Origin of the sequence: Lactiplantibacillus paraplantarum, assembly GCF_003641145.1 — a bacterium.
Lineage (GTDB): Bacteria > Bacillota > Bacilli > Lactobacillales > Lactobacillaceae > Lactiplantibacillus > Lactiplantibacillus paraplantarum.
In genome coordinates this window covers 1-44,897 of the sequence record NZ_CP032746.1, presented here as the reverse complement: position 1 = coordinate 44,897, position 44,897 = coordinate 1, and the positions used below count along the sequence as shown (strand labels likewise).

Genomic DNA, 44,897 nt, shown 5'->3' with positions numbered 1-44,897 from the left:
AGCTCCAGTTAGCTACTTAGTCCATTGACTTTAATTTGTTTTTAACTATCCTTAACTTGTCCTTGGGGACTGGTTTGCGGTATAATTAACCTACAAATTAAGAACAATGTTCAGTCGATTTTAACTTGGCGGTGAAAATCGACTGAATCTAAGTAGCTGCCTTATAGCTACTTGCTAAACCCAAAATCCCTGATTCCTCGTGAATCGGGGATTTTTCTGTTTAGCTTGATCTCTTTATTCGGTTGTTAAATTAATTTTAGTCTAGCATAGCGCTTACCAAGCGGCAACTTTATTTGGTCTTGTATACTTTGCCAGCTTTTGGTTGAAACCAGTAAGCGATAGAAGATACCAGTAAATATTCGAAAAGTAAAAATGCTTCGGGGTGTTTAAGCAAATTTCCATCAAAAACACTGAAAATCATGAGCATAAGCAACCCGCAAAAATACGTGATAAACAGGGACATTATTTGAAAAATTCTTACGACAATACGACGGTTACCACTGATTCTTTCAAATAATAGCTGTAACCAATACTGCATTGGAAATAACCACTGTCGAATAAAAAAGCGGTCATCTACCAGGTGCTTTTTTGCAATTCCAATGGCTGGGATTATCTAAAAGACAATAAGGCTGGCAAGCAAAAATGTAACATTTATCGAAATTCCCATAACAACTCCCCCCTTAAAGTGACATCACATATTTTTTATAAGCTCATTTAAAAATTTGGAGGCAGACTTAAAATTATGTTCTTTGGCTAGACCGTCAAGTCTTTTGCGTGCGCTAGGTTGAAGTGAAAAGGTATAGTTCTTAGTACGTTCCTCTTCATCTTTAAAAACAGGAATAACAAGTTTATCTTTAGTATCAGTTGGCTGTTCTGTTTCATTTTTTTGTAGTGCCTTTTTTATGTTTTTGTTCTCTGGATCGAATGCCATAGGTAGTCCTCCTTTATAATTCACATGCACACGCATTGAGTATACATGTGATTAATACGTGTACGAAACATTTATAGCTTTTCCGTGATTTCATTAAATGTTTTGTCCATACTATCAAAAAATTCATGTTGATCAATATATGTTTTGTGGTCTTCAGCCATTTTTGAAAGAGATTTTTTATCCAACGTTGAACGATTGAATAGCTCCTTTTCTGGAACTGTAGCCAATACACTGGGATCGCCTTTTAAGGCTTTTAATAACTCGCGAGATGATCTTGTGTTGTGTTTAATCATGTTGGCGATAAAAAATAATTTGGTCGTGACATAAGATTTTCTAGTAGAGTAATCAATGGCTTCTTTGCGTAATTCGTTAATTCTTTCTTCTAGGTTAAATTTTGCATTATACCCATGTTCGCTAGGTGTGATTGGACTAAGGATAGCATTACTAATGATTACTGCATTCTTGGTAGCAGTAGAAAAATCTGGGTGACAATCCAAAATAATATACTCGAATTTTCCTAAATTTAAACGTTCATAATTATCTGACAACCACATATAGAGGAACATGTTTTTGTTAGTCTTATTTTCAATGGTACGCTCAATATCGTCAAGGTGCATGTCTCCGGCAATTAGACTAATATAAGCACTTATTTCATGTATTTTGACTTTCCCTCGATCTAAGAAAATGTTGCCAACGGTGTCTTGATTGTCGTAAATGTTGTAAGTCTGGGTTAAATTACTTTGGTGGTCTAAGTCAATAAATAAAACATGTTTGCCATTTTTTGCTAACCATTCACCATAATTAAAAGCTAGGGTAGTTTTACCAACGCCGCCTTTTATAGCTGAAAATGTAATAATTTCCATTAGTGTCCCTCCTCATACATGCTAAGTAAGCTTAATAAATATCGCTACATGCATAATAACACATAACACGTATGTTTGCAAATGATGCATATACATTATATTCATGAATTATTAGTATACACTAGCTAAGTGCCCTATCTGTTACTTGGTAGATTGTAAAATTAATCCGACGCTGTTCGGATTAATTTTACAATCTACCATATTAATAAACTTTTTCGACTTTTAGAATTCTTTGCTAGTAAGGGCCGTCACGACCTGAATCAGGCGCGGATCGTCCGTATAACTTAGTTAATACTAGCAACAAGTTGGAGCTTGTCAATTAGGATTTTTAGTTGTATTCCTAATATACTTTGACATAATGAACACGTACAAGCATTTCAGCAATTGGCAGCACGACTACTAGCGCCCCTAAAGGAGAAGTCAGCATGACGAATCGAGCCGTCCTTAGCATGAGCACCATTGCCCTCGCCAGTACCGCCCTCGCTCTAATCCAACCCCAACGGGCACACGCCGAAACACCCCGGCAATCACCGACTGCGCAACTCGCCACAACCCATGATTCGTTAAAGACCACGCTTAAAACGACGGAACAGTCGGATCAACAATTAACGACCCAACTCACCACGTTACAAGCGGAAATCGAAACCGCTAAACAAGTGCTGGCGACCGCCACAGATCAGTTAGCGCATACCAAACCCGTTGATCAAGCGGCAATTGATGCGAATAAACGAGAAGTCGATGATCAAGTTGCACAGGTCCAGAAACAAACGCATTTTGTCGCGCAAATCAATCAAGACGAGCTTAGTCAAGACCGGGCCACAATTAAGTCCCCCGCGAAAGAAGTTGCCGCTAAAAAAACCGCAGCTGATAAAGAAAGCGATGCGACTAAAAAAGAAGCGTTGCAACATACGTGGTTAGAGGCCTTTAAAGATTTAAATGACCGACAAGACGCTATTCAACATCGTGACGAAGCCCCACAAGACCTTCAAGTTTGCAAGCAATCACTAGCGGACGCTCAACAAGAACGTCAGCACCTTCAAGCAGATCAAAAGGCCATGACCACCGCAAAAGAAGCCGTGACCACTGCGCGGGAACACCTTGCGACCCTCACGGACCAGCTTAGCGCAACCCAACGCAAACAAGCGGCCGTACGCCAACGATTGACAACGCTGACGACCTTGCTTGCAGCCGCTACGCCAGCTGCCCAACCAGCACCGGAGTCCAAACCGACGCTTAAAGAACAACAAAAACAACCGGCTCACGATACTGATCAGTCCGTAGACTCAGTAACCGACACGGCCCAACCAATAAAAAATGAGACCGCCCAGCAAAAAGCGGCCAAAGCCATGGCGTTACAGACGGAGCTACCTCAAACCAATGAACGGACCACTGGGTGGCTGGGTTTCATCACTGGATTTGGTTTACTCATCATCGCCGGAGTCCACCTGATGACCCGTCGATTCAGCCGTCACTTTAACAACTAATCTGGATAACGCGTCTCAGTAGCGTTTAACTATCAAATTTGCCGTTACATACTTGGTTTAAAGAAAGCACGATATTAATCATAATTTTTATAAATATCCGGTGCCAAGAGTCAATGAATTTTGATGACCGCCACCGGATATTTTATACTGAAAATTTTAGTTAATTCCTAATCATTAGGTAATTTGTTTCCTGTAGGTAACAAATTATCGCAGTGAAAAACATTCGATTGTGAGTTGGTTTGATGTCCCAAGAGGAAGAGACCAAAGCGGTCGTTGCTTTAATCAAAGCAAACCGCGACCAAGCACAAGTAGGCATTGACACCTTGATCAATAAAAACGCCGTTGCAATCCTTTATCCCTATGTTCGGGCCTTAGTATCAGGGATAACTAATGCGTCTAATGAATATCCAGCATTAATTTTACCAACTATCAATGTTTCACAGATACTAGGTGAACACAGTACCGACTTAGAAACTTCTGACTAACGATCAGGCCCGTTAAACCAGGGAAGTCGACCATTGCTATCATTGAATAGGCTTAAAAGGTGATTGACACCCGTAAATAAAAGCGCTAACATTAACACATAAATTAATGACGAATAATTCATTGGGATTGTTATAGCAAAGTTTCAGTGCTACACAAAACCCACTTAGTCGAGGGGCTAAGTGGGCTTTTTTTATTAAAAAAACGTCATTTAAGGGGGAGTGATGTGATGAAAATCAAAAAGATCCTGAACAATAATGCATTTATCACGCACACTGATGATCACCAAGAACTTATCGTTATTGGCAAGGCCGTGGCTTACGGTAAACACGTCAATGAGGAGGTTGATGAAAGTAAGATTTATAAAACGTTTGCTCCGGTTAGCCGTGGGGACCGAAAACTAATTTTAGATATGATCAACGATATCCCAATCCAGTTTTTCCAAATTGCCAAACGCATCGTTGATAAGGCCCAAGCAGATGATCATATCGACCTGACCGACAGCGTCTACATCGCCTTAACGGACCACATTGCGTCCGCTGTCGACCGAGCCAAGGAACACTTATTTTTAACCAACCAATTTATTTGGGAGATTCGCAGCTTTTATCCCAAAGAATTTTCGATTGGTCTCTGGGCATTACAGCTGATCGAACAACAGTGCGGGGTACCACTACCAGAAGACGAGGCGGGGTTCATTGCAATTCATATTATTAGCGGGGAACTCGGGAACCGGTTAGATGACTTTCAAGCTGTCGTCAACTTTATTAAGAAACTCACCAGCATCGTCACGTACCAACTGGCAATAGATATTGATCGGGAATCACTCGATTATAACCGGTTTGTCACGCACTTAAAATTTTTCTGGCAATACATGATGTACAACAATGAAAAACAATCCATTGGTGACCTCAGTAACGACATGCTTGCAATTATTAAAGGTAAAAAGGTCGCCGCGTACGAATGCGCGTTAAAGATTAAAACGTTTATTCACCAAACTTATAATTATGATCTTAGCAATGAGGACCTACTCTACATGACGATTCACATTGCACGGATCACCGAAAATACGGGGAGGCAACATGATGAAGTATGAAGCAATGAATCAAGCCATTATTAAGGGCGTCGGGGGACCGGGCAACGTCAAATCGGTCGTGCACTGTGCGACCCGCTTACGCTTTGTTTTGAATGATGAAAGCAAGGCGGACGATGATGCCGTCAAAAATATTCCAGGAATCCTACAACTCGTCAAAAAAGCTGGTCAATACCAATTAGTGATCGGCAATAACGTTGAAGATGTCTATAACGAGCTCGCTGATATGCTCGACTTAGATAACCAGGCCACGACCGCCGATTCGGGGAAAGACAATCGCAACTTATTTGATAAAGTGATCGGGACCATTACCGGTTCGATCGCCCCTGCAATTCCGCTCTTAGCTGGTGCCGGGATGGGGAAGGTGCTCCTTCTTATCTTAACGCTTACCGGGGTACTCTCCGACAAGAGCCAAACGTATCAAATGCTGAATTTGATTTTTGATACCGGCTACTTCTTCATGCCCGCGTTTATCGGGTTTTCCGCCGCCAAAATTTTTAAAACTAACCAATACTTAGGAGCCTTCATGGGCCTGGTTACGGTCAATCCGAACTGGACGGCCTTAATTGCGGCTGCCAAACCCGTTAGTTTTATTGGCATCCCTGTTCAGCTGGTCTCATACTCAGCAACCTTGATTACGGCCATCCTATCCGTTTGGATGATGTCATATATCGAAAAGTTTGTTAAAAAGATTACGCCAGGAATGATTAAAGTGTTTGCTGAGCCAATGCTAATCATGTTAATCACAGCGCCTTTAACATTTATCGTTCTTGGACCGATTGCCAACTTGATTTCTATGGGAATTGCCGCTGTAAGTATGTTCTTGTATGAACATGCTGGTTTCATTGCCATTCCATTGTTAGCAGCAGCTTATCCATGGTTGGTCTCGATTGGTATTCACAAGGCATTGAGCCCAATCAGTATTCAACTAGTTGCAACGCAAGGATTCGATCCAATCATCCGAGTGGTCGCACTTTGCTCGAACATGTCCCAAGCTGCAGCTTCATTAGCAGTTGGATTAAAAACTAAAAATAAGCAATTACGCGCTTTAGCACTTTCTTCGACAGTTACGGCTTATTTAGGTGGTATTACTGAGCCTGCAATGTTTGGTGTTAACTTGAAGTTAAAGAAGCCGATGTATGGTGCGATGATTGGTGGTGCCATTGCTGGATTATTTGCTGGATTTATGAAAATGAAGGCTTTTATTTATGTTACCCCCGGATTGTTAAGTCTACCGATGTGGGTCTCGAAGACGGAAAATTTTGTTGTGTTAGCCATTGCCACCATTGTTATTGCAAGTATCGCAACCTTTGTTGCCACTTGGCTCATTGGATTTGATGATCCAGTGAGTGATGAGACGACAAAAAAAGAACAAGCTGAGGCTGATAAAGTCGTAACGACTAAACACACAATCAACAGTCCAGTTGTCGGTGAAACACGGAAATTAAGTGAAGTGAACGACGAGACATTTGCGAGTGGTGTTATGGGAAACGGTATCGCGGTGATTCCGAGTGAAGGCCTGGTCGTTGCACCGGCCGATGGTATTGCATCCGCAGTATTTGACACTAGCCATGCAATTGGAATTCATTTGGATAATGATGCTGATTTGTTGATTCATGTCGGGATTGATACGGTTGAATTGCACGGCAAGTATTTTGAAACCTTAGTCAAGAAAGGTGAACGCTTTCATGAAGGACAGCCACTGTTGAAGTTTGATTTGGAGAAAATCAAGGCTGCCGGGTATGATCCTACCGTGATGATTATTGTATTAAATACAAAGGATTTCTTAGAAGTCTTGCCCGTACCGGAATCGAATCAATCTGTAAAAGTTGGTAATAACTTGTTAATGCTGGCATAGTTGGAGGAATTACAATGGATTATTTCAAGACGGCACCGAATTTTATGTGGGGAGTTGCCACTGCCGCGAATCAAGTGGAAGGTGGTTGGGATGAAGACGGAAAAGGAATGTCAATTGCTGACTGCATGCGCTATCGACCAAAAATAGATACAAATGATTATCAAGCTGTTAATCAAATGGACAGCCATGAAATTGAACTTGCATTGACTGATCATTCAACAAAAGGTTGGGCAAAGCGGCATGGCGTTGATTTTTATCATCGTTACCGGGAGGATATTAAATTATTAGCAGCAACGGGTATCAACACGTACCGCTTCTCAATCAGTTGGGCCCGAATTTTTCCCAACGGGGATGACGCCCAGCCAAATCAAGCCGGTCTTGACTACTACTTAGCGGTCGTCCAAGAACTTAAAAAGTACAACATTACGCCGATCGTGACGTTGTCTCATTATGAAATGCCCCTAAACCTCGTCTTAAACTACGACGCCTGGTTCGATCCACAAGTCATCGGCTACTTTAACAAGTTTGCCCAAACGGTGATCGATTACTTGCACGATGATGTGAAGTACTGGATTCCAATCAACGAGATCGATAGCATTATTCGCCACCCATTTTCATCTGCCGGGCTAGTTGCCGATCGATTTCAGGGCCAGAACTTTGAAGCAGTGATTTATCAAGCAATGCACCACCAATTCTTAGCCGCCGCCAAAGTCGTTCAATACTGTCACCAACGTTACGCGGATTTGCAAGTGGGGTCCATGATTACACGAACCATGGTTTATCCGTATAATAGTGATCCACAAAACGTCCTGGCCGCGACTGAAACGATGCGTGACGTCTACGCCTTTAGTGATATTCAGGTTCGGGGGCGCTACCCCCAGTACTTACTGACGACACTTAAGCGGAAGGGGATCCCGTTAACGATTTCCGCCGAAGACCGCGCGTTGTTACAACAAAACACGGCAGACTTCGTTGCGTTTAGTTACTACTCGTCGATCTGCACGGCAGCCGATCCAACTGGTCTCAAAGTGACCAAGGCGAACCGGACGGCCGGGGTTTACAACCGCTACCTTCCAGAAAGTGAATGGGGCTGGCAGATCGACCCCGTTGGGTTACGGTTATCCCTGATCGACTTGTACGACCGGTACCAGAAACCACTCTTCATCGTCGAAAATGGGTTGGGGGCCACGGACACTTTAACGGCGGACCATCACGTTCACGACCAGTACCGGATCGACTATTTACGCCAACACATTCAGCAGCTATTGATCTCCATGGCCGAGGACGGCATCGAGCTAATGGGCTACTGCATGTGGGGCCCCACCGATATGATCTCGGCATCGTCCAACCAAATGTCCAAACGGTACGGGCTCGTCTACGTCGAGTTAGACGATGCGGGCAACGGGACTTATAGCCGTTACCGTAAAGACAGCTACTACTGGTATCAGCAACTACTGAGTTATGGCCATCAAATTCCCGTTGAATTTCTGGCCACCCCGGTTCCAGCGGTTTCTGAATAGGGCGTTTCAATTAGCAGGGGAGCCCCTAACTTAAAAAAGCACGATTTAATGGCATTTTTATGCCGGTAAATCGTGCTTTTTTGCTTCCGTCCACCTACAATAACGGATTAGGTTAATTGCAGTCGCACAAACACGGTAAACATCTGGAGGCGAATTAAATGAGTACCGAGTATTAGAAAAGATAAAACGATTGCACCGGTTAAAACTGCCAATAATGAAGTGTTGGTTAACTTTCTGGATTCTCCCGGGGCATCAAAAGCTAAAAAAGAAGCTGATACGGGGAAAATAACAACTATCGGCTCGTTAATGGATTTTGACAATTGGATTGATAAATTTGCAATCTACCATCTCACCAATTTAAATATTGATTAACTGATCTTCAATTGCTCAATCATTTACGTTCTAAGAAGCCTAAGAACCTGTCTAGTATCTTTTAAGAACTATCTTCAGGAAGGCCAATACAACCATTTGAAGACTGCTGTTAAGGGCGCGTTCACAGTTTTTCCAAAGTCGCCGACATTTGTCTAGCCAACTCCATGAACGTTCAATGATCCATCGTTGCGGTAACACCGTGAACGTATGCAACTCGTTGCGTTTAGCTACCGTCGTCTTAGCATTCAAAATGAGCTTCACCTGATCCGCAAAGTCATTGCCAGTGTAGCCACCATCAACCAGGACATGCTGAACCAGCTCTAAATTTTGGCTAGCCAAACTAAGCATAGCCAATGCACCTGAACGATCTGATACATTAGCTCGTGTCACGAGAATGGCTTGTGGTAAACCGTTAATATCAACCGCCATATGACGCTTAATCCCTGAAATCTTTTTGCCGCCATCGTAGCCACTATTTTTCGTTAAATCAGTGGTTTTAACACTTTGAGCATCAACAATCACAAACGACGTTCGGGCCGATCGGCCCTGTGCAAAACGATAGGAAGCAACAGTTTTTTTAAAAGCCTTTCTAATAGCGAATCAGCTGTCGGGTCTGGTTTATCTCGCCACATATCGTAATAGCGGTAGACAGTGTGCCATTCCGGGAAATCGTGCGGTAATTCACGCCATTGACACCCTGTAGTAAGCGAGTAAAGGATGGCATTGAATACGTCATAAAGATCATAACGACGCGGTCTTGTATGCTTGCGGAAGTTTTCTAAATCAGGTTGTATTAACGCAAATTGCGCTCGAGAAATATTGCTTGGATAATCTGGCATGACAAACTCCTCAGTCGGTTTTCCACAATTCTACCAGATTCAGCAGATACTAGACAGGTTCTAAATGTTGCTCCTTGGAACTCACACGCGCATAACCGATTTTAGCCATTTCCAATTCTCATTTTGGACAGTTCTAATGAACATTTGTAATTCCTAGTATAGCGCAGAAATAAAAACGGCCACTAGGGTATACCCTAGTGGCCGTTTTTGAGTGCGCCCGGCATGGGTGATAACTAGGCGGTGTAAGTCCGCTGTGGGCCGTAGTAGTCGGAACCACGAGTTGAGGGCAAGGGCGTCCGCTGTGAGACGGAGTCTGAAGGAAGCCTAAAACAAAATACTGAACCGATGTACAAGAAGTGGCTACAAGGCTGATTAGACTGGATGAAGTTGCTCAACAAACTGAAGTCCTACACTACTCGAGGTCGAAGTCAGTAAAGCCAACGGTTACATGGTATGAAAGCTATCATTCTTACCCGGGGAGGCCTGTCGAATAAGCTCCCAACAAGGACGCCGATATAGGTGTACAGGGGCAAACTAGTCAGTGATGGCTAGCTGAATCCGGCAGGAGTCAGCCGAGGTCATAGTAATCTGCCGTATGACAGATGAAGGACTGAACAATAATAATTCTCACTGATATGGGAGGTGTTGGTAGTGCGAAAATTGCAGAAAACAGAACAAGCTGACCGCCAAGGGATGGATAGTCTGGAAGACAAAGAGTATCTTGGGGCGCATAGTACTACTAACGGTGAAACTACGGCGCAGGATGGCATTCAATTTGTAGACCGGGTTCTTGCGAGAAATAATTTGAACTTAGCGTTTAAGCGAGTTCGGAGTAATAAAGGCGCAGCTGGAATGGACGGCATGACCGTTGACCAATTAGCCGAATATATTTACAAGAATCGGGAAGAACTCTTAGAGAGTTTACGTAATGAAACATATCGGCCACAACCAGTCAGACGGGTAGAAATACCAAAGCCTGATGGTTCAACTAGAAAGTTGGGAGTCCCCACAGTTATCGATCGTATGATCCAGCAAGCTGTGGTGCAAGTACTCTCGCCGATATATGAACAGGTGTTTTCTGATAATAGTTTTGGATTCCGACCGGGCCGAAGTGCGCATGACGCGATTAAAAGAGTCACCAGCCTCTACAATCAAGGTTACCACTATGTGGTAGACCTCGACTTAAAGGCATACTTTGATACGGTCAACCATGACTTACTGATGAATTTCATCCAACAACAAATAACTGACCCATGGTTACTTCACCTGATTCGTCGTTTCCTAACAAGTGGAGTCATGAATGGCAAAATGTTTCAAAGGACGGATAAGGGGACACCGCAAGGTGGGAACCTTTCTCCGCTATTGGCAAATATCTATCTCAATGAGTTGGACAAACTACTAACCCAGCGAGGACACCAATTTGTGCGCTATGCCGATGACTGTAATATTTATGTCAAAAGTAAGCGAGCTGGAGAACGAGTCTTGCGCAATGTCACAATCTTTCTTGAAAACAAGTTGAGATTAACAATTAACCGTCATAAAACAACGGTTGGTTCGCCACTTCAACTAAAGTTTCTAGGATTTACGCTTGGTGTAGACCGTAATGGGGCATATGCGCGACCGCACAAGGTCGTAAAACAGCGAGTTAAACAAGCACTCAAGATAATGACTGGGCGAAGTCGTGGAATTAGCTGGTTAATGTTGATGAAGGAAATTAAACAGAAAATGCGAGGATGGTTACAGTACTATGGGATTGGCAAAATGAAGACGTTTATTCACCAGCTGGACCAATGGCTACGAAGTAGAATTAGACAGTTGATATGGAAACGTTGGAAGAGAATCAAAACCCGATATCGCGAGCTGATTAAGCTAGGAATGACACCGGAACAGGCCAAGACTAATGCCAATACCCGCAAGGGATATTGGCGGACTGCCCACAGTAAAACACTAACCTATACGTATACAAATCAAAAGCTGGAGCGTCTAGGACTAATAAACCTGTCCAAGACACTCCAGCAAATACAGAATGCTTAAATTACTGAACCGCCGTATACGGAACCGTACGTACGGTGGTGTGAGAGGTCGGTAATTGAAATAATCAATTACCTCCTACTCGATTCCATTATCAATGGCTTTTTAAATTAGAGCCTAGTACTTTTGGAATGGAAATACTTTCCAACACCAAAAATTCTAGACCCGATTATTTTTGTTAAACGAGATTTCTATATATAATGGAATTATAAATTTACTGTTGGAGGTTTTTATGACTGATTTATTTGCAGATGGGACTATCTCTATCCATGGAGCTCAAGAAAATAACTTAAAGGATGTCAGTTTAGATATTCCTAAGCATAAAACGACTGTATTTGCTGGTCTTTCTGGGTCTGGTAAGTCCTCTTTAGTTTTTGATACATTAGCCGCTGTTTCCCGACGTGAATTGAATGAAACTTTTCCTAGTTTCACCCAACAATATTTGCCTAAATACGGTCAACCTGAAGTGAACCGAATCGACAACTTACCAGTGGCAATTGTGGTTGAACAGAAGCCTATTGGTCGTAATTCTCGATCTACTCTGGCAACCTACACCGGCATCTATTCCGTCTTACGTTTGATGTTTTCTCGAATTGGACAGCCTTGGGTTGGGTATTCTGAATGGTTTTCCTTTAACCTACCTCAGGGAATGTGTCCAAAATGTCAGGGATTAGGCTTTGTTGACGACATAGATGAACGTCAATTAATTGATCCTAATAAATCACTCAATGAAGGTGCAATGACTTTTGCCGGTTTTCAACCGGGAACTTGGCGTTGGAAGGAATATGGCAACAGTGGATTATTTGATTTAGACAAAAAAATTAAAGACTACACCGATGAAGAATATGATTTATTCATGCACGCTCCGCAACAAAAATTAAAAAATCCACCGGCAAATTGGGGCCGTACGGCATTATATGAAGGACTAGTTCCACGTATGCTTCGCTCTGTTATTCATAGTGCCTCAGGTCGTCATCATGAAGCTGCCTTATCAAAGATTGTCACTCGAAAACCTTGCCCAGTATGTCATGGAACACGTCTGAACAAAAAGGCTCTAACTGGTAAAATTGCTGGCAAAAATATTGCAGAAGTCAGCGATATGGATTTAGTAAGTGTCCTAAAATTTTTGGATGATATCTCGGACCCCAAGGCTAAAACAATGGTGCGTGAACTACGTAGTAAAATTCAAGCTTTGGTCGACATCGGTTTAGGTTATCTTTCCCTTGGCCGTGGAACTGATACTCTATCTGGTGGAGAAGCTCAACGAATTAAAATTGCCAAATATTTGACGAGTTCCCTATCCGATTTAGTTTACGTACTCGATGAACCAAGTGTAGGACTCCATCCTCACGATATTAAATTAATTACCCAATCCTTAAAAAAGCTCAAGGAACATGGCAATACCATTATCCTAGTTGATCACAACCCTGCCATTATTTCGACAGCAGATTATGTCGTGGAAATGGGACCACAAGCCGGCAAAAATGGTGGTCAAGTAACTTTCACTGGTACCTACGACGAACTATTACGGTCAGATACGATTACGGGTAAAATGTTACGAGAAAAAATCACTTTCCCAAAGCCTCGTGAACCTCAATCTTGGCTAAATGTTAATCATGTAACTTCTCATAATTTAAAAGACGTATCTACCAGAATCCCTCAAGGTGTAATGACCGTGATATCTGGACCAGCAGGTTCTGGAAAAAGTACTTTAGTCCAAGCTTTCAAACAACAAGTTTCTGATCAAGACTATATTGATTTGAGTCAGGATTCTGTAGGTTTGAATATTCGTTCCACACCTGCAACTTACTTGAACATTTTAAATCCTCTACGAAAGCTTTTCAGTAAAGCCAACAATGGCGTTTCAACACAACTATTTAGTTATAACGGTAAAGGTGCTTGTCCCCGTTGCAAAGGTAAAGGTGTGATGATCACCGAGATGGCATTCATGGATCCAATCGTTCAAGAATGTGAGTTGTGTCATGGGAAACGTTATAGCCAAGAAGCACTACAATACACTTATCATGGCAAAGATATTTCTGAGGTTCTAAATCTTTCTATCAACGACACTTTAGAGTTTTTCAAAGATGTGCCAGATATCTACAAAAAGGTTAGTCTACTCCACCAAGTTGGACTTGGTTATTTGAATCTTAGCCAGTCGATGACCACTTTATCTGGTGGTGAAGTGCAACGTGTTAAGTTAGCAATGGAATTGAATCATACCGGCCGAATCTATTTCTTAGATGAACCAACAACCGGATTGCACTTACAGGATACTCAACAATTGATCGATTTATTTGAAGGATTGGTTGATAAGGGCAATACATTAATTCTGATTGAACATAATCTGAAATTAATTTCACGAGCCGATTGGTTAGTCGATATGGGACCCGATGCTGGTAAATTCGGCGGTCAAGTTTGTTTTGAAGGTCATCCAAAAGATAGCCTAAACGATAAAAACTCTCGGACTGGTGCTGCATTAGCAGCTATAATTTCTTAAAAGATTCAAAAAGATCACCTCATTTAAAGTGCAACACAAAAGTTAGACAAAATTGAATATTTTTAAACTGCTAAGGCATGTTCCCTGTATTCGCAGGGAGTCATGCCTTTTGTTTTCTGTGATATTCGTCGATTGTTAAACCAATCGACGTAATTCTTTGTGATTTCCTTGAATTCTCCAATATCTTTACACTGTGGAAATCCATTAAGACATTCTGTTTTAAGAAGATGAAAGAAGCTTTCAATTGGCGCATTATCAAGACAGTTTGCCTTACGAGACATGCTTTGTATAAATTTTTTTCAGAGAGTTTATCGGTATAGTAATTCAATTGATAATGCCAACCTTGATCTGAATGAATTATTGGTTTTATTCCTTCCGGAATATTTTCTGTGAGTTCATCGAGTGTATCCATAATTAGTTTACTGTTAGGACTATTACTTACTTGAAATGCTAAAACTTCCTTGCTTGCTTCGTCAGTAATAGCTGAAACGTAAGCCCACTTAGTATCGGCCAAGCGTACTTGTGTAACATCGGTATGTAATACTTTGAAAGGTACGGTTTCATTAAAATGCTGATGTAGAACGTTACGCGCCACTTTTCCAACTGTACCTTTATAAGATGAATATCTACCATTTCTGTGGCGGTTATAAAGGCTTACTTGAACATTTAATTCATCCATCAAACGACGCACTACGGCGTCTGATAGATGGATATCTAATTTAATGAGCTCTTCTTGAACGCGACGATAACCGTAGGTTAGACGTCCGCGATATCTTCCGCTTTCGGCAATTTTACAATCTACCTAATCCCCATATTTTTTGAGTCAGTTAAATGATTTTCAAATTTATAATAATTAATAGTATTGTTAGCCATTGGTAGCCAAGCCGCACTCAACCCGAGAAATAACCCTGAAACAAGCTCTAATTCCAAAAATGACACCCCAACTAAACCAAATAATGAACCTAAAAGGCCACAATAGATAGCTAGTTTTAGTAGTATATAGCTATTTATCTTAGTTCTTATGCCACGAATAAAAAATTCCGGTTGTTCTAAACGTGTAAAAGATGACAAATGGCAAAACTGCAACAACAGTATGACTACTTCCCCATTTCAAAAAATCATAAATGGTAATACAACAACTGTACTACTGATAATACTGAGCATAGTATTTCCGATAGACTGAATATTTCGTTTCATAATTTTTCCCGCATTATTTCAAAAAATAGTTACTTGATACTTGTCAAAACTTAAGGCTTGTAAAAAATACACCTATTGGTTTCAAGTCTGTCTCAATAGTAAAACTATAAAATTTGAATCCTGGCCGTTTTCACATATATTATTGTTCAATACCCAACTGCTCTACGTGATCAAAACAACAATTTTCTAGAGAGCGTAAAATATCTTGTGTAAATGCATAAAAGATTTCTGAATTGTATAGAAATAGGGAATGCCTTCCCTTATGATATTTAGTAACCACAGAAAACATCACAGGAGGCATTCCCCATGAATGAACTTACCACAGAAATTATCGCTGCACTAGCCCAAAAGCAAGATTTGGACGAAGTTTTTCGTCACCACCTCGAAATTGCGATTAACCAGCTGCTTCAAACCGAATTGGCAGAGTTTTTGGGTTACGAACGCTACTCATACGCTGGGATTAACACTGGTAATAACCGCAACGGCAGTTATGAGCGCTCGTTTGATACGAAGTACGGCCAACTTAACTTAACCATTCCTCGAGATCGCAATGGCCGGTTTGAAAATCATACCTTGCCAGCCTACGGTCGGCACAGTGATAATTTAGAAACAACGGTCATTCAGTTGTATACCAAGGGAATTACCACTGCTGAAATTGCCGAACTCATTGAGAAAATGTACGGTGCTCACTACTCCAAAGCCACGGTTTCCAACATGACTAAAGCCGTCAATGAACAGGTTCAAGCTTTCCAGCAACGTCGACTGGCTTCACAATATGCGGCCATCTTCTTAGATGCCACTTACTTGCCGTTAAAGCGGGATACCGTTCAAAAAGAAGCCGTTCATATTGCGATTGGCATTCGTCCAGATGGTACGAAAGAAGTGCTGAACTACCAAGTGGCGCCAACGGAATCGACTGGAATCTGGACTGAACTGCTGGGAACCTTGATCAAGCAGGGCGTTGAAGATGTGCTGTTGTTTGTGGCCGATGGGTTAGTTGGTTTGGATGAAGGCTTGAATCGGCATTTCCCTAAAGCCAAACGACAACGTTGCCTGGTTCATGTTGGGCGGAATCTGATGAACAAAGTTCGCGTAAAAGACCGCAAGGCCGTGATCAGTGACTTTAAACAAGTTCATCGGGCCGCCAACCGTGAAGCAGCCGAACTGAAACTGAATGAGTTCGCCAACAACTGGCATCAGACCTATCCCAAATTAATCAAAGATCTGCTTAAAATGCCGAATTTACTCACTTTCATGGACTTTCCACCAGCTATCCGGCAATCACTATACTCCACTAATCTGATTGAGAACTTTAATAAGCATCTCAAGCGCACCACCCACCACAAAGAACAATTTCCAACGGAAGATTCACTGGATCGCTTCCTGGTTTCTCAGTTTAATGTTTATAACGAGAAGTCTCTGAAGCGGATCCACCGAGGGTTCAAAGGACTCCAGGACACCTTGGAAGCATCATTTATTTAAGTTAGATACATATTATATGTACGAAGGCATTTCATTTACACAAGATTCTTGACGCTACCAAAATATAATTGGCAGTATAAATTGAGCCTTTACCTTGCTGCTGGCATTATTCCCGTGGCTGATAAAATGTCTAATGTGGGAAAGTGGCTCAAATTTAATGGTTGCGGGATTACAATAAGTGATCTTGAAGATCTCCACGGAGAACTTTTAACGATTTCCCGTTCTAAATATGAAACATTGCAAAATGAAGTTAAGCTTCAGCAACATCGGGTTAGAGAAGGATACTATACACAGAAATTGGTTTCATCCATAGAAAAGAGCTTGGAAATAAGTGTTTAATGAATACCACAACTAGCGCTTTTAGTTTTTTTTAATTTATTGTTGTTATTTGGTGAACTCCAATTACTCCTTTATGCATGTTTCCTAACATTATGCATAGCATACTTATTGTCAATTGTGAGGTTTAAGGACTTCACCTTAAACCTTTTGGCACTTGGGGAAGTCATGGGGTAACTGACGCCATTGAGATACGGTACGGAGAAAATATAGAGAATGGCATTAAAAATCTCGTAGAAAGCCACTTGGCGTGGTCGCGTGCGTTGACGTACGGCTTCCAAATCAGATTGAATTAATTCAAATTGCTGAGGCGTAATGTCACTAGGTTAACCAATCATCTAAAATCACCTTTTTAATGAATTTATATCAAAAGGGATTCTGTCTAACAAAGATTAAAAACAGGTTCTAACATCTGGTGTGACTGTTTCTGACTAGCCTGCATTGTTTCTAAGCCCATAAACTGGGCCTTAGCTTGCTGATGACTTATCATATGATAGATTAAAAAAAGATTACACCAATGCCTTGAAATGAAATACATAAATGGTGTACAAATATACTTGTAGGAATGCAAATTTTCTATAAATTATTCAAAAGTAGGTTTATGAGAAGATGAAGGGAGCGATATAAATGGAGAAGATACCGGAAGTGAAAGTTCACTTGGCCGATTTAAAAGCTCTTTATAATGCTGGTTATGAAGTATTGACGAAACTACGTAAAGAGGCGAATTCACCTGTTGTAGAAGCGCACTTTCTAAATCAGGAAATCATTGCTATATATGGTAGAAATGCTGCCAAAATTTTCTATGACAAAAGATTTTTCAAACGCAGCAATGCCATGCCGAAACCAATATTGAGGACATTACAAGGTGAAGGGGGCGTTCAAACACTGGATGGTGAGGCCCATCATAAACGGAAAAAAATATTTATGGATTTAATGACACCAGAGCGTTTGGACGATTATAAGAGATTATTAGAAAAGAATTTGATCACCGCCTTAAATAAACAACAAGAAACTTTTGAGCTTTATGCATTGACTAAAGACGTGCTGTTTAAAACGATTTGCTCATGGGCTGGTATCAATCTAGAAAACTATTCTCGTGATAAGATAACTGAACTAGAAGATGACCAAGTAGCTATGTTTGAAGGAACTGTCACGTCGATTCCGGATCACATCAACGGGCTTACTGGCAGAAAAAATGCTGAAGAATGGGCTCAAGAACTGATAAAAAATGCACGTGAAGCTCCGTTAGAAACTGATAAGAATTTGGCCCTTTATGCTTTTTCAACTGCTACTGATGAAAAAGGAGATTTATTGCCACTCAAAACCGCAGCTGTAGATCTATTAAATATTATTCGGCCAACAGTTGCTATTACGGTATGGATAGCTCTTATGGGACATGCACTGTTTAGCCAGAATAATAACTATATTGCTCTGAAAACGGACTTCTTCAAGTTGCAAGATTCATTTATTAATGAATTACGACGCTATTATCCTTTTTTCCCTATGATTCCGGCCATCAGTATCGACGATGTAGAGATTGATAGTTACTTAATTCCTAAGGAAAGTTGGGTAGTTTTGGATATTTATGGGACTAATCATGATACAAGATACATGAAAGATGCCGATGATTTTAGGGTTGATCGTTATGTTGGCCGTACCAAGGAAATCTCCTATTCTGAACAATATGAAATGATTGCTCAGGGAGGTGGAGATTTTCGCGAAATGCATCGTTGTGCAGGAGAATGGATTACTTTACAAACATTACGAGTATTTAGTGATCAGTTAGTCAACAATTATAAGTTTGACATCCCTGCTCAGGATTGGACAATTCCGATGAATCAATTTCCTACCTACCCTAGAAGTAAAGTATTATTATCGAAAGTGTAAAAGTATATGTCTGAAGATCAATTTGGATGTAAGCTGATTCCTGCTCCTATCCTAGTATTTGGTACATAAATTTCTGAACAGTTGTGCCATAATTAATAAAACAAGATAGGAGCATTCCAATGAAACGATATCAAGATGATTTTAAAGCCAGCATTGTGAAGATGCATCGTGAAGAGAAAAGATCTATTCGCTCGCTTTCCGAGGAATACGGTGTTTCTCCAGCCGCAATTCATAACTGGGTTAAAGGCGCTAAATCAGTTGAGCTAGAAGATGGTACTGAAGTAACGTCCAAAGAATTCAAACAACTTCAAAAGGAAAATCAGCGATTAAAGGAGGAACTTGAAATTTTAAAAGCTGCGGCGGTGTTACTGGGAAAGCATTAGGACGAATTAATTGCCTTGTCTTCATAGAAGATCAGTTATTGCGACACCGCTTATCAATTATTCTTTCGGCACTGAAATTACCGCGCAGCACCTATTACCATTGGAAAAGATATCAACCTAGTCAACACGAACGTGTTGATAATCAGCTCAAAGAAAAAATTAAATTGATTTGGGAAAATAATTATCGTGCCTATGGTTATCCACGAATAACGATGGTGCTTCGCAAGTCAGGCATCTGTGTTGGGTCAAAACGAATTTTACGATTAATGAGGGAAATGGAGATTCACTCTTTAATGAATCGGCGATTTAAAAAACCTGGCACTCATGTGGATCATTCACAACGCCCCAATTTAATCAAGCACCAGCCCAATGCAAGGATATGGCGTGCTGACATTTCTTAAAACATTCTAAGCTTTATAGTGAATCGATTATCCGACGGGATAGTTGATTCACTATATTAGTTTTGTTCTAAACTTTAAATAGTGGTGAAACTATATGCCGTAAGAAGTTTAGACGCTTGACGTCGTCCTTAAAACAGGCAGTTTTACTTAGTAGTTAGTATTCTCTTCGAAGAATGTCGACACTTGATGTCCAGTTTAGAAAATTAGAAATAATTACCTGGTAGATTGCAAATTTAATCCGAATTTTTGGACAAATTTGTCAGCATCACCTGATACGGTGTTTGCCAGTCGAGTATTTTAAGCGGTCGCTGGTTAATTTCGAGTAAGGTGATTTTCAAGCCTTGAGCACTAATGTGCTCAAAATAAGTCCCCTTAGGATAAAAATAGCGTAAGTTCCGATTAAATCGTTCATTACTGCCGCGCTCAGCTGGCGTATAAGCATGGCAGTAATAGGTCTTAATACCATATTGTGCTTCAAGTGATACTAGACCGCTAAACCCAGTGCCACGGTCCACCGTAAAACTATGCACCGGGCCATTAAAAGTTGCTAGAAAATTAGTTAGGGCTTCATTAACAGTTACTGCTGTCCGTTTTTTTAATCGGTAGGCCCAAAGGAACCGTGATTTGCGATCGATTAAGGTTAATAAAACTGCCTTACTATGCCCATGGGGGCCAACAATTGTATCTAATTCAAAATCACCGATGCAATTACGTCGATTAACCACGATGGGTCGCTGTTCAATTGACCGTCCTAATGATTGATTATATTTAGAACGTTGGTCAAGGTTACGCCGTTGGCGCACGCCATGTTCAGGCAAATCATTTAAAGAAAACTCAATTTTCCCTTGATTTAACCAATTATAAATTGATTTAGTCGCTAGTTTAAATTCGTGAGCTATCATTCCTGGTGACCAGCTTAGACGTAAATGGTTGAAAATTTTTTGCTTTAACTCATCGCTCAGCTTAGTTTTCCGGCCACATCGTGATCGCTTGTATTCGGCATCTGTTTGTGCTAATTCAGCCTGATAAGGTTGACATCGAGATAATTCATAAGAAATTGTTGACGGTGATCGGTTCAGCCGAACGCCCATTTGGATATTGGACAGCCCTAGTTCACAAAAGGTTTCGATTTTAATTCGTTCGGAATAGGTTATACTAGACAAAAGATCAGCTCCTAAAAGATGGGTTTGTGGTAAACACCATTTTAAAGGAAGCTGATCTTTTTTGTCCGAACAGCGTTCGGATTAATTTTACAATCTACCAAATTACAAGTTTAATCCAACCAGGACCGAGAAATCTCATAATAGCAGCAAAAAAGGCTAAGGAACAGGAATCCACAGAGGCATCACACATATGTTTCAAAAACAGATTCAAAGCGTCTTACAAGTTACCATATAAGGGTTATGTTGGATGATCACCATAATATTCTTAAAATTGATTGACCATTTGGCCGATAAAAAACATGATAGAGACTATCATGGAACCCTCTATCAAAAGGTAAATGAAAAATCTTGAATTGCAGTCAATAGGTGAGATCGCTTCTTGGACTTCAATTGTAAATCAACCAATGCGGTGTTATATTTGATGATAGATTGTATTTAATAGCGTTAGTTAAAACGTTGGATGTAAGCTGATTCCTGAGACAACTTTTAAGAGAGGGTATAATGAATAAATCATCTCTCAAAAGGAAGGAATTTTTACATGCCAACTCGTTACGACAAAGAATTCAAACAAAACATCATCATCCTATATAAACAAGGCGAATCAGCCGCCCAACTGGCCAGAGAATATGGCATTGGCTATTCAACCGTTCATAAGTGGATCCAGGGCCAAGCCAAAACTCAATCCGGTAAATCGCCAGACGAAATTAAAGCGATGGAAAAGCGGCTGGCTTCCCGGTCTGAGGAGAACGAAATCCTAAAAAAAGCCCTGGGCTTCCTTGCGCAGAAGTAACCAATATCTTTGATTACATTCACCAAGAAAGCCATCACCACCAGGTAACCAAGATGTGCCGAATCCTCGGTGTTTCCAGAGCTCAGTATTATCGTTATCGATCCCCCAAACCTTCAAAACGCCGGGCCGAAGATGCGGACTTGAAACAACGGATTCTGCGGATTTTTGCGGAATTTAAGCAGCGATACGGTGTTATGAAGATCCCCCATGAATTGAATCTGGAACTTCAACCACTGCAGCTTCGGTGCAGTCCACGACGGATTTCCCGGCTCATGAAGGAACTGGATATCCACTCCGTTACCGTCAATAAGTGGAAAGCGGCTTCGGCTTCCAAAACCAAGGTTGAACAGCGTCCCAACTTGCTTAAGCAGGATTTCTCGACCACTGGTTTAAATCAAAAATGGACCGCTGATATGACCTATATTCAAACGAAGCGTAATGGCTGGTGTTACTTATCAACCATCATGGACCTGCACTCACGACGGATTATCGGCTATTCGTTCTCAAAAAAGATGGCTACTGATTTAGTCTTAAAGACCCTTGAAAGCGCGGTTAAAAATCGAACCATTACTGGGGACCTGATTATCCATACGGATTTAGGATCACAGTATACCAGCGATGATTACAATCAACGTTTAACTGAACTACATATCCGCCACTCATACAGCCGTAAGGGTTGTCCGTATGATAATGCGCCAATGGAATCCTTTCACGCTTCCCTCAAAAGGGAATGTGTTTATCCAGTGCCGGTCTTTGAAGATTATGAAACTGCCGCTGCCGTCCTTTTTGAATATGTGCATGCTTTCTACAATAGGAAGAGAATTCATAGTTCACTGGGCTACCAGACCCCCTTACAAGTTGAAATTGCAACACTTACGAGCCAAATGGCCGCCTGATTTAATGCTTTCCAGGGTTCAAATAAGTTATTAATCGCGATTAATGATTTATTTGAGCTGTGGAAGGTAAACGCGGTTCTGAATGTCTCTTAAAATCTGTCTCAAATATTGACTTCAATCCAAAAAAGAGTTATATCATAAATTAGTACAGCAGATGAATTTAAATGGTTGATAGCTACTCCTGTTTATCGTTCATCTAATAAATTTTTAACCGTGTTTCAAATGACATTTACTGGTAATTATTGGACCACATAATCGTTGTCTTTGCCAAAGTACAGTTTGTATATGCTTACGATAGACAAATTATTACCTAGCATCTGCAAGCCCCGCAAAAAAATATGTTTTACTATACCATAATAAGGAAGGCATAAGAACTTCTTATTATATTTTGTGATTACATACTAAGTTTAGGGAGATATTCCAAATGATTGTTGTGTATACCACACCAGGCTGTGCTTCATGTCGAAAAGCTAAAAATTGGTTAGATAAATATAATATAACTTATGAAGAACAAAATATTTTTCAACAACCTCCAACAACAGAAGAGATTGTAAAAATACTTAAATTAACAGAAAGAGGGACTGAAGAAATAATATCTAGGCGTTCCAGTGGTTATGGAAAGTTAAAGGAAAAACTAGCTGATTTAACATTGGGAGAGTTATGTAACCTTATTAATGAAGACCCTCACTTATTGAGACGGCCTATTATTGTTGACGAGAATCGTTTACAAGTCGGATACAATGAAGAAGATATTCGCAAATTTCTTCCCCATGAAATTAGAAAGGAAGAGTTTTTTGATATAATGCATGAAGATAAGCGACTTCGAACTGAAAATATAATAGAGTAGTTGAGTCATTTTCTGTGAACTATGATTTAGTTGGTGATAACAAGTCTAATAATGTTTTATTTCTGATCACTCACGTACTGTTCAACCCCTGTTTTGCTCATATGGTCTGCTCCTATGTCAATAAATGGCACATCTTTTTCTAAACACTCGTTCTAATTCTGTCGGAATTAAACCAACTGATGTAATTTGAGGTTCGGATTACCAAGTCCTCAAAATTGGAAAAAGTTGTTTGAAAGGCAAACTCTCTCTTCAACAATGAGTGAAAAGCTTCAATTGGCCCATTATCATCAGGATAACCTTGTTTTGAGTATGAGTGGCTAATCTGATGCCGTTCAAGTAAAGTTTCAACTTCGTTGCTGGTGTACTGTGAACCCATGTCAGAGTGAAAATATTGTGGCTTTTGATGACATTCAAGCGCCTGATTAATCGTTTCTACAACTAACGTCGCCTCCATCTGACGACCAATCTTGAAAGCAAGAACTTGATGAACCTTTGGTTCGTAAATAGAACTGAGATAAACCCAGGTTCCTGGACGTAATTCCAAATAAGTGTGGTGGCTGTCTTTTCCCTTGTGAGGTGAGGCCCATGGGAACATGGAATAATCTTCAGGAAGGTTTCACAGTCAATGAGCGTCTTCCAGACACTCTCGTTGATGTTGCTGTTTGGCACGTTTTTAATCGCGCTCCTCAGCTATATCGACAAGCACCACAAATAAAAAAGCCGCCCTGTGTAACTTTGGTAGAGGTCACAGGACGAGCTAAAATCGTTTATTAAATTTCTGCCACCGCCTTTGAAGCGGCTTGCGTGGGAAGTCCTGTTTTCGGCGGGGCTTCCTTTTTCTGTCTTCATTATAGCATGTCCCTTAAAAACTGGCTAACGTTTTAGGCTTTGATCAGGTTCAGAATCTGGTTGTTTGATTTCTGGATGCTGTTCAGCAAAGGATTTCAGTTGCTTCTGTGTTCTCTCACTGATTTCTTGGTGCACATCGTTTAACTGTTTTTTAAATTGTGCTTTCTGTTGTGGACTAGTTGCTTGTTGAATTTGTTGTTGCAAGCCTTGATAGGACTTATTAAGATCATGGGCTGATAGCTTTTTTAGATTATGCTCAGGCTCTTTTTGGGCTTCTTGTAAGCCTAATTGTTTGGTTAAGCCATCGCTAAGCTCAATCACTTTGTTGCTCACTTGCTGGATCTCACTTAAAGCACTATGGATCACGGCTTTATCTTTTGCCCAGGTGGCCACGTAACCGAGTGAGTAGTTGCTGGTATCAACGCCAATATTTTGCATGGCAACATACGCGATCGCTTCGGCTTGGGTTTCCTGATAGGCTCGTGGCCGATCTTTAAAGGCTGATTTTAATCCGTGTAGCTGGCTATGCGCATATTCATGATATAACGTCTTCAATTTTAAAGCATTATCGGGCTCATCGCCACCAATGACGATTTCATTAGTGCTGGGTTGAAAATACCCCTTAGCCCCATTTAGCGTCTCTAAAGGCACTTCACTGACTTTAAGGTCGGTTTGCTGGTTTAGATAGTCCTTGAATGCGTTATACAAGCTTGTCACATTCTGATGATCGGCCAAATTTTCTTTGACAAAGTCTTTAGCACTTAACACTGGTTCACCGCTAGTTTGTGCCACATCAAAGACGGGTAGATAGCGATAACCGACAATGGCGCGCTCATCGGTGGTATCAAGATGCTTCTGCTCGGCTGGTGTTAGCTTCTTAATGATCGGAGCCGCAATCCGAATCGCTTTTGCGCCCCGGTTGACGGTGCGGTTAAAAGCCTTCTGCCATTGCTTAAAACCGGCGACTTGAGTGGCTTGAGGATTTTGCGTATAAATTAAATCAATGTTTCTGGCGCTATAACGATGAAATTTAGCCAGGGTATTGAGATACTTTTTAAATTGGTCACTATCAGTTAATTTTAGGATTTGCTGTTCGGCTTGGGCGACTAATTGTGCTTTCCAGGCTTTAACGTCTGCTTTACTCGGCATTGTCTACCCCTCCTCATCTTCAAAAACATCATTCAATATAGGGGCTACGTTGATTTGAATCGGGGTCGTGCCATAAAGGGCGATGTAGCCATCAGCTAATTTTTGCCAAGCCACTTGATAATAGGCTCCGTTACCAGTGATTTCTTTTAAATACTTGTAGGTTCCTTTAGCCTGTAAAACTGGTAATTCACTCCCAATGACTGCTAATTTATTATCCATTTTATGATCTCCTTTGCTTTGCTAATCTCACTCGTTGTTTGGGTTTACTTTTAGGGTTGTAAAAGTGAACCTAAATGACGGGTTCACCAACCGGAACGTAGTGCAGGGCGGTAGGCAGGTTCTAATCAAAATCAAAACTTAATTTATGACCGTCAAGTTTTAGCTTGGCGTCAAACGACTTACCTTTTTTGCTCTTGAACCCCTTTAGTTTGCTGGTTTCACCCTTGGTGACCAACGCTTTAATTGCGGTCTTACCGAGGGTCTTACTGCTCCATTTCTTGGGCAGGGTAAAGCTTTCGCCTTGCTTAGGCTTTACAATGTAAAACTTCTGTTTATTTAAAACGGTCGCTTGCGGTGTTTCTAAGAAGACCTCGTCGGACTTTTGTGCTTGCTGTTGGTGATTGATTTGTTGCTTAATGGCTGCACTGCCAGTTAATTGTGTTGGGACATCAGCGATCAATTTCACTACGAACTTCTTAATCTGGCTCAAAAAGTTATCCGGGGTGCGTTCTTCGGTACTGATTTGCTGTAACGCTTGCTCCCATTTAGCCGTCATTTCTGGACTAGTTAGCAAGGGTTCGAGTTCAACCGCTTTACATAAAGTAATTCCGGCTTCACTGACGCGTAGCTTGTTCTTTTCAGTGACGAGATAGCCGCGTTTCTTTAACACTTCCAGCACATTGGCCCGGGTTGCACTTGTCCCAATGCCTTGCACATCTTTAAGAATCGCTTGGGCTGCTTCATCATCAAGCGTTTTGCCGGCGGTCTTCATGGCCGTAATCAGGGTACCTTCGGTAAAGGGTACCGGTGGTGTCGTTTCTTTTTGCGGTGTTTGCAGATTTGCTTGGACTTGATCGCCTTGGTGAACGAGCGGTAAGGTTGCTGCTTCTTGCTGCTCGGTTTTGGTTTCATCAAATAGAACTTGCCAACCTTGCTTAGTTGGGACCTTACCGGTTGCTTTAAAATTAGCATCGCCGACTTGGGTAACAATGGTGGTTTCTTCATATTCGTAAGGATCAGCAAACATGGCTAATGTGGTTCTTAAAACCAAGTCATAGACTTGTTGCTGTAATTTAGGCAAGCTGGCTAGTTTCTCTTTCGTCGGCACGACTTTAGTCATGATAATGGCGTAGTGTTCTTCAACCTTTTTTCCATTAACATAGCGCTTATTTGGGGTGGTATTGGTTAAAGCGACTTGTTTAGAGACTAACCCCAGATACTTCGTCAGATTAGCCACTAAATACTCAAATTCTTCATCAGTGATATAAGCACAATCGGTGCGGGGATAACTGAGTAGTTTGTCTTCGTATAAGCTTTGAATAGCCACTAAGGTTTGGCTGGCACTGGCGTGATAACGTTTATTCATGGCACTTTGGAGACTAGATAGCGAGAATAGTTGGGGACTAGCACGCTTCTTGCCTTGCTTTCGGACGTCCTTGATTAAACCGGCCTGTGAGCCTTTCTGAACGTGTTTAGCCTGCATGAATGTCATTAGCCCTGTTTCGTCTTTAAATCGCTGATAGGGGTCTAATTTTGCAACAAATTTTTGCTGATTAGCAAGAATTTCCGCATTTATTTCAAAATAGGGTTCCGGCTTAAAGTTTTTGATTGCCTGGTCTCTTTGATAGACCATATACAAGGTTGGCGTCTGCACTCGGCCAATTGAATACACCCCGCGCACCCCATTTTGTCTCAACAATAAAGTATATAAGGGACTACCATTCATACCGATCAGCCAATCGCTAATTTGACGAGTTTGGGCTTCTTTATAAGCCAAATAGTCTTTGTGCCAGTCACCAAGATTTTTAAAGCCGGTAATAATGGCGTCTTTTTCCAAACTATTCAACCATAGCCGCTTAATGGTCTTCTTTTTAACGTCAATCTGGGCTTGGTTCATGATTGACCATGCGATATTGGAGCCTTCCCGACCACTATCGGTAGCAACAATAATGGTATCAGCCTTCGTTAACAGGTCTTTGACGATCCCGTATTGGTCCTTTTTACTAGCTGACACTTCAAACTTGTATTTATCGGGAAAAATCGGTAAATTAGATAAGGCCCATTGCTGGTATTTCCGATCATATTTATCCGGTGTGGCTAGTTCAACTAAGTGTCCGAGACCATACGTGACAAGCGTATTCTCGGGCAAAACAGGGTCACTAACCGTATAGTAACCCTGTTTTTTTGTGCTCTTTTGAAAGGCTTGGACGTATGACCGGGCTTGACTGGGTTTTTCAGCTAAGATAACAGTGGTCATGTTCATTCACTCCTTATGATTAAGCTTCTGTTCTAATTCTGTTTTACCTTGTTCAGCTGCTTTCAACCAAGTTTCACGTCGCAATTCTTGTTGTTGCTCTATCGATTGTTGCTTTAAATATTGTTGATACCGGTTGATGGCTTTGAAATCTGCATAGGCTGACCAACGGAATAATAAGCCACCCAGCAGTAAAACTAAGGCCATTAGTGCAGTTCCTAAAAAATCGGTATGGTTCGCTGTGAAAAGCTCTTGGTATAAATCCATTAACATGAGGTAAATTCCCATCAAATAGAAGATCATACTAACTAAGGTATCAAAATAGTAAGACAGCTTAGTCCGCCGGGAAGGTGTTGTAAAAGGGTCGGTTCGCATATCCTTTTTGGCTTTTTCCAATAACCAGTGTGCGATTTTTTTCATAACTATTTCTCCCTCCTAGTGGCTACGGAAATAATTTTGAAACATTCTCATGGCACCCATACCAGCACTCTTAGTCACACCGGTTGAAGCCCAAAAGTCTTTAACGGCGTCAGGTGTCTTGACCACCAGAAAACCGAATCCGATTGAAGCAATAAAAGCAATAAACCCGTATTTAGCCATATTAGTGAAACACCATACTGATAATGACATACAAAGCACCTGGCTAATAATGGAGGCATTGTAATAAATATACTTCTTCCACCACGTGCCACTATAATCAAAGCTTTCAGTCGCCATGCTCATTGCAGCTAAAGGAATTGTCAGGTTATACCAAGCCATATCAGCCACAAACACACACATCTTGATAAAGAACACGACGGTTACGACAGTGAAGATTAGCAGAAACAAAATCTGTAAGGGTAGCGAAATGCCAACATCTTTTAGCCCAGGAACTTTATTCATGCCGGTAATTGATTTAGCAGTGAATTTCTGATCAGAACTAAACATATACTTTAGCAGGGGCAAGGTAATTGAACCTTGAATAAAGCCCTGTAAAAACACGAAAACCGGAATCACGGCCGCTGATTTAATCCCGTCCATGATGATATTAGCCCAAGTCACATCGGTACTTTCATCTGCCTCTTTTAGAATTGTCATCACAATGCGGCCAAGGACGACCACAACGACTAACGATGTCGCAAAGGACAGGAAGATGGCATACCACGTTTTAACAATTGGCAAGCTTTGATTGGCTTGGTCAATAATGGCCTTGCAGATGTTGAATAAACCGTCCAACAAACCAGATAATGCCCATTCAAAAAAGTGTGTAATAGCTGATTGAATGATATTTGTCATTTTAAATCCCTCCTTTGTCTATTTGGGAATAAGTGAGACTGTACCAGTATCACTTTTAGCTAGTGTGTTAATTGGTGTTAGTTTATATTTGTCTGATTGCTTCTTAATCTTAAACAGTCGTGTTTCTGTGCTACCTGAAACACTATTTTTACCAATGAACTTAATTTGTTCATTGCCCTTGCTTTCAAGCAACTTGTACTCATACACTTCACTAAATCCCGCTTGGGTAAGTGTTAGATTGCTTTTTGAAAACTTTGCAGTAGCGGCCATACCATTATCTTTGCTAGAAGCAAACGTCCACTGGTGACTTTGCAAATCCTGTGCTGTAGACTTCCCACAAGCGGTAAGACCAACGACAATCAGCAACACCGTCATCACGGCGATTATATATTTCCGATATTTTTTCATTAATATGTCCTCCATTATCCAAGCATTTTCTTATGTCTAGACTCTAATTCTTGATCGATATTATCCTGCAATTTGTCTTCTTCGTCATCGGTTGTTTGATCGTCTTTTTTGGCTTGGTGCTGTGCTTTAACTGTCTGATTCCACTTATCTACCTTATTCTTAAAGTGGGTTTCCTGGCTGGCTTCTGGTTGGCCTTGATACTCATTCTGTGACAAGTTAACCAAATGATCAGCCCCTGGAAATAGTTTAAATTGGAACGCTTTTGTAGCTTTGACTGGTCGCGCATTACTAAAGATTAATAGGCTCTGATCTTCAGGCATACGCATAATTTCATCGGGCGTCATGAGCGAACGGCTCGTATAGCTGTAACTATCGCTCTTGCTATGGCTCTCTTCCTTACTGTGACTAGTACTTTCGCTTCCCGTTTCAACTTTAACAGTTGATTTTCCCAGTAAATCACTGAAATATTTAGCAGTCACGTCATTAGCAGCATTTAAGCAAATCTTAACGGCATGATTACCTAAGATACTTTCGGCCTTATCCTTACCATACAAGGCTTGGAGCTGGGTTAAGGTCTGACAAATGGTCGTCACGCCAATACCGTACCCCCGGCACGTCGCCAGAAATTCTTCGTACTTAGGAAACTTCCCTAAATTGACAAATTCATCAAGAATAAAGTCGACTTGGTGGGGCAATTTAGCGTGATGATTGGCGGCTAATTTGTATAATTCATCAAATAATTGTGAGAAAAACAGATTGATGAAGCTTTCATAAGTATTATCCATGACGGGGATAATCACGTATAGCACCACTTTGTCATTGCCGATCTCTTTTAAATCAAAATCAGAAAAGCTGGTAAAATCAGCCACTTCTTTGTCAACGAATTTCGAGATGGTCGCCAACAGGCTTTCAATAATGCTGGCTTTCATTTCCCCTTTGGCTTTTTTGAACCCTAACTCATAAGCGCGTCTCGCTGGATCAGTCATGGTTAAATCAAGAAACAAGATATCTAACGGACTATCTGCGCCCTTTTCCTCGGCTTCCACATCGTTTTCTTGCAACACTTGGGTCACACCCGCCAAATTCCGTTGTTCTGGTGACCGGTGGTTCATGACAAACAGGATTAAAGCCTTCAAAAGCTGTCTTTGGGTACTAAACCACACATCTTTTTTGCCTTCGGCATTTTCACTCTGAACGATCTTCGTGGCGACGGTTTCAGCTTGAATATCCCGTTGAATATAATCAAAAGGATTGTAGCGATCACTGTGCGCCATGTTGGCAAAGTTGACGACATGTACTTGATAACCCTGGGCTAGTTTGATACCGGCCGTCTTTTCGTATAATTCCCCTTTTGGATCGGTCACGACAATGCTGTTCTCCGTTTCGTTAAACAGGTTGGTAATCACGACTGATTGAGTCTTATACGATCCTGGGCCCCCAACCACAAAGATGTTCCGGTTGGGTTTGGTACTGTTATTTTGGTAAACAATTTGTTTATCCACGATTCCTAAAATTGTCCCATTCATGCGTTTACCTCCAATGCGGTTAGCTTTAGATGACTTTTCTGATTTACTTCTTTTTCATCTGTATTCTGATTAACTGATAAATGAAAGATAAAATGACTGTGATAATTGTAAATACAAAAGTTAGTGTGCTCCCTCCCTGAAATAGGAACAAAACTATCGCAATTAACAACATGATGATCGTAACTATTCGTACTAATAAATCTGGTCTGTTCATGCTTCTTACTCCCTTTCACTTGCCTGTCTTGGATTGTGTTTCTTGTTTTGTTAATGCCTCTAATATTTCTGTTGTGGTGCTCCTGTTAAACGCTGTGGTGAGGTCTTTGGCATTGATACTAAAGTAATGGTCGCTCAACTCTTTTAGATTGCCCCAAGTCGCACTCCCGTGGGTTTCAGTGTCCGCAGTTTCCCAAGCTTTATGCTTGCTGTTCCGTTTCAAGGCAAAATAGACGGTGTATAGTACCACAGCAATACTGACGATAATTAATACCGGGTTCTTTTGACCCAAATACAAGTTGTAATAGTGCCAGGGGTGTAAGACTAACTGCTTTAACACCGTTGGCATATGATCCGCAAAAGTTAGTTTATAGCGGGACAAGGCCATGACTACTCCGGCTAAAATCTCCGCTAAATACAAGCCAATGATTAGCGTTAGTAGATACGGCCAACTAGCTTTAATCACAGCTATGCTTCTATCTTTCATTTCTAATCACCTACGATTCGTTTAATTTGCGACTGCTTGGTACCAACATACCGTTGATTGCCACTGATCAAGGTTGGTACTGACGTTAATTGATATTTTTTAATGTAATGCCGATTCTGCGGTTGGTTCATATTAATCAAAATGATGTTGTGACTGATGACGTTATGCCAATAAATCTGGTGGAAAATAGCTTGGCAATCCGGGCAATCATCGCGATAGAAGAACAACGCTTTTTTAGGATGCTTAGCCAGCGTCACGATTGATCGCTGCTTTTCTACGTGATTGACATATTGATGACCAGCAAACCCGCTAACGGCTAAAACCACCACGATTACCGCTAGGGCTTTACCAACGCGTTTAATTAAGGTCACTGGCTTTAAAACTACTACCTAAATTTTGTACCGCGGTGATTCGATCCGTGGTGGTATCGAAAGTCACTTGATAAAGTACCGTCGCCTTTTGCCAGTCGTTGTCGCCACTCTTACTTTCGTAACTGACAACGGCCAAGCCTTTCATATTTTGCCCCTGCTTACTTTGCGTATACAGGTTCAGTTGATTTAACTTAGCTGAAACACTATTGCTATCACCATACGTGCCCTTATTTGAAAAGTATTGCTGATATAGCTTGTCGGAAATCAAGTCTTTCACGCCATCTTTACGCTGTCCGTAGGTCTTGGGCTTAAAGTTGTTCATGACCTTAAAGAACTTGGTGACTACCGTATTAAAGCTAAGTTCAGCCTGACTTTTGTCTTTATTATTTTGGTAGGTCTTATAACTGTCAATTTGGGTGCTCAATAACTGCTTTTGTTGGTTGGTTTTAGTCAATTGCTGACTAACTTGTCGCTTCTGCTGTTGTAAACGACTAATCTGCTGTTGCGCCTGCTTAACTTGGCTATGTTGATAGGCATTCGCCCCTAATGACATGATTAAGATCAAACTACCAAGTGCAATACTTAAAACCACGCTACGCTTCATTTGCTGGTTCCTCCTTACTTCTTGATTGGCCGGGCTAACGTTACATCGCTACCACTTAGTAAGCTATAAAAAGCGGTGCCAAAGGTGCTTTCGTTAACCTTATCGCCGACGCCACCTTGTTCAATGATTTTGGTGGCTTTGCCTTGCCATTTGCCTAACAGAATGGCGGTATGCCCGTTGTTTCCGGCCCCGGCGCCTTGATTAACGATCACAATATCGCCGGCTTTCGCATCATTTTCACTGATCTGTTTCAAGTATTGATGGCTACCTTTGGCGTCACTGGCCATCGTGCCGGTAAACCAGCCCATGTTATCCGGTACCTTGTAACCAGCCCTATTCAAGGCTAACCAGACAAAGCCCGAACAATCTGTCCCACCGGTTTTGTTAGGCTTCTTTAAATCTCTGCCTAAATCGGGGCTAGGGTGGGTTTGAACATAATAGAAGTCGCCCTTCATACTTTCCGCGTTTTTGACGATACTACCGCCGGAATAGCTCGGGTCACTATCACAACCTAGCTCGGTCAGATTGCCGGAACTCGCATTGTCTAACGTATTACCGGCCACTGGATCACTCGCCCCGAACACGGAATACCAGTGATCGGCATAACCGTATCTTTGGCTTAAATACCATTGTTCCGGGTTCTTACTCATACCCTCATAATCCATTAACCAGGCTTTGGTCGCTTTATGCACGTCCGTATATTTAAAAATCTGCTTGTTTGACGCATAGTAACTACTGTTCAATTCTTGGTCGAGATAGTCCAACTGCACCCCGAGATTGGTTGCTGATTTGTTTTCTTTGTGGGCTAAGTCCTCCAACTTATCTTTTCGGCCACCTAACCACTGGGCTAAGCCCGTGGCCCCGGAACTGGAATTAACGGACTTGGGATCAAGGCGACTTTCTAGTTGTAAGACCCCCAAGATACCGGCGGCCGCTTGTGGGGTGGCACCATACTTTTGCTTCCAGTGCGCATAAATGTTTTTGGCATTTTCCTTCATGCTCTTACTATCTAATTGCGTTTCTGTAGTGGTTGAATTATCACAACTGTTTTCTTGCAATTGACCAGTAAGCGCGGCAATTAGCAAGATGATTAGCAGAAGGGCGCCACCCACAATATAAGCAATCAATTTCCACTTCTTTTTCTTATATTCAAATGACAATACCTGCATTTAATCACCCACTTTGTGCTTGGCCTGATCGACTTGTTTTTGCGCTGCTGATTGGTCACTCTGCGCGTTCTTTAAGTCCGACTTAGCCGAATCCACCTTCTTGTCTTTGTCCTTATCTTTACTGCCATCAATCTTGTTGGCGTCATCTAACTTCTTTTGGGCGTCGCTAACTTCGTTCTTAGCGGCATTGAGACTTAACAAGGCCTTTAAATACTTAGCTTTAGGACTGTTCACGCCGGCTAACTTGGTTTGGACAGTCTGGGCGTCTTGCGTATCATTATGGGCGAGGAAAGCTTGCCCTATTCTCAATAACACATCAGCGTTCGTCGTAAAGGATAATTGGTTATTAAGCGTATTGGTATCATAATTAACAATCGCTTTTTCAAGCTTCAACTGGTCTTTTTGTTTGCTCGTTGCCTGAGTTGGTAACTGCCAATCGGCCACTTGACTGCTATCTTGGTTGGCATAAGCCGCATTAACAACCTTGTTCAACTGACTTGGGTCAACGTTTAAGGCTTGCTGGTACTGACGATGTTTTAAAAAGACACTGACTTGCTTAGTTGCAGGATAGCCGGCCCGTTTCATATCTTTTTGCGCTTCAGACCACTTCTGATCATTTAAAGCGGTCTGAATTTGACCGCTATATTTTAATCGCGTGACCTGGGCTTGGTTCTGGTTAGCTAAGCTTTGATATTGCCGTTCGTCACTTTTATGGACTAAGCCGACGGCCAAAACGGCCACAATCGCCACCCCGGCCACGCTCAACCATAAACGTTGTTTGGTTTTCTGCTGGGCCGTTTCAACTTCCTGCCATTCGTGATAACTCACAAAGTCCTCAATGCCGTTAACCACTTCCGTTAACTCATTTAACGACGTAGCTTTAGCTACTTGTTGTAAATAGTCATCCGGGTGTTTAGCTAGGGCTTCCTTAGGATTGCTTAGTAGCCGTTCATAGGGCGTCCCCGTCAAGCAAAACAGAATCAGTGCTTTGTATTTGGCTAAATTGCTATGTTTGTCATCATAAGGCATAAGTTCATTGGCCCGGTAAGCGTACCAAACATGTTGCATGGGGTAATACCATAGATTAGCTGGGTTTAAGGCAATATGATACTGGCTATCAGCAACCACCTTTTGCGCCATTATTTTCTTGGCAACGGCTGCCCGGATCGCCTTATTTTCCTGCGGTAATTCCTTTAATGATCTGACCTTATCCGGCAAGGTATAAGTTAAAACGACCTTCTGATCTTGCTCAACCACGTTAACCAACTGCAAGAAATTGGCATCAGCTTGCTTTAATTCGTTTAGCTCACTCAACTGGTCGTATCGAAACTGATTGTGATTGAGTTCGAGAATTAACTTGTTCCCTTGTCGCTTGAACGTGCCGACCTCGATATTTAATAGCTGATTTGATTTACTCATTTAAAGTCCCTCCTTCCTCTTCGGTGGTGGTCAAAGCGTCAATTTCACTTGGGGTTAAGACCACGCGCTTTTGATAATTCGGTTGGTTAGCTGTCTCACGGTTGTATTTTTCTTGGTAAGCTTCTGGGTCGATTAGCCGTAGTTCTTCTTCGGTCAACTCGACACGCATAAAGGCGCGTTGGCTACCATAGATCATCAGGGCTTCGCCTTGTCTACGGCGTTCTAGTAGCTTCTTTTCTTTATCCGAGAACGTCATTCTTAACTTAGTAATGACATCATCGACACCTTTACCATCAAGGCCAAAGAATACCTTGGTATAGGAGTTCCCAATAATGGCTTCACCAATGTTCTGCCCGGTATCTGTCGTTCCTTCAATCACATCTTGAATTTGCTGCGTTCCGGCAATCGCCCCAGCATTATACTTTCTAAACCGCTTGTAGGCTTGGTGGAAAAAGGTGGCGGCTGCTTTGTGCAAGGTCAAGAAATGAAATTCATCGACAAACAATTTCTTGCGGCTATGCCGATCTTTGGTAATTTCGTCCCATAGATACTGGAAAGTATTCAGATAGGCGGCTGATTGGACTTCCTGCTCACTTTGTAGCGGTTTTAAATCAAAGGAAATGATTTTCCCTTTTAAGTTAACGTTGGTATGGCCGTCAAATAAACTGTTAGAACCATGGGTATAACTGCCTAAGATGTAGTAGAAGTCTTTGACCCGATTGAATTTGTCGGCGTCCTTATCTGCCAATTTTTCCAACTCGTCATAAACATTGGATAAGGTCGGCCACTGATCGTCTTTAATTTCTTTTAAGCGGCTATATTTCAAAACGCCACTGTTGACGTAAGCTTGTTTAACGACATCATCAAGGATTGCCAGTTCAACTTGGGTAATCCCGGTTTTAAGGACTTCAAAGAACCCCTTTAATCGCTGGATTTTATCTTTAACTAGTAAATCAAGGTTTGTGACCGCTTCATCGGCGCTTAAGATTTCTTCGGAAAAGATTTGTAGCGGGTTAATTTTGTACTTCGCATTAGAAGTTAGGTGCAGGACTGCCCCACCTAGGGCTTCGACAATTTTGGTATATTCATTTTCTGGATCAATAATGTAGAGTTGATAGTCTTGAATGGCGTAGCGTAGGATTTTTTGGATCATATAGGTGGTCTTGCCGACCCCCGAGGTCCCGATAATCACTTGATTTTGATTTAGGGTCTTGTTGCGATCCAGCATATCTACGGCAATTAAGCTGTTGGTATCTTTGTTAACTCCTTCAATATCGCTTCTCGGCTTTAAGTCCAGAATTTCAGCGTCATCAAAAGGAAACATGCTGCTGGCGACTTCGGTATTACTCTCTTTATAGGTGTAATCCCCCATGAGGTTCTCGTTAATTGGCATGGTTGACCAAAATGCTTGGAAAGTCGCTTTAACGGGCACTAAGGGCTTCATTTGTAGTTTAATCAACGTATTCTTAACGCTTTCGGTTAAGTCATCTAATTCTGCTAAACTGTTGGCCCGCAGATAAATAAGCATATGTTGGTACACAAATGTGGTAGAATTATCAAGGTATTTATCTAGTTGCATGTTGGCTGAATCAATATAATTTTGCAGAATCTTCTTTTTATACGGGTCGAACGTATTTAACTTCTGCGCTTCCTTATTTTGAATCGTCTTCTTGTAATAGGTAATCATTGAATTATTACTGGCGCTGTCGATATATTGCACAATATCGATAACGCCTTTTTTGCGCTTCAATTCTGACAACCAGTTGCCATACACCCGCTTGGGATAGTCAGCAATCGCTAACACCCGAATAAAATTCTCGCCCGACTGGACGTAGGTGGGGTACTGTTCCCAGCTAAACGGGAATAGTGAATGCAAGCTATCGCGATCAATCAGCTTGGTAAAGTCTTCAACCTCCGCTTTGGGCTTACTACCCGTTTGGCCGCTGTCGCCTTGATGTCTTTCTTTTTTAGTTGGCATAAATAAATCAATGACCTTATCACCAAAACTCATCCTGTTTCCCCCTATCCATTAAAATTGATTAAGTTCTTTAAAATCTCTTGGACTTCCTGACTAGTCAAAACTTTGGCCGTCACATCAAAGTCCGTTAACGCATTTTCAATATCCCGTTTAACCTGTTCGATCTTTTCGTCTAAATGAGTGACCGCTAGGTTTAAGCTCTTAACACTTTTGTCTTTAATTGGCACCTTAACGATTAGCAGATGTTGCTTAGTTGTCATGTTTTTGGATTCTTGGACTTTAGTAAAGTGATCCAAGTAACTGGCTATGAGCTGGATTTTGAACTGTTGCTCCGGGTGGCCTTTTTGTAAGGCGAGATACCGCCGTTTGAGACCATTGAGATAAGCCGTCATATTGACGGGAATCGTCGGTTCTAAGAACTGTAACGTGTCATCAACGCCTTCACCTAAGGTACTCATGAGAAACGCACCATAGTCCTCAAAAACGTCCTGTTGTTCGGTTTCATTAAGTAGATCAAGGTTGATCCCACTAACTTCCAAAATGCCAACGAGATTACCGGTTTTGGTAACTTCGTAATTACCATACATACCCACCACCAAGCTCATGTCATCAATGGTCTCTTTGCCACCATTGATTTTAGGCGGTTGATAATCCCAATCTAGCTTGGCTGTTTTATTGGCGGTTTTGCTCTTCTTCAAACGCATTTAGTTCACCTCGCTTCTTCGGTTTTAAATAAAACAGTTTCTGACCATTGGCATAGCGGCGTTTCAACTTAAAGTTATCCCGCACTTTAATATTCTTCCGCGCCGCAACTGGCCTAATTGTTAAAATAGCCATGACAATCGTCATGGCTAAGACAACAATCACTATTTTTATCAGGACTAAGATCAGACCATAGGGTGGGATCGCAATAAAAATTAAGCCCACTAGTCCTGCCAGCGCCGCATAGCCAAAATCCTTCAAGGTGTAGTCTTTCCAGATCCCGTAATCTTTATCTACGTTCTCTGGGAAGATAAATTCTTTCCCTTTCTTCATTTGGCAGGCTCCTTTTTAAATTAAGTGAATAGGCTGTAAACCCAAGGTAATAGCCAGATAATGGCTGCCGCTAAGGCCACTAAACCAGCCACCCGACCAACCGCGTGATAAACTTCAGATTTCTCTCGCGGATCGTCTGCGTCAGGCATTCTTTTGATAATAATAAATAGCGCCACACAAATCCCGACTAAAACGACCAACCCGGTTAAAATACCTTGAATTGTCTTACCAGCTTGGGTGAGCTTACTTTTAACTTCGCCACCGTCCGCCGCCAAAACAACCTGAGCGTTCATCAATCCCAAGTAAATTGTGGTGGCTCCAGTAGTTGCTAACGCTTTTACTTTGTTGAACTTCATGTTATTCCTCCTTCCCGTCTTCCTGTGACCGTAATTGAACCGATTCTGCCTGCGTTTCTTCTGGCTCACGCTGATAGAATTTATCCAATTGTTCCTCGGCAATTTGCTGGCTTGGTAATGGGTCAGTAGCTAAATTAACGCGGCCATTTTCACTCGTGGCTAAGTAATACTCCTTTTCTGACTGACCTAGCTCTTGGGTCTCTAAGACATGCACATTATGTTCATAACGGCCTAAGGCGTTATCAACTTCTAAGCCATAGAAGCCTAAGAAACCTTCTAAGAAGCTCTCACCAAAAAAGGTCATTTCGTTTTTGATCTGCTTATATTGATGGGTCGGTTTATCACTTACCAATTTTTCGGTCTTTTTAGCATTTTGACTGTCTTGATGGCGATTAAACCAGCCCCTAAGTTTTAATGGCGGAGTTTTTAGCTGACGTTTAATGGTCTTCTTAATCATTGCTTGCCGAACTTCATCGATTGGCTGGCCGTCTTGATCTAAAATTGCTTGTAACTGTTTTGGATCAGTCAATGCTTGGTCATCATCAACCACAATCGCCTTTTGATTATCATGAACTAGCTTGCCATTAATGCCTTGCCAGCTTTCTACTTTCATTGGATCACCTCCTTATGTTGTTTGTTGGGTTAGAAATATTAAACAACTAGCTTTCCCCTAACCCGCCCGGTAAAATGGATTATTAGGAGGGTGACACCTAGAAGGCGTATTTCTAGGTGCTAATCCCCGTTAGCAACTTCACTGCTTACGAGGACGCCCTCTTTTTTTATGTGGTTTTTAACCCACTCTATCCCTTCATCAGATATTAATTTATTGGTACCTGAACCAAGCAAAAATTGATCAGGGAACTCTGGATGTCGTTTGATCCAGTTGCTGACATAATTTCGGCCACGCCCCAGCTTATGATTAGCTTGCGTTAGGCTGTACCATTCCTGATTGCCTGTCACATGTAAGTTCTCCTTTCTTAATTTAGTCATAGTTTAGCACTAAAAGGTGTAACTTACACCATTTATTTTTTTTACATTTAGGTTACAAGTGCCTGCCCCCATCTTCATGCCGGTTTCGAGTTTGGTGTTGCCGTTGCTTTTTCGTCATTTCCCACTCAGTCTCTTTTAAGCCACGTAATTGCTGCTTTCTTAGATAGTCTGTGTTCTTCGCATATAAAATGGCTATTAAGGCTTCGTCCAAAATATTAGTCAGGTAGTTTTTCGGGCTAGTTGGGTAATAATTGATTGCTTGATAGTCCTTAATTTGGTCTTGCTTATATTGATCAAACCGCGTTGTCTGTTGTTTCAAACGGGCTTGCACAGTTTCAATTTGTTTGTTATCCAACTTAGGATCTTGGCCACATTCGCCGATAAACAGTTGCCGGGTGCCATCATGTTTTAAGACCCGTTGTAATCGGTGGTTCTGAATATCTTTTAATTCCATTTTACCTAACAGGTAATTCAAACCGGCTTGGTGTTGCTGACTAGTAAAGACTACCGGTGGCTGCTGTTGCAATTGACTAAGATCATTGGCGCTTAATGGCTTTAATTCTGGATCATAGTAAACCACAGCGGTATAGATTTGCTCCTTGTCAATCGTCTCTAGCTTATCGAGGTCACTGTCCGGAAAAGCAGTCGTTAGAATGCTGTCGTATTGGGTTTGCACCACGGCTTTAACTTCCCGAATGACCCGTAAATCTTTGACCGCTTTAGAAATGAATTCGAGTTCGCTTGGTTGATAAGCGGCTAGTATGCCCCGATCAGTAGGCTTCAAATCGTCTAACTGGTGACCATGTTTGGCTAGTACCGTGGTTAATTGCTTCTCAATTGTTTGGGCCTGCTGATTAACTAACTGCCAGCTGGTATATGGCCGCTTGGTAAACGTCAATAATTGCTGGGTTAATAAGTCACTTCGAATATCCGCTAACCGTTCTGCCAATTCGCTACCCTTAAAAATCGTTTGTTCACTATTAGTTTCTTTAATCAGTTCCCGTCGTTCAGCTGCGGTTGTCTGTTCAAAATTAAGTTCCGGATAAAGCTTTTTCGTTGCTCGTTCCACCACTTTATTTAACAACTGGTTAGCTTGTGCTAGTGATGTCGTTTGCTGGTCAATAGTCAGTAGTTGTTTGGCTACATTTTCACCAATGGCATGTTTGATTAATAAGCTGTTTTTCCAATTAAACAGCATGCGCTGTTTATCATCTAAATGTTCTAAATCGACATAGGCTTTCAATTGCTGACTTAGGTGGCTAATGGTGTGCTTTTCGGAAAATGATAGCTCGTCAGTTAATGCGTCAAAATGTTCATGATTTCGGATCTTTTCATTAAGATTATGATACTTAGCTTGAGCGTTTCTTTGCGCGCTAACTTGTTGATTAAATGCTTTTCGATTTTTTCTTTGGCTGTTAATGCCTTCGTGTTGGGTAGGTGTCTCTTGAATCCCTTGATCGACAAACGATTTTTCACTAATCCGATCCGGAATATTTTTTTGTGCTAAGAACTGATTAACACTCAATGCCCAATTTTTTCGCCACTCATTAATTTTTTCCTTTTTATCCCAATCAACCAACCAAATTTTTCTTTGTTTTGGAAACCCGCTTTTGGTTAAAAGTTGCTTGCCATTTTCATCTTTAATGTACTGCGTCTTTGCTTTTAATCCCCAACTACCATCGGGGTTAAATGGGCGATTGGTTAACATCACATGTGCATGCGGATTGTCTGGGTGATCGCGATGAATTGCTACGTCAGCTACCATACCTTGATCGACAAAACTTTCTTGCACATATTTTGTCAGTAATTCTTTCTGTTCGGATTCACTTAATTCTACCGGTAAAGCTACGTTAAATTCTTTTGCATACCGTGAGTTTGATTTACGATCGTTCTTTTCAACTTCATTCCATAATTGTTCTCGATCACTGGCCCATTCTGGTGAATTTTTGGGGGTTAAAATAAAGCTTTCTGGAATTACCGATCGGGCATAGAAATACCGGCGACCTTCTTTATCATCAAATAATTTTTCACCACTTCGATAAGCCGCACTGGCAATCGCACTTCGTCCTTTACCAGCACTAATATTACTAAAACTAATATGAAATATTGCCATGTTAGTCACCTCTTTACTTTGATTCTATGGGCTTGACTTTGTTGTCGCCATCGGCGACTTCTAATACAGGATTTTTGGGATTATCACAACATAGAATTCATTCTATGTGTAAGTGCGCATTGACCTCGTTTCACTCGGTCTGATGATTACCCTAATTTTAATTTAGTGTATGCCTTAAGCTTCGCTATTTCAACTTTTATCCTTTGACTTAACGTTTCCTATATGATATAGTTTCGGTGATTATTTCTAATATGATTGGAGGGATCGTTATGTCTCAAAGTAACTTAGAAAAACAAGAAGCTAAATTAAAAGCCCTTAATCAAAAAATTAAGGACGAAAAAAATAAGATTGAACAACGGCTAGGTAAACAAATCATCAGTCAAGCCAGTTTAGATTATGCTAATTTGTCTAACGATCAGATTAAGCTTTTAGCCAAGCAATTTTCTGAATTTTTAAAGGTAAAGTCCGTAGATCATTAGCCATACGAGATGGGGAAATTCCATGTCTAATCAATATGAAAAACTAGTCGAGCAGCAAGCGCGTTTAAAACAAAAAATTGAGCGGAAAGATTTTAAATTACGGCAATCTAAATACTATGAAAATCGGCAAGCACGAAAAGCCCATTCTCGCCGATTAATTCAAAAAGGGGCTTTATTAGAAAAGTACTTTCAAGCTAATAACCTCTAGGTCGAACAAACCGAAGAACTTTTAAAAACATTTGCTGACTATGTTAACGCCCATAAACCGGATAAATTAAAAAACGATCAACCTAATAACTAGGCCGATCGTTTTTATTTTCAGGATTGTTTTTTGGCTTAATTTCTGGATTGTGTTTAGCAAAGTCTTTTAACTGTTTTTGAATTCTTTGTGTAAGCTCTGCTTTACTTTCTTTGTGCTTCCTTTTACTTGATCGCTGTTGAATTATCTTTTGATCCTTACCTCTTCTTTTTGATTTTAGGTCAAGCGTAAAATCTGAAATTTTATTTTGATCTAGCTTACTTAAATGACCGATTTCTTTAAAGTTTAAACCGGCTTTGGGAAAGCGATAAATATTACCAAGATCGACCCAGGAAGGTTTCTTCAACCCAGCGGATTGCCAATCTTGAATCGGATAATATTGTTGCTTGATATAAGCCGACTTCTTTTCATACTGACTAGTAATTTTAAAAGCCTCGACCGTCTGTTCTGATACCCGACGAATTAAAACTGGTCGAGACTTGCCACCGTTAGTTTCTACAAAACTAACGTATAGGCTGACTAAGTCATTAGTCCTCATCTGGATCGTTGAGCCAATCAGCGACCTCTTTAGCGTCTTTGAACTCGGTGACTGGTGTCCCTTCGGTCGCCTTTAAAAAGCGTAAATTAGCTCTTTCTTCTTCGCTTAAAGACGCATTAAAAGGTAAAGCACCATTAGCAACAATCCGCTTGTAAAACATGTTAATGGCCGTGGTTGGATTTAAGCCCAATTCGCTTAAAACTGCTTCGGTATCATCGGCCAAATCTTTATCAATCTTGACTTGGACCCGTTTCTTTTCCTTAACTGCCATGATTGTCTCATCTCCTTTCTTTTACTACTACCATTATACTATCTTTTGAGTACCTCATCAATAGATAAAGCCCTGGCCTCAAATCACTTGAGCTTGGCGTTGATCTAAAGGCTGAACTTTTGAGCTGGTTAGCTCTGGCACTCATTTAAAAGCCCCTATTCTTCTGTTTAAGCCATTTAAATCTAACTTAAGTATAAAGAGGTTAGTAAGTCTTAAAGCCGCTTAGAAAGGATTTTGTAGCCTTTTAGGACTAGTAGTACAACCCACTGTTATCGTTGTCGGCCGACTTTTCTTCTTCGGGGTGTTTGGCCGCATATTCTCTAGCCGCTTGTTTATTCCACCAAATCCCAAATAGGTTTTGCATGGTGCCGTATAAGTAGTTCTCCACGTTCTTGATATGCTTCTCATTGCTTCTTAGGGCGTTAAAGTAGCGTCTTAAGGCTTTAGTCATCAAAGGTTTTAGTGCTTCGTCGTCAAGCGGGATTATGACGCCAATATCTTGATGATCCTTTTCAACTCGGTACTTAGCATTTAAGATAATGCCAATGAAGCGCCGCATTTGTTGCGGGGTTCGACACCATAAGCTAAGTAATTGCACAGCTTCTGGTTCTAAGAAAACCGGTAAGCCAGTATCTTCATCAGTTAAGAAGTCATTAGCATGATTTATGAGATCATGGTTTTGCTTTTCGATTTCATCTGGTGAGAAATGTGCTGTGGAAAAGTTCAACTTTTGAGTATCTATATTGTATCTGTTTTTGTCTCTTTCTTTAGGTTCTCTATATAGATTAAGTCCATTTTTTGAACTTCCGCTCGTAGCAAGGGTTTGAGAGCTGGTGTCAACGAACTTATGCGGAAGTTCATTTTTTGAACTTCCGCTTGTAGCAAGGGTTTCAACGGTCTCCCGCGGAAGTTCATTTTTTGAACTTCCGCTCGTAGCAAGGGTTTGAGAGCTTTTTTGACCAAATTCGCCGCGTAAATAGACATCGGTTGCTTTCACATCGAGCTTGGACAGATATAAGCGATTCGGTTCATTTTTCTTAGTTTTCGGGTTAAAGCCCATTTGTTTCTGAACGAGTAATCCGATTGATTCCAGCTCTGCTTTTATTTTGATGACTTTTCCCTTTGAACAATTGAACAAGTCCATTAGTTCTTGATTGGTAAAGATAAAGTAGACGTGTCCTTCACTATCAACCCAGTTATTGCGCAAAGAATACTCTAATCGGTCTTTTAGTACCATATAGGCTAATTTAGCGTCATTGCTTAAATGCTTGTATTGCTCGCCATACATTAATACCTTAGGGAACTGGAAAAATAAGGCTCCATATACGTTATCTGCTTCATAGTAATTAAAATTTGTTGATTTTGTCATAATAAAAACTCCCTTTCTTGACTGACACACGCTGTCTCAAAAGAGAGTTGCTAAAACATTCGACTTGCATTACAATACAAATCTGATATGCTCTAACTGAATTACAAAGCCTCACGGCTAAATGATTGCTTTGTAATTTACCAGCATGTGTCTGTTTGTGAGTTGCCGACTGGGCAACTTTTTTAAGTTCTAACAACAAAAAATGGACTAAAT

General features: G+C 41.1%; 42 protein-coding genes and 5 pseudogenes. 17 read left to right on the top strand and 30 right to left on the bottom strand.

All coding sequences use genetic code 11. The features are described 5' to 3' along the window. Window positions 1-691: 691 nt before the first annotated feature. Together LP667_RS15955 and LP667_RS15950 are read right to left on the bottom strand one after the other, a co-directional pair. A complete protein-coding gene (locus LP667_RS15955) occupies window positions 692-931 on the bottom strand; it encodes a hypothetical protein (protein ID WP_010011603.1) in 240 nt (79 codons plus the stop codon). 71 nt (window positions 932-1,002) lie between these two features. Then, on the bottom strand, window positions 1,003-1,794 hold the full coding sequence (locus LP667_RS15950; RefSeq protein ID WP_016527412.1) for a ParA family protein: 792 nt from the start codon (window positions 1,792-1,794) through the stop codon (window positions 1,003-1,005). A gap of 425 nt (window positions 1,795-2,219) precedes the next feature. Here LP667_RS15950 and LP667_RS17180 point away from each other — a divergent pair, with 425 nt between their 5' ends. From LP667_RS17180 to LP667_RS15925, 5 genes are all read left to right on the top strand, one after another. Next, entirely contained in the window at window positions 2,220-3,278 is a 1,059-nt protein-coding gene (locus tag LP667_RS17180; RefSeq protein WP_225428800.1) for a hypothetical protein, read from the top strand. 242 nt (window positions 3,279-3,520) lie between these two features. Next, a complete protein-coding gene (locus LP667_RS15940) occupies window positions 3,521-3,763 on the top strand; it encodes a protein-export chaperone SecB (protein ID WP_003590066.1) in 243 nt (80 codons plus the stop codon). A gap of 227 nt (window positions 3,764-3,990) precedes the next feature. Beyond that, entirely contained in the window at window positions 3,991-4,854 is an 864-nt protein-coding gene (locus LP667_RS15935; protein WP_056988615.1) for a PRD domain-containing protein, read from the top strand. Then, on the top strand, window positions 4,844-6,709 hold the full coding sequence (locus LP667_RS15930; protein WP_056988614.1) for a PTS beta-glucoside transporter subunit IIBCA: 1,866 nt from the start codon (window positions 4,844-4,846) through the stop codon (window positions 6,707-6,709). Before LP667_RS15935 ends, LP667_RS15930 begins: the two co-directional genes overlap by 11 nt. Before the next feature lie 14 nt (window positions 6,710-6,723). After that, window positions 6,724-8,229 carry a glycoside hydrolase family 1 protein gene (locus LP667_RS15925; RefSeq protein ID WP_056988613.1) on the top strand — a complete coding sequence of 502 codons (1,506 nt, stop codon included), beginning with the start codon at window positions 6,724-6,726 and terminating at the stop codon, window positions 8,227-8,229. Window positions 8,230-8,652: 423 nt separating this feature from the next. Here LP667_RS15925 and LP667_RS15920 read toward each other — a convergent pair. Further along, window positions 8,653-9,440 (bottom strand): IS5 family transposase gene (locus LP667_RS15920; protein WP_121018961.1). Its coding sequence is split into 2 segments (ribosomal slippage): window positions 8,653-9,173 and window positions 9,173-9,440, totalling 789 coding nucleotides; the frame shifts between segments, so codons are not numbered across the junction. 651 nt (window positions 9,441-10,091) lie between these two features. On the opposite strand from LP667_RS15920, the gene ltrA reads away from it, so the two are divergent. After that, complete coding sequence (ltrA, locus tag LP667_RS15915) at window positions 10,092-11,474, top strand: group II intron reverse transcriptase/maturase (protein ID WP_056988682.1); 1,383 nt, start codon at window positions 10,092-10,094, stop codon at window positions 11,472-11,474. Between the two features lie 229 nt (window positions 11,475-11,703). Next, a complete protein-coding gene (locus LP667_RS15910) occupies window positions 11,704-13,971 on the top strand; it encodes an ATP-binding cassette domain-containing protein (RefSeq protein WP_056988684.1) in 2,268 nt (755 codons plus the stop codon). A gap of 62 nt (window positions 13,972-14,033) precedes the next feature. On the opposite strand, the gene LP667_RS17360 is transcribed toward LP667_RS15910, so the two are convergent. The 3 genes and pseudogenes from LP667_RS17360 to LP667_RS16825 all read right to left on the bottom strand — a co-directional run bounded on the left by LP667_RS17360 (window position 14,034) and on the right by LP667_RS16825 (window position 15,042). Continuing rightward, the gene (locus tag LP667_RS17360; protein WP_225428806.1) at window positions 14,034-14,252 is read right to left on the bottom strand and encodes an IS3 family transposase; all 219 of its coding nucleotides are present in this window, start codon (window positions 14,250-14,252) and stop codon (window positions 14,034-14,036) included. A 74-nt stretch (window positions 14,253-14,326) separates the two neighbouring features. After that, window positions 14,327-14,761: pseudogene (locus LP667_RS17355) on the bottom strand (DDE-type integrase/transposase/recombinase); the annotation flags it as partial. 8 nt (window positions 14,762-14,769) lie between these two features. Beyond that, entirely contained in the window at window positions 14,770-15,042 is a 273-nt protein-coding gene (locus tag LP667_RS16825; RefSeq protein WP_146969956.1) for a hypothetical protein, read from the bottom strand. Between the two features lie 432 nt (window positions 15,043-15,474). Here LP667_RS16825 and LP667_RS15900 point away from each other — a divergent pair, with 432 nt between their 5' ends. The 4 genes and pseudogenes from LP667_RS15900 to LP667_RS15880 all read left to right on the top strand — a co-directional run. Next, window positions 15,475-16,650, top strand: coding sequence for an IS256 family transposase (locus LP667_RS15900; protein ID WP_077727077.1), 1,176 nt, complete (start codon window positions 15,475-15,477; stop codon window positions 16,648-16,650). Window positions 16,651-16,698: 48 nt separating this feature from the next. Next, entirely contained in the window at window positions 16,699-16,989 is a 291-nt protein-coding gene (locus LP667_RS15895) for a glycosyltransferase (protein ID WP_056988762.1), read from the top strand. Window positions 16,990-17,613: 624 nt separating this feature from the next. Further along, on the top strand, window positions 17,614-18,873 hold the full coding sequence (locus tag LP667_RS15885) for a cytochrome P450 (RefSeq protein WP_003561277.1): 1,260 nt from the start codon (window positions 17,614-17,616) through the stop codon (window positions 18,871-18,873). 119 nt (window positions 18,874-18,992) lie between these two features. After that, window positions 18,993-19,654 (top strand): annotated as a pseudogene (locus tag LP667_RS15880) (IS3-like element IS1163 family transposase); the annotation flags it as partial. 236 nt (window positions 19,655-19,890) lie between these two features. Here LP667_RS15880 and LP667_RS15875 read toward each other — a convergent pair. Continuing rightward, window positions 19,891-20,820, bottom strand: coding sequence for an IS30 family transposase (locus LP667_RS15875; protein ID WP_121018959.1), 930 nt, complete (start codon window positions 20,818-20,820; stop codon window positions 19,891-19,893). Between the two features lie 538 nt (window positions 20,821-21,358). Here LP667_RS15875 and LP667_RS15865 point away from each other — a divergent pair. From LP667_RS15865 to LP667_RS15855, 3 genes are all read left to right on the top strand, one after another. After that, window positions 21,359-21,610: a transposase gene (locus LP667_RS15865; protein WP_121018958.1), complete on the top strand. Its 252-nt coding sequence runs from the start codon at window positions 21,359-21,361 to the stop codon at window positions 21,608-21,610. Window positions 21,611-21,615: 5 nt separating this feature from the next. Continuing rightward, window positions 21,616-22,506 carry an IS3 family transposase gene (locus tag LP667_RS15860; RefSeq protein WP_338084861.1) on the top strand — a complete coding sequence of 297 codons (891 nt, stop codon included), beginning with the start codon at window positions 21,616-21,618 and terminating at the stop codon, window positions 22,504-22,506. Window positions 22,507-22,930: 424 nt separating this feature from the next. Then, window positions 22,931-23,353 (top strand): Spx/MgsR family RNA polymerase-binding regulatory protein, encoded by a 423-nt coding sequence (locus LP667_RS15855; RefSeq protein WP_121018956.1) that lies wholly within the window; start codon window positions 22,931-22,933, stop codon window positions 23,351-23,353. A 139-nt stretch (window positions 23,354-23,492) separates the two neighbouring features. Here LP667_RS15855 and LP667_RS15850 read toward each other — a convergent pair. Beyond that, window positions 23,493-23,903: pseudogene (locus LP667_RS15850) on the bottom strand (DDE-type integrase/transposase/recombinase); the annotation flags it as partial. Between the two features lie 75 nt (window positions 23,904-23,978). Between LP667_RS15850 and LP667_RS15845 the strand changes: the two are divergent. Beyond that, window positions 23,979-24,068: a putative holin-like toxin gene (locus LP667_RS15845; protein WP_021353390.1), complete on the top strand. Its 90-nt coding sequence runs from the start codon at window positions 23,979-23,981 to the stop codon at window positions 24,066-24,068. A gap of 158 nt (window positions 24,069-24,226) precedes the next feature. On the opposite strand, the gene LP667_RS15840 is transcribed toward LP667_RS15845, so the two are convergent. From LP667_RS15840 to mobQ, 19 genes and pseudogenes are all read right to left on the bottom strand, one after another. Then, window positions 24,227-25,351, bottom strand: coding sequence for an ArdC-like ssDNA-binding domain-containing protein (locus LP667_RS15840; RefSeq protein ID WP_121018955.1), 1,125 nt, complete (start codon window positions 25,349-25,351; stop codon window positions 24,227-24,229). Between the two features lie 3 nt (window positions 25,352-25,354). Beyond that, window positions 25,355-25,570, bottom strand: coding sequence for a hypothetical protein (locus tag LP667_RS15835; protein WP_121018954.1), 216 nt, complete (start codon window positions 25,568-25,570; stop codon window positions 25,355-25,357). Between the two features lie 121 nt (window positions 25,571-25,691). Beyond that, entirely contained in the window at window positions 25,692-27,827 is a 2,136-nt protein-coding gene (locus LP667_RS15830; RefSeq protein ID WP_121018953.1) for a type IA DNA topoisomerase, read from the bottom strand. A 6-nt stretch (window positions 27,828-27,833) separates the two neighbouring features. Further along, window positions 27,834-28,244 (bottom strand): hypothetical protein, encoded by a 411-nt coding sequence (locus LP667_RS15825; protein WP_003679895.1) that lies wholly within the window; start codon window positions 28,242-28,244, stop codon window positions 27,834-27,836. A gap of 15 nt (window positions 28,245-28,259) precedes the next feature. After that, window positions 28,260-29,099, bottom strand: coding sequence for a conjugal transfer protein TrbL family protein (locus LP667_RS15820; RefSeq protein ID WP_007745070.1), 840 nt, complete (start codon window positions 29,097-29,099; stop codon window positions 28,260-28,262). Between the two features lie 18 nt (window positions 29,100-29,117). Continuing rightward, complete coding sequence (locus LP667_RS15815; RefSeq protein WP_056988740.1) at window positions 29,118-29,507, bottom strand: hypothetical protein; 390 nt, start codon at window positions 29,505-29,507, stop codon at window positions 29,118-29,120. A gap of 14 nt (window positions 29,508-29,521) precedes the next feature. Then, the gene (locus LP667_RS15810; RefSeq protein ID WP_056988738.1) at window positions 29,522-31,033 is read right to left on the bottom strand and encodes a VirD4-like conjugal transfer protein, CD1115 family; all 1,512 of its coding nucleotides are present in this window, start codon (window positions 31,031-31,033) and stop codon (window positions 29,522-29,524) included. A 229-nt stretch (window positions 31,034-31,262) separates the two neighbouring features. Further along, complete coding sequence (locus LP667_RS15800) at window positions 31,263-31,733, bottom strand: hypothetical protein (RefSeq protein WP_056988736.1); 471 nt, start codon at window positions 31,731-31,733, stop codon at window positions 31,263-31,265. Between the two features lie 2 nt (window positions 31,734-31,735). Beyond that, window positions 31,736-32,104, bottom strand: coding sequence for a hypothetical protein (locus LP667_RS15795; protein ID WP_056988734.1), 369 nt, complete (start codon window positions 32,102-32,104; stop codon window positions 31,736-31,738). Further along, window positions 32,091-32,708 carry a hypothetical protein gene (locus LP667_RS15790; RefSeq protein ID WP_121018952.1) on the bottom strand — a complete coding sequence of 206 codons (618 nt, stop codon included), beginning with the start codon at window positions 32,706-32,708 and terminating at the stop codon, window positions 32,091-32,093. The genes LP667_RS15795 and LP667_RS15790 overlap by 14 nt, the downstream gene beginning before the upstream one ends. Before the next feature lie 14 nt (window positions 32,709-32,722). After that, window positions 32,723-33,877, bottom strand: a complete 1,155-nt coding sequence (locus LP667_RS15785; RefSeq protein WP_056988837.1) for a phage tail tip lysozyme — start codon at window positions 33,875-33,877, stop codon at window positions 32,723-32,725. Continuing rightward, window positions 33,878-35,296, bottom strand: coding sequence for a type VII secretion protein EssB/YukC (locus LP667_RS15780; RefSeq protein WP_121018951.1), 1,419 nt, complete (start codon window positions 35,294-35,296; stop codon window positions 33,878-33,880). Beyond that, a complete protein-coding gene (locus tag LP667_RS15775) occupies window positions 35,289-37,307 on the bottom strand; it encodes a VirB4 family type IV secretion system protein (RefSeq protein WP_121018950.1) in 2,019 nt (672 codons plus the stop codon). The genes LP667_RS15780 and LP667_RS15775 overlap by 8 nt, the downstream gene beginning before the upstream one ends. 11 nt (window positions 37,308-37,318) lie before the next feature. Then, a complete protein-coding gene (trsD, locus tag LP667_RS15770; protein WP_003712726.1) occupies window positions 37,319-37,978 on the bottom strand; it encodes a TrsD/TraD family conjugative transfer protein in 660 nt (219 codons plus the stop codon). Continuing rightward, on the bottom strand, window positions 37,947-38,309 hold the full coding sequence (locus tag LP667_RS15765; RefSeq protein ID WP_014216295.1) for a hypothetical protein: 363 nt from the start codon (window positions 38,307-38,309) through the stop codon (window positions 37,947-37,949). Before LP667_RS15765 ends, trsD begins: the two co-directional genes overlap by 32 nt. A 20-nt stretch (window positions 38,310-38,329) precedes the next feature. Continuing rightward, window positions 38,330-38,665: a CagC family type IV secretion system protein gene (locus tag LP667_RS15760; RefSeq protein ID WP_056988726.1), complete on the bottom strand. Its 336-nt coding sequence runs from the start codon at window positions 38,663-38,665 to the stop codon at window positions 38,330-38,332. Between the two features lies 1 nt (window position 38,666). Continuing rightward, a complete protein-coding gene (locus tag LP667_RS15755) occupies window positions 38,667-39,278 on the bottom strand; it encodes a hypothetical protein (protein WP_056988728.1) in 612 nt (203 codons plus the stop codon). 38 nt (window positions 39,279-39,316) lie between these two features. Beyond that, a pseudogene (locus LP667_RS15750) lies at window positions 39,317-39,655 on the bottom strand (hypothetical protein). Window positions 39,656-39,707: 52 nt separating this feature from the next. Next, window positions 39,708-41,768, bottom strand: a complete 2,061-nt coding sequence (gene mobQ, locus LP667_RS15745) for a MobQ family relaxase (protein WP_056988730.1) — start codon at window positions 41,766-41,768, stop codon at window positions 39,708-39,710. A 251-nt stretch (window positions 41,769-42,019) separates the two neighbouring features. Between mobQ and LP667_RS15740 the strand changes: the two genes are divergently transcribed. Both LP667_RS15740 and LP667_RS15735 read left to right on the top strand, forming a co-directional pair. Beyond that, entirely contained in the window at window positions 42,020-42,247 is a 228-nt protein-coding gene (locus LP667_RS15740) for a hypothetical protein (protein WP_161792473.1), read from the top strand. A 22-nt stretch (window positions 42,248-42,269) separates the two neighbouring features. Further along, window positions 42,270-42,548, top strand: a pseudogene (locus LP667_RS15735) (hypothetical protein). Here LP667_RS15735 and LP667_RS16820 read toward each other — a convergent pair. The 3 genes from LP667_RS16820 to LP667_RS15720 all read right to left on the bottom strand — a co-directional run bounded on the left by LP667_RS16820 (window position 42,538) and on the right by LP667_RS15720 (window position 44,684). Further along, on the bottom strand, window positions 42,538-43,044 hold the full coding sequence (locus LP667_RS16820) for a hypothetical protein (RefSeq protein ID WP_162985040.1): 507 nt from the start codon (window positions 43,042-43,044) through the stop codon (window positions 42,538-42,540). The pseudogene LP667_RS15735 and the gene LP667_RS16820 overlap by 11 nt on opposite strands. Next, window positions 43,034-43,315, bottom strand: coding sequence for a type II toxin-antitoxin system RelB/DinJ family antitoxin (locus LP667_RS15725; RefSeq protein ID WP_002819873.1), 282 nt, complete (start codon window positions 43,313-43,315; stop codon window positions 43,034-43,036). The genes LP667_RS16820 and LP667_RS15725 overlap by 11 nt, the downstream gene beginning before the upstream one ends. A 250-nt stretch (window positions 43,316-43,565) precedes the next feature. Continuing rightward, a complete protein-coding gene (locus LP667_RS15720) occupies window positions 43,566-44,684 on the bottom strand; it encodes a replication initiator protein A (RefSeq protein WP_121018949.1) in 1,119 nt (372 codons plus the stop codon). Window positions 44,685-44,897: the final 213 nt, after the last annotated feature.

Excerpts from the sequence above, each read along its gene's own strand:
- LP667_RS15955 (WP_010011603.1), bottom strand. The coding sequence starts at position 931 with ATGGCATTCGATCCAGAGAACAAAAACATAAAAAAGGCACTACAAAAA.
- LP667_RS15950 (WP_016527412.1), bottom strand. The coding sequence starts at position 1,794 with ATGGAAATTATTACATTTTCAGCTATAAAAGGCGGCGTTGGTAAAACT.
- LP667_RS17180 (WP_225428800.1), top strand. The coding sequence starts at position 2,220 with ATGACGAATCGAGCCGTCCTTAGCATGAGCACCATTGCCCTCGCCAGT.
- LP667_RS15940 (WP_003590066.1), top strand. The coding sequence starts at position 3,521 with ATGTCCCAAGAGGAAGAGACCAAAGCGGTCGTTGCTTTAATCAAAGCA.
- LP667_RS15935 (WP_056988615.1), top strand. The coding sequence starts at position 3,991 with ATGAAAATCAAAAAGATCCTGAACAATAATGCATTTATCACGCACACT.
- LP667_RS15930 (WP_056988614.1), top strand. The coding sequence starts at position 4,844 with ATGAAGTATGAAGCAATGAATCAAGCCATTATTAAGGGCGTCGGGGGA.
- LP667_RS15925 (WP_056988613.1), top strand. The coding sequence starts at position 6,724 with ATGGATTATTTCAAGACGGCACCGAATTTTATGTGGGGAGTTGCCACT.
- LP667_RS15910 (WP_056988684.1), top strand. The coding sequence starts at position 11,704 with ATGACTGATTTATTTGCAGATGGGACTATCTCTATCCATGGAGCTCAA.
- LP667_RS17360 (WP_225428806.1), bottom strand. The coding sequence starts at position 14,252 with ATGTCTCGTAAGGCAAACTGTCTTGATAATGCGCCAATTGAAAGCTTC.
- LP667_RS15900 (WP_077727077.1), top strand. The coding sequence starts at position 15,475 with ATGAATGAACTTACCACAGAAATTATCGCTGCACTAGCCCAAAAGCAA.
- LP667_RS15885 (WP_003561277.1), top strand. The coding sequence starts at position 17,614 with ATGGAGAAGATACCGGAAGTGAAAGTTCACTTGGCCGATTTAAAAGCT.
- LP667_RS15865 (WP_121018958.1), top strand. The coding sequence starts at position 21,359 with ATGCCAACTCGTTACGACAAAGAATTCAAACAAAACATCATCATCCTA.
- LP667_RS15855 (WP_121018956.1), top strand. The coding sequence starts at position 22,931 with ATGATTGTTGTGTATACCACACCAGGCTGTGCTTCATGTCGAAAAGCT.
- LP667_RS15845 (WP_021353390.1), top strand. The coding sequence starts at position 23,979 with ATGAGCGTCTTCCAGACACTCTCGTTGATGTTGCTGTTTGGCACGTTT.
- LP667_RS15840 (WP_121018955.1), bottom strand. The coding sequence starts at position 25,351 with ATGCCGAGTAAAGCAGACGTTAAAGCCTGGAAAGCACAATTAGTCGCC.
- LP667_RS15835 (WP_121018954.1), bottom strand. The coding sequence starts at position 25,570 with ATGGATAATAAATTAGCAGTCATTGGGAGTGAATTACCAGTTTTACAG.
- LP667_RS15830 (WP_121018953.1), bottom strand. The coding sequence starts at position 27,827 with ATGACCACTGTTATCTTAGCTGAAAAACCCAGTCAAGCCCGGTCATAC.
- LP667_RS15825 (WP_003679895.1), bottom strand. The coding sequence starts at position 28,244 with ATGAAAAAAATCGCACACTGGTTATTGGAAAAAGCCAAAAAGGATATG.
- LP667_RS15820 (WP_007745070.1), bottom strand. The coding sequence starts at position 29,099 with ATGACAAATATCATTCAATCAGCTATTACACACTTTTTTGAATGGGCA.
- LP667_RS15815 (WP_056988740.1), bottom strand. The coding sequence starts at position 29,507 with ATGAAAAAATATCGGAAATATATAATCGCCGTGATGACGGTGTTGCTG.
- LP667_RS15810 (WP_056988738.1), bottom strand. The coding sequence starts at position 31,033 with ATGAATGGGACAATTTTAGGAATCGTGGATAAACAAATTGTTTACCAA.
- LP667_RS15800 (WP_056988736.1), bottom strand. The coding sequence starts at position 31,733 with ATGAAAGATAGAAGCATAGCTGTGATTAAAGCTAGTTGGCCGTATCTA.
- LP667_RS15790 (WP_121018952.1), bottom strand. The coding sequence starts at position 32,708 with ATGAAGCGTAGCGTGGTTTTAAGTATTGCACTTGGTAGTTTGATCTTA.
- LP667_RS15785 (WP_056988837.1), bottom strand. The coding sequence starts at position 33,877 with ATGCAGGTATTGTCATTTGAATATAAGAAAAAGAAGTGGAAATTGATT.
- LP667_RS15780 (WP_121018951.1), bottom strand. The coding sequence starts at position 35,296 with ATGAGTAAATCAAATCAGCTATTAAATATCGAGGTCGGCACGTTCAAG.
- LP667_RS15775 (WP_121018950.1), bottom strand. The coding sequence starts at position 37,307 with ATGAGTTTTGGTGATAAGGTCATTGATTTATTTATGCCAACTAAAAAA.
- trsD (WP_003712726.1), bottom strand. The coding sequence starts at position 37,978 with ATGCGTTTGAAGAAGAGCAAAACCGCCAATAAAACAGCCAAGCTAGAT.
- LP667_RS15765 (WP_014216295.1), bottom strand. The coding sequence starts at position 38,309 with ATGAAGAAAGGGAAAGAATTTATCTTCCCAGAGAACGTAGATAAAGAT.
- LP667_RS15760 (WP_056988726.1), bottom strand. The coding sequence starts at position 38,665 with ATGAAGTTCAACAAAGTAAAAGCGTTAGCAACTACTGGAGCCACCACA.
- LP667_RS15755 (WP_056988728.1), bottom strand. The coding sequence starts at position 39,278 with ATGAAAGTAGAAAGCTGGCAAGGCATTAATGGCAAGCTAGTTCATGAT.
- mobQ (WP_056988730.1), bottom strand. The coding sequence starts at position 41,768 with ATGGCAATATTTCATATTAGTTTTAGTAATATTAGTGCTGGTAAAGGA.
- LP667_RS15740 (WP_161792473.1), top strand. The coding sequence starts at position 42,020 with ATGATTGGAGGGATCGTTATGTCTCAAAGTAACTTAGAAAAACAAGAA.
- LP667_RS16820 (WP_162985040.1), bottom strand. The coding sequence starts at position 43,044 with ATGAGGACTAATGACTTAGTCAGCCTATACGTTAGTTTTGTAGAAACT.
- LP667_RS15725 (WP_002819873.1), bottom strand. The coding sequence starts at position 43,315 with ATGGCAGTTAAGGAAAAGAAACGGGTCCAAGTCAAGATTGATAAAGAT.
- LP667_RS15720 (WP_121018949.1), bottom strand. The coding sequence starts at position 44,684 with ATGACAAAATCAACAAATTTTAATTACTATGAAGCAGATAACGTATAT.